At 61.6% G+C, this 54361-nt stretch carries 60 protein-coding genes and 1 pseudogene (1 of these 61 cut by a window edge); 23 read left to right on the top strand and 38 right to left on the bottom strand.

The features are described from left to right. Window positions 1-314: 314 nt before the first annotated feature. The 3 genes from Q7T36_RS15720 to Q7T36_RS15730 form a co-directional block, all read right to left on the bottom strand. The gene (locus Q7T36_RS15720) at window positions 315-746 is read right to left on the bottom strand and encodes a hypothetical protein (RefSeq protein ID WP_304850793.1); all 432 of its coding nucleotides are present in this window, start codon (window positions 744-746) and stop codon (window positions 315-317) included. A gap of 262 nt (window positions 747-1008) precedes the next feature. Further along, entirely contained in the window at window positions 1009-1647 is a 639-nt protein-coding gene (locus tag Q7T36_RS15725; RefSeq protein WP_304850795.1) for a hypothetical protein, read from the bottom strand. Between the two features lie 558 nt (window positions 1648-2205). Further along, entirely contained in the window at window positions 2206-2823 is a 618-nt protein-coding gene (locus Q7T36_RS15730) for a hypothetical protein (RefSeq protein WP_304850798.1), read from the bottom strand. 253 nt (window positions 2824-3076) lie between these two features. Between Q7T36_RS15730 and Q7T36_RS15735 the strand changes: the two genes are divergently transcribed. Beyond that, on the top strand, window positions 3077-3451 hold the full coding sequence (locus Q7T36_RS15735; RefSeq protein ID WP_304850801.1) for a hypothetical protein: 375 nt from the start codon (window positions 3077-3079) through the stop codon (window positions 3449-3451). A gap of 260 nt (window positions 3452-3711) precedes the next feature. On the opposite strand, the gene Q7T36_RS18025 is transcribed toward Q7T36_RS15735, so the two are convergent. From Q7T36_RS18025 to Q7T36_RS15755, 5 genes are all read right to left on the bottom strand, one after another. After that, complete coding sequence (locus Q7T36_RS18025) at window positions 3712-4155, bottom strand: pentapeptide repeat-containing protein (RefSeq protein WP_370690141.1); 444 nt, start codon at window positions 4153-4155, stop codon at window positions 3712-3714. A 235-nt stretch (window positions 4156-4390) separates the two neighbouring features. After that, a complete protein-coding gene (locus tag Q7T36_RS15740) occupies window positions 4391-5557 on the bottom strand; it encodes a thiolase family protein (RefSeq protein ID WP_304850804.1) in 1167 nt (388 codons plus the stop codon). A gap of 35 nt (window positions 5558-5592) precedes the next feature. Beyond that, window positions 5593-7380 (bottom strand): acyl-CoA dehydrogenase C-terminal domain-containing protein, encoded by a 1788-nt coding sequence (locus tag Q7T36_RS15745; RefSeq protein ID WP_304850807.1) that lies wholly within the window; start codon window positions 7378-7380, stop codon window positions 5593-5595. Window positions 7381-7488: 108 nt separating this feature from the next. Then, the gene (locus tag Q7T36_RS15750; RefSeq protein WP_304850810.1) at window positions 7489-7806 is read right to left on the bottom strand and encodes an addiction module antidote protein; all 318 of its coding nucleotides are present in this window, start codon (window positions 7804-7806) and stop codon (window positions 7489-7491) included. 3 nt (window positions 7807-7809) lie between these two features. After that, on the bottom strand, window positions 7810-8115 hold the full coding sequence (locus Q7T36_RS15755; RefSeq protein ID WP_304850813.1) for a type II toxin-antitoxin system RelE/ParE family toxin: 306 nt from the start codon (window positions 8113-8115) through the stop codon (window positions 7810-7812). Window positions 8116-8309: 194 nt separating this feature from the next. On the opposite strand from Q7T36_RS15755, the gene Q7T36_RS15760 reads away from it, so the two are divergent. Further along, window positions 8310-8555: a hypothetical protein gene (locus Q7T36_RS15760; RefSeq protein ID WP_304850816.1), complete on the top strand. Its 246-nt coding sequence runs from the start codon at window positions 8310-8312 to the stop codon at window positions 8553-8555. Between the two features lie 57 nt (window positions 8556-8612). Here the strand turns inward: Q7T36_RS15760 and Q7T36_RS15765 are convergent, their stop codons facing one another. Together Q7T36_RS15765 and Q7T36_RS15770 are read right to left on the bottom strand one after the other, a co-directional pair. Next, window positions 8613-9107, bottom strand: coding sequence for a DUF4405 domain-containing protein (locus tag Q7T36_RS15765; RefSeq protein WP_304850819.1), 495 nt, complete (start codon window positions 9105-9107; stop codon window positions 8613-8615). A 2-nt stretch (window positions 9108-9109) separates the two neighbouring features. After that, on the bottom strand, window positions 9110-9766 hold the full coding sequence (locus Q7T36_RS15770; protein ID WP_304850823.1) for a TetR/AcrR family transcriptional regulator: 657 nt from the start codon (window positions 9764-9766) through the stop codon (window positions 9110-9112). 210 nt (window positions 9767-9976) lie between these two features. Here Q7T36_RS15770 and Q7T36_RS15775 point away from each other — a divergent pair, with 210 nt between their 5' ends. Then, window positions 9977-11311, top strand: coding sequence for an FAD-dependent oxidoreductase (locus Q7T36_RS15775; protein ID WP_304850826.1), 1335 nt, complete (start codon window positions 9977-9979; stop codon window positions 11309-11311). A 117-nt stretch (window positions 11312-11428) separates the two neighbouring features. Here Q7T36_RS15775 and Q7T36_RS15780 read toward each other — a convergent pair whose 3' ends face one another. The 4 genes from Q7T36_RS15780 to Q7T36_RS15795 all read right to left on the bottom strand — a co-directional run bounded on the left by Q7T36_RS15780 (window position 11429) and on the right by Q7T36_RS15795 (window position 14110). Continuing rightward, window positions 11429-11842: a VOC family protein gene (locus tag Q7T36_RS15780; RefSeq protein ID WP_304850829.1), complete on the bottom strand. Its 414-nt coding sequence runs from the start codon at window positions 11840-11842 to the stop codon at window positions 11429-11431. Between the two features lie 149 nt (window positions 11843-11991). Then, window positions 11992-12510, bottom strand: coding sequence for an O-acetyl-ADP-ribose deacetylase (locus tag Q7T36_RS15785; RefSeq protein WP_304850833.1), 519 nt, complete (start codon window positions 12508-12510; stop codon window positions 11992-11994). Window positions 12511-12716: 206 nt separating this feature from the next. Continuing rightward, window positions 12717-13031, bottom strand: a complete 315-nt coding sequence (locus Q7T36_RS15790) for a hypothetical protein (RefSeq protein WP_304850836.1) — start codon at window positions 13029-13031, stop codon at window positions 12717-12719. 134 nt (window positions 13032-13165) lie between these two features. Continuing rightward, complete coding sequence (locus Q7T36_RS15795; protein WP_304850839.1) at window positions 13166-14110, bottom strand: SDR family oxidoreductase; 945 nt, start codon at window positions 14108-14110, stop codon at window positions 13166-13168. A gap of 47 nt (window positions 14111-14157) precedes the next feature. Between Q7T36_RS15795 and Q7T36_RS15800 the strand changes: the two genes are divergently transcribed. The 6 genes from Q7T36_RS15800 (at window position 14158) to Q7T36_RS15825 (ending at window position 19222) form a co-directional block, all read left to right on the top strand. Beyond that, window positions 14158-15258, top strand: a complete 1101-nt coding sequence (locus Q7T36_RS15800; protein ID WP_304850842.1) for an AraC family transcriptional regulator — start codon at window positions 14158-14160, stop codon at window positions 15256-15258. Then, window positions 15255-15866, top strand: a complete 612-nt coding sequence (locus Q7T36_RS15805; protein WP_304850845.1) for a carboxymuconolactone decarboxylase family protein — start codon at window positions 15255-15257, stop codon at window positions 15864-15866. The genes Q7T36_RS15800 and Q7T36_RS15805 overlap by 4 nt, the downstream gene beginning before the upstream one ends. Before the next feature lie 91 nt (window positions 15867-15957). After that, the gene (locus tag Q7T36_RS15810) at window positions 15958-17301 is read left to right on the top strand and encodes a Fic family protein (RefSeq protein ID WP_304850848.1); all 1344 of its coding nucleotides are present in this window, start codon (window positions 15958-15960) and stop codon (window positions 17299-17301) included. A gap of 16 nt (window positions 17302-17317) precedes the next feature. After that, on the top strand, window positions 17318-17821 hold the full coding sequence (locus Q7T36_RS15815) for a DUF3916 domain-containing protein (RefSeq protein ID WP_304850851.1): 504 nt from the start codon (window positions 17318-17320) through the stop codon (window positions 17819-17821). Between the two features lie 101 nt (window positions 17822-17922). Then, window positions 17923-18273, top strand: coding sequence for a hypothetical protein (locus Q7T36_RS15820; RefSeq protein WP_304850854.1), 351 nt, complete (start codon window positions 17923-17925; stop codon window positions 18271-18273). Window positions 18274-18835: 562 nt separating this feature from the next. Next, window positions 18836-19222, top strand: a complete 387-nt coding sequence (locus Q7T36_RS15825) for a hypothetical protein (RefSeq protein ID WP_304850857.1) — start codon at window positions 18836-18838, stop codon at window positions 19220-19222. Window positions 19223-19386: 164 nt separating this feature from the next. Here the strand turns inward: Q7T36_RS15825 and Q7T36_RS15830 are convergent, their stop codons facing one another. The 6 genes from Q7T36_RS15830 to Q7T36_RS15855 form a co-directional block, all read right to left on the bottom strand. Further along, window positions 19387-19653, bottom strand: a complete 267-nt coding sequence (locus Q7T36_RS15830) for a putative quinol monooxygenase (protein ID WP_304851628.1) — start codon at window positions 19651-19653, stop codon at window positions 19387-19389. Between the two features lie 88 nt (window positions 19654-19741). Next, window positions 19742-20020 carry a hypothetical protein gene (locus tag Q7T36_RS15835; RefSeq protein ID WP_304850860.1) on the bottom strand — a complete coding sequence of 93 codons (279 nt, stop codon included), beginning with the start codon at window positions 20018-20020 and terminating at the stop codon, window positions 19742-19744. Window positions 20021-20195: 175 nt separating this feature from the next. After that, on the bottom strand, window positions 20196-20480 hold the full coding sequence (locus Q7T36_RS15840) for a hypothetical protein (RefSeq protein ID WP_304850864.1): 285 nt from the start codon (window positions 20478-20480) through the stop codon (window positions 20196-20198). A 262-nt stretch (window positions 20481-20742) separates the two neighbouring features. After that, the gene (locus Q7T36_RS15845) at window positions 20743-21375 is read right to left on the bottom strand and encodes a hypothetical protein (protein ID WP_304850867.1); all 633 of its coding nucleotides are present in this window, start codon (window positions 21373-21375) and stop codon (window positions 20743-20745) included. Window positions 21376-21597: 222 nt separating this feature from the next. After that, the gene (locus Q7T36_RS15850) at window positions 21598-22437 is read right to left on the bottom strand and encodes an SDR family oxidoreductase (RefSeq protein ID WP_304850870.1); all 840 of its coding nucleotides are present in this window, start codon (window positions 22435-22437) and stop codon (window positions 21598-21600) included. 49 nt (window positions 22438-22486) lie between these two features. Then, a complete protein-coding gene (locus Q7T36_RS15855; protein WP_304850873.1) occupies window positions 22487-24019 on the bottom strand; it encodes an NAD(P)/FAD-dependent oxidoreductase in 1533 nt (510 codons plus the stop codon). A 130-nt stretch (window positions 24020-24149) separates the two neighbouring features. On the opposite strand from Q7T36_RS15855, the gene Q7T36_RS15860 reads away from it, so the two are divergent. From Q7T36_RS15860 to Q7T36_RS15870, 3 genes are all read left to right on the top strand, one after another. Then, a complete protein-coding gene (locus Q7T36_RS15860) occupies window positions 24150-24782 on the top strand; it encodes a TetR/AcrR family transcriptional regulator (RefSeq protein WP_304850876.1) in 633 nt (210 codons plus the stop codon). Between the two features lie 109 nt (window positions 24783-24891). Beyond that, window positions 24892-25032 (top strand): hypothetical protein, encoded by a 141-nt coding sequence (locus tag Q7T36_RS15865; protein WP_304850878.1) that lies wholly within the window; start codon window positions 24892-24894, stop codon window positions 25030-25032. Between the two features lie 157 nt (window positions 25033-25189). Beyond that, window positions 25190-25972: an SDR family oxidoreductase gene (locus tag Q7T36_RS15870; RefSeq protein WP_304850881.1), complete on the top strand. Its 783-nt coding sequence runs from the start codon at window positions 25190-25192 to the stop codon at window positions 25970-25972. Window positions 25973-26245: 273 nt separating this feature from the next. Here Q7T36_RS15870 and Q7T36_RS15875 read toward each other — a convergent pair whose 3' ends face one another. The 5 genes from Q7T36_RS15875 to Q7T36_RS15895 all read right to left on the bottom strand — a co-directional run bounded on the left by Q7T36_RS15875 (window position 26246) and on the right by Q7T36_RS15895 (window position 30437). Beyond that, the gene (locus Q7T36_RS15875; RefSeq protein WP_304850884.1) at window positions 26246-26647 is read right to left on the bottom strand and encodes a hypothetical protein; all 402 of its coding nucleotides are present in this window, start codon (window positions 26645-26647) and stop codon (window positions 26246-26248) included. Between the two features lie 157 nt (window positions 26648-26804). Next, complete coding sequence (locus Q7T36_RS15880; RefSeq protein ID WP_304850887.1) at window positions 26805-27029, bottom strand: ATP-binding protein; 225 nt, start codon at window positions 27027-27029, stop codon at window positions 26805-26807. Between the two features lie 101 nt (window positions 27030-27130). Continuing rightward, entirely contained in the window at window positions 27131-28645 is a 1515-nt protein-coding gene (locus Q7T36_RS15885) for an NAD(P)/FAD-dependent oxidoreductase (protein ID WP_304850890.1), read from the bottom strand. Between the two features lie 11 nt (window positions 28646-28656). Further along, window positions 28657-29583, bottom strand: a complete 927-nt coding sequence (locus tag Q7T36_RS15890; RefSeq protein WP_304850893.1) for a ferritin-like domain-containing protein — start codon at window positions 29581-29583, stop codon at window positions 28657-28659. A 32-nt stretch (window positions 29584-29615) separates the two neighbouring features. Further along, window positions 29616-30437, bottom strand: coding sequence for an SDR family oxidoreductase (locus tag Q7T36_RS15895; protein ID WP_304850896.1), 822 nt, complete (start codon window positions 30435-30437; stop codon window positions 29616-29618). A 104-nt stretch (window positions 30438-30541) separates the two neighbouring features. On the opposite strand from Q7T36_RS15895, the gene Q7T36_RS15900 reads away from it, so the two are divergent. Next, on the top strand, window positions 30542-31198 hold the full coding sequence (locus Q7T36_RS15900) for a TetR/AcrR family transcriptional regulator (protein ID WP_304850899.1): 657 nt from the start codon (window positions 30542-30544) through the stop codon (window positions 31196-31198). Between the two features lie 150 nt (window positions 31199-31348). Here Q7T36_RS15900 and Q7T36_RS15905 read toward each other — a convergent pair whose 3' ends face one another. Further along, window positions 31349-32131, bottom strand: a complete 783-nt coding sequence (locus tag Q7T36_RS15905) for an SDR family NAD(P)-dependent oxidoreductase (RefSeq protein ID WP_304850902.1) — start codon at window positions 32129-32131, stop codon at window positions 31349-31351. Between the two features lie 262 nt (window positions 32132-32393). Here Q7T36_RS15905 and Q7T36_RS15910 point away from each other — a divergent pair, with 262 nt between their 5' ends. Next, window positions 32394-33413, top strand: a complete 1020-nt coding sequence (locus Q7T36_RS15910; protein WP_304850904.1) for an AraC family transcriptional regulator — start codon at window positions 32394-32396, stop codon at window positions 33411-33413. A 161-nt stretch (window positions 33414-33574) separates the two neighbouring features. On the opposite strand, the pseudogene Q7T36_RS15915 reads toward Q7T36_RS15910, so the two are convergent. Continuing rightward, a pseudogene (locus Q7T36_RS15915) lies at window positions 33575-34616 on the bottom strand (PilT/PilU family type 4a pilus ATPase); the annotation flags it as partial. A gap of 279 nt (window positions 34617-34895) precedes the next feature. On the opposite strand from Q7T36_RS15915, the gene Q7T36_RS15920 reads away from it, so the two are divergent. Then, window positions 34896-35804, top strand: coding sequence for a fatty acid desaturase (locus Q7T36_RS15920; RefSeq protein WP_304850907.1), 909 nt, complete (start codon window positions 34896-34898; stop codon window positions 35802-35804). Between the two features lie 17 nt (window positions 35805-35821). Next, window positions 35822-36496 carry an START domain-containing protein gene (locus tag Q7T36_RS15925; RefSeq protein ID WP_304850910.1) on the top strand — a complete coding sequence of 225 codons (675 nt, stop codon included), beginning with the start codon at window positions 35822-35824 and terminating at the stop codon, window positions 36494-36496. Between the two features lie 9 nt (window positions 36497-36505). Here Q7T36_RS15925 and Q7T36_RS15930 read toward each other — a convergent pair whose 3' ends face one another. Further along, window positions 36506-36976 (bottom strand): GyrI-like domain-containing protein, encoded by a 471-nt coding sequence (locus tag Q7T36_RS15930; protein WP_304850913.1) that lies wholly within the window; start codon window positions 36974-36976, stop codon window positions 36506-36508. 125 nt (window positions 36977-37101) lie between these two features. On the opposite strand from Q7T36_RS15930, the gene Q7T36_RS15935 reads away from it, so the two are divergent. Both Q7T36_RS15935 and Q7T36_RS15940 read left to right on the top strand, forming a co-directional pair. Further along, complete coding sequence (locus Q7T36_RS15935) at window positions 37102-38217, top strand: metallophosphoesterase (RefSeq protein ID WP_304850916.1); 1116 nt, start codon at window positions 37102-37104, stop codon at window positions 38215-38217. Between the two features lie 137 nt (window positions 38218-38354). Continuing rightward, window positions 38355-38933 carry a TMEM175 family protein gene (locus Q7T36_RS15940; RefSeq protein WP_304850919.1) on the top strand — a complete coding sequence of 193 codons (579 nt, stop codon included), beginning with the start codon at window positions 38355-38357 and terminating at the stop codon, window positions 38931-38933. A 114-nt stretch (window positions 38934-39047) separates the two neighbouring features. Here the strand turns inward: Q7T36_RS15940 and plsB are convergent, their stop codons facing one another. Then, a complete protein-coding gene (gene plsB, locus Q7T36_RS15945) occupies window positions 39048-41510 on the bottom strand; it encodes a glycerol-3-phosphate 1-O-acyltransferase PlsB (protein ID WP_304851631.1) in 2463 nt (820 codons plus the stop codon). Between the two features lie 90 nt (window positions 41511-41600). Further along, the gene (locus Q7T36_RS15950; protein ID WP_304850922.1) at window positions 41601-42404 is read right to left on the bottom strand and encodes an enoyl-CoA hydratase/isomerase family protein; all 804 of its coding nucleotides are present in this window, start codon (window positions 42402-42404) and stop codon (window positions 41601-41603) included. A 195-nt stretch (window positions 42405-42599) separates the two neighbouring features. Between Q7T36_RS15950 and Q7T36_RS15955 the strand changes: the two genes are divergently transcribed. After that, window positions 42600-43007 carry a DUF1330 domain-containing protein gene (locus Q7T36_RS15955; RefSeq protein WP_304850925.1) on the top strand — a complete coding sequence of 136 codons (408 nt, stop codon included), beginning with the start codon at window positions 42600-42602 and terminating at the stop codon, window positions 43005-43007. A 22-nt stretch (window positions 43008-43029) separates the two neighbouring features. Here the strand turns inward: Q7T36_RS15955 and Q7T36_RS15960 are convergent, their stop codons facing one another. The 3 genes from Q7T36_RS15960 to hrpB form a co-directional block, all read right to left on the bottom strand. Beyond that, window positions 43030-43443, bottom strand: a complete 414-nt coding sequence (locus Q7T36_RS15960) for a type II toxin-antitoxin system VapC family toxin (protein WP_304850928.1) — start codon at window positions 43441-43443, stop codon at window positions 43030-43032. Then, window positions 43440-43691 (bottom strand): type II toxin-antitoxin system Phd/YefM family antitoxin, encoded by a 252-nt coding sequence (locus Q7T36_RS15965; RefSeq protein WP_304850931.1) that lies wholly within the window; start codon window positions 43689-43691, stop codon window positions 43440-43442. The genes Q7T36_RS15960 and Q7T36_RS15965 overlap by 4 nt, the downstream gene beginning before the upstream one ends. Window positions 43692-43771: 80 nt before the next feature. Then, on the bottom strand, window positions 43772-46249 hold the full coding sequence (gene hrpB, locus Q7T36_RS15970) for an ATP-dependent helicase HrpB (protein ID WP_304850934.1): 2478 nt from the start codon (window positions 46247-46249) through the stop codon (window positions 43772-43774). Window positions 46250-46398: 149 nt separating this feature from the next. Between hrpB and Q7T36_RS15975 the strand changes: the two genes are divergently transcribed. From Q7T36_RS15975 to Q7T36_RS15990, 4 genes are all read left to right on the top strand, one after another. Further along, on the top strand, window positions 46399-46749 hold the full coding sequence (locus Q7T36_RS15975; protein ID WP_304850937.1) for a hypothetical protein: 351 nt from the start codon (window positions 46399-46401) through the stop codon (window positions 46747-46749). A 155-nt stretch (window positions 46750-46904) separates the two neighbouring features. Continuing rightward, window positions 46905-47504 carry a TetR/AcrR family transcriptional regulator gene (locus tag Q7T36_RS15980; protein ID WP_304850940.1) on the top strand — a complete coding sequence of 200 codons (600 nt, stop codon included), beginning with the start codon at window positions 46905-46907 and terminating at the stop codon, window positions 47502-47504. A gap of 1 nt (window position 47505) precedes the next feature. Then, window positions 47506-49743, top strand: coding sequence for a fatty acid desaturase (locus Q7T36_RS15985; RefSeq protein ID WP_304850943.1), 2238 nt, complete (start codon window positions 47506-47508; stop codon window positions 49741-49743). 411 nt (window positions 49744-50154) lie between these two features. Then, entirely contained in the window at window positions 50155-50358 is a 204-nt protein-coding gene (locus Q7T36_RS15990; RefSeq protein WP_304850946.1) for a hypothetical protein, read from the top strand. A 72-nt stretch (window positions 50359-50430) separates the two neighbouring features. Here the strand turns inward: Q7T36_RS15990 and Q7T36_RS15995 are convergent, their stop codons facing one another. The 5 genes from Q7T36_RS15995 to Q7T36_RS16015 form a co-directional block, all read right to left on the bottom strand. Further along, entirely contained in the window at window positions 50431-51636 is a 1206-nt protein-coding gene (locus Q7T36_RS15995) for an MFS transporter (protein WP_304850949.1), read from the bottom strand. A gap of 2 nt (window positions 51637-51638) precedes the next feature. Next, window positions 51639-52361, bottom strand: coding sequence for a hypothetical protein (locus Q7T36_RS16000; RefSeq protein WP_304850952.1), 723 nt, complete (start codon window positions 52359-52361; stop codon window positions 51639-51641). Continuing rightward, window positions 52358-52933: a hypothetical protein gene (locus Q7T36_RS16005; RefSeq protein ID WP_304850955.1), complete on the bottom strand. Its 576-nt coding sequence runs from the start codon at window positions 52931-52933 to the stop codon at window positions 52358-52360. The genes Q7T36_RS16000 and Q7T36_RS16005 overlap by 4 nt, the downstream gene beginning before the upstream one ends. 2 nt (window positions 52934-52935) lie before the next feature. Beyond that, the gene (locus Q7T36_RS16010; RefSeq protein ID WP_304850957.1) at window positions 52936-54174 is read right to left on the bottom strand and encodes a 2Fe-2S iron-sulfur cluster-binding protein; all 1239 of its coding nucleotides are present in this window, start codon (window positions 54172-54174) and stop codon (window positions 52936-52938) included. Window positions 54175-54279: 105 nt separating this feature from the next. Next, a protein-coding gene (locus Q7T36_RS16015; RefSeq protein ID WP_304850960.1) for a hypothetical protein crosses the window boundary here: on the bottom strand, window positions 54280-54361 show its end. The gene runs 245 nt beyond the window's last position; the window shows 82 of its 327 coding nt (coding positions 246-327); its start codon lies beyond the right edge, outside the window; its stop codon occupies window positions 54280-54282.

The raw sequence follows: 54361 nt of genomic DNA on the forward strand, positions 1-54361 counted from the left end.
GGCCAACAGACGGTCGGCAAATTGGAGGAGTTCAGGATCGGGCTTGGCCCGTTTGGTACTTTTTGCAGCGGTCATAATGACTCCAGGGGAGCGGCAGTGTGATGCCAAATGACCGTTTACACAAAGCTAATTACACCCTCCGCAGTGCCGTTAATCAGGATAAACGTAGGGGCGCTCTGCGTGCGCCCTCTCTGACGAACAGGTTTTTTTGCCGAAAATCATGGCTTTTTTGGCGACGAAGGGCGCATGCGATGCGCCCCTACAATAGAGATTTCGCTCCGAACCTCAATTTCCCAGTAGCGTATTTCTACACGTTAGCCTTGGCAACTGCTTGGAAATTTTTCACGCCAAACCACATATTCCTTGCCAAGATTTTTCTCGGCCTCTTCAATCAACCGATTGATATGAAGAAAGCCGGTAATTGATCCCGCCTCCGTCAACTCCTGAAAAGATAGCTCATCCTCGTATAGATCAATAAAGAGGACTGCCAGAGCCGCTTGGACTGAAGATAGGCTGTAAAAAGGGTCATCTATGGCCTCTAAAGAGCATTGCTCAAACATGCCGCTGCTTGCGTTGAAGTAGGTCAGGACAATCCCGCATTCCCAAAGAGGGACAATGTTTCGCTCAATTATGGGGGATGAGAGACAATGCTCCGGAGGCCGACAACGGAAGCCAAGAAGACTATCTGGGTCGAAACTTTCTAAGTGTTTTACCAAGCTTTCTGCGAATCCAAGCCCTTTCAGCATTTCCTGATCTCTGGATGGCTAACGAGGCGTGGAAAAGCCCCTTGTTCCTTGTTGATCTCCGGCATTTCAGCCCACGAGCTATACGCCACCATCCCCTGATTTTGACTTGCCTCATGGCCCTCTACAAGCCCGTTGATTCAAGCCCGCGCTTGCTGCCCGTCATCCTGTGTTTTTCCGAAAATGAAGGCTTGTTCTGAGACGAAGGGCGCATGCAATGCGTCCCCACACAAGAAATATCGCTACGTCACCACCTGTTCCTCAGCTAGTTGCAGCGCGCCAATGCGCTGTCGGTATCACAGGGAACAACCTCTTCAAGCTTGTGCAGGTCTGACTTAACTTCCCCGCCGCAGAACAGCTGTGTTTCACGGCCTTTCCCACTTACATTGCCCACGATGACACCGTGGGAATTTGGGGGCTTCTCATGTTCTTCGTAGTAGTCAAAAACAGAGTATCTGAACTTGCCGATGGAAAATGACACTTCTGTGCGGTCGGTTTGAAACCGAGAGTAGTGAGCGAAATGGAATTGCTGAGGTGAGTTGGTCGGTGAGGATGGAAACTCAAGCTCTACTTTTCCGGGAGGCCCGAAGCGATAAGTCACACTCCCTTTTCCTTTTGACAATTGCTTCGATGCGCACAGAGACACAACCTTTGATGACTTGGCAATGCTGCATGAAAAGACCGCTTGCTCTTGAGCCGTGCAGTGATTTTCGCTGGCAAGTGCACCTGTTGAGATGATGGCTAAGAGGATTGCATAGTGGCGCATGGAGGGTTGCTCTACATTAAATTCAACACCAAATTTGGTGGCCGATTTTTTCAAATGGGGGAAATCGTGCTCCGTCCTGAATTTCCCACTGCTGCGTGCGCCCTCTCTGACGAACAGGGTGTTTTTGCCGAAAATCATGGCTTTTTCGGCGATGAAGGGCGCATGTAAATGCGGCCCCTACGCAGGAAATGTCGCTAGGTCCCCTATTTCTAACCCCGGCCATGACTTCATGAGATGTGGCTAGGACAAATGTATGACGTCATTCCAATGCCCTCTAACGAAGACGCTAATCCAACCGTCGTTTTCGGAATCATCGTCAACCGCCACACCGAATTTGAGACTAACCACAAACCCATGGATCAATTTTGCATAAGGATCTCTAGTTTGGAGATAGCTGGCCAGCGCGTGCCTCGAAATCTTTGCACCTTCAAGTACAACCGTCTCCGGTCGTGCAGTAATTTCCACGACTCCCTGGGTTCCGAACCTAACCACCATGGCTTCGTATTGAAACTCTAATTCTCCCGACCTGTTCTGTTGGCGACGAATCGGTTCACCAAAACTGAGTACAACGTCATCTTGGCTTTCTCCAAGCCGCACCTCGCAGAATGACTCATAAGGTAAGAGATTCATGATGGAGCCTAGCGAGATTATGATGTTTGGATTTAGGTTGTCTAACAAGGTTAGGCAGGTGCTCGGTTAGGAAGTTGAAGAACTTGCATCTTCTTCTTGGGACAGTAGAGCATCACCAATGCGTAACACGCGACTGTGCATTCGATGAAAGTATGCCTGATAAACAGTTAAGACTGACAGCAGCAGGCCTTCGCCAGCCTCGGAGTTATTCGGTAGCTGACGCCCAAGTTCCGTGATGTGCTTTGTTGAACCAGATATTGCACCAGCATCGATGAGCGCGAGAGTGTGCTCGAGCCAGAGCCCATGCAATTTGGTGGTGGCCTTTAGGACAGGCGGAGACAAAAAATCTATGCGGACACGATGAGCAAAAAGGTTACGAATTTCTTTAATGACACGAAGCGCAGCTGCATCGTGCGGTGTGAGTAGGCCGACAAGTACACCTAGTTGAATTCGGGCGCCGAATGATCCCGCTGGCGCGCGGCCATCGCCGTTCAGACCTAGGAATTCCTGAGCTTCCTTTTCTTTGTCTGCCAGACGTAGCGTGATGAGTTCAGCAAGCGCCACATCCAATACTGCTGCAGTAACGATGGCAAGCTCACGCGAAGGGAGCTCTCTGTACTCGGCATAAATCTGACTCTCTCCAGGAAATACCTCTGATAGCCAGCGTTCAATTTTCCATGCCATAGGTTGCTCCCAAAGCTAACTTTATTATCAACACCAAATCCGGTGTCCGAATTTTTCAACGGCCGTGTAACCGCCTGATTTCTATAAATCCAAAGCTATCAGGAAAAGAAAAGTCCGACAATGTAACCCCTCGAATTAACCAAGCCGACCCTATCAGGGCAAGCTGGCGGGGGCGCTGATCCTGGAACTGTCCAACGACATCATCCTGCTGGCGTTCCAGACCGCCGGGGAAGCGCGGGAAAGCCGGCTCCCCGTGCCCGAACTGGCGCACGCGGCGATCAAGGCGCTCATTGAACACCTGACCGATGATCCCTGGCGCGCCCGCATCCTCTTCACCGACCTGACGGAAAGTCCCGCCGCCCGCGCCGCCCGGCGCGCCGCCATCCAGGGGCTGGAAACGGCGTTGTCGCAGTACGGACACCTGCATTACGAGGCGAATCAGGAAACGGACCCCATCGCGGCGGTGACGTCGTCATTGCTGGTCGGGGGCACCATCGAGGTGATCCTGAACTGGTTGGACGGGACGATTCCGATGGGGTGGGAACAGTTGATTGCGGATGTGGCGGCGATGTGGCTGGCGAACGGGGATGCGACGGCGGCGCGGGCGAAGGCGCGGCGGGGGGGTTAACACGCCCCCTCATTCCATCTTTTCGGGATGTCTGTAGGGGCGCACTGCGTGCGCCCTGTCTGACGAACAGGGATTTTTCACCGAAAATAATGGCCTGTTTGGCGACGAAGGGCGCATGCGATGCGCCCCTACACAAGGAAATTTCGCTTCACTGGAAATGTCGCTCCGTCCCTGATTTCCGAAAATCCCAGCCTGTTTGGCGACGAAGGGCGCATGCAATGCGCCCCTACGCAGGGAATATCGCTACGTCCCGTATTTCGTTAGCCAGCAACATCTAGTGGTTTATCATCGACTTTTGTCCCACGCACATCACATTTAACGAAGCGGACGCCTTCTAGATTACATCCACTAAAGCGACATGCCCGAAGAAGAACATGGTTAAAGGTTGACTGAGAGAAATTGCACTCTCTAAACTTTGCACGCAGTCCACCAAACTGCCATGTAAGGCCTCGAAAAGTAGACTCACGAAAGTCGCAATTCACAAACTCAGCGTCATTGAAGTGAGAAATCAGCGTACTACCAATAAATTCGCACTCTATCCATGTTGTTTTCGCCATTAGCACGCGATCGAACTTACAACCAAGAAATTTGCAGTTCCTCATGGTTGACCCTGTGAGATTTCTTTCTAGGGTCACCCCCTCCATAACTAGGCCGCAGATCTCCTGATCAATTCTATCTTCAGCCAGTTCTGGCGGATGGCTCATTGCTACACCCTCTATTCTTGCTACTTTGGCTTTATATTCGACACCAAATTCAATGCCTGCATTATCCGTAGTCGATGTAACCGCCTGATTTCAATCAACCCCAAAGCTATCAGCAAAAGAAAAGTCAGACAATTCACCCCCTCTCAAACCAAAAAAAAGGCGGCCCCAAAAGCCGCCCTCTCTTCGCCCAAACAACAACGTCGGACTCAAGTCCGACCCACAACATACCGCAGAATCAAGGCAACCGCTCAATCACCGTCGCCGTCGCCATCCCCTGCGCAATACACATCGTCTGCAACCCGTACCGCACACCCCGCCGCTCCATCTCCGCCAGCAGCTTCCCCATCAAAATCGCCCCCGTCGCCCCCAGCGGATGCCCGTGCGCAATCGCCCCGCCGTTCACATTCACCTTCTCATCCGGAATGCCCAGCTCCTTCATCCAGATCAACGGCACCGGCGCAAACGCCTCATTGATCTCGAACAGATCAATATCCGCCAGCTTCAGCCCGGCGCGCTGCACCGCCTGCAAGGTCGCAGGAATCACCTCCATCAGCGCCAGCGTCGGATCGCCCGCCGCACAGGCACGAGCCAGAATGCGGGCGCGCGGCCGGAAGCCGTCACGTTCCGCCGTCGCCCGATCGGCAATCAGCAACACCCCCGCCCCGTCCGCAATCTGCGACGCATTGGCGGCAGAAATCTTGCCGACACCGGGACGGAACGGACGCGGCAGCGTCGCCATCTTCGCCGGGTCCACCGACTCGCGGATGCCTTCATCAACGTCAATTGTCACCGGCTGCCCGGCCGCATCCAGCCCCGTCAAGGGCGCAATCTGCGAACGGAAATACCCCGCCTGCTGCGCCGCCCAGGCGCGACGGTGCGACTGCACCGCAAAACGGTCCAGATCGTCCTGCGTGATGCCGTGAATGTCACACAACCGTTCCGCCGATTCGCCCTGATGGATGATCTCGACCTTCAGCTTCAAATCCGGATTGACGTTGTCCGGTGTACCGATATCGGAAAACATCGGCACCCGGCCCATCGACTCCACACCACCGGCCATGACGTAATCGGCATCCCCGGCCAGCACCTTCAGCGCCGCCAGATGCACCGCTTCCTGCGAGGAACCGCAGGCGCGGATGACGGTGAAGGCGTCGGTGGTGTCCGGCAGGTTGGAGAGCAGGCCCGCCAGCCGCGACACGTTGTTGCCCTGCTCGCCCCGTGCGGTGACGCAGCCGGTAATCAGCGATTCGACCTTGGCCGGATCAATGCCGGTCTTCGCCAGCAGCGCGTTGATGACATGAGCGTACAAGTTGACTGGGTGCCAGCCGCGCAGGTTGCCTTTTTCGGCATGGCCGCGACCAATGGGCGCGCGCAGCGCCTCGACAATGACAGCGTCTCTCATAGGATTCTTCCTAACTGGGGTCGGGGTGGAGGACATCAGAACAATTCCACGGCCATCAGCGCCGCCATCCCGGCATCGATGCCGTCGAGATGGGTCTTGGTGCGCGGCAATATCTTGCGGAAATAGAAGCGCGCCGTGTGCAGCTTGGCCTGATAGAATTTTTCTTCAGGGGTGCCGATCACCAGCGCCTTTTGCGCCACGCCGGCCATCATCGCCCAGACATAGGCCAGCATCACATAGCCGGAGAAATACAGGTAATCCACCGCCGCCGCCCCCACTTCGTCCGGGTTACCCAGCGCGCTGAGGCCGATACGCCGGGTCACCGCTTCCCACTCCTGGCACAGCGCGGCCAGCGGCGTCACGAATTCCTGCATGGCGGGGTTGTCCGACTGCTCGCGGCAGAAGGTATGGATGGCGTCCGTGACCAGCTTCAATTGCTGACCCTGGTTGGCCAGCACCTTGCGGCCCAGCAGGTCCAGCGCCTGGATTTCGGTGGTGCCTTCATAGAGCGTGGCGACACGGGCATCGCGCACCATCTGCTCCATGCCCCATTCGCGGATGAAGCCGTGGCCGCCGTAAATCTGGATGCCGTGCTTGGCGGCTTCCAGTCCCAGTTCGGTCAGCACCGCCTTGGCGATGGGCGTCATCAGGCCCAGCAGCGCGTCCGATTCACGGCGCGATTCTTCATCGGTGGAGCCGATGATGCGGTCTTCATGACTGGCCAGCCAGTACACCAGCGCCCGCCCGCCTTCGGTAAAGGCTTTCTGCGTCAGCAGCATGTTGCGCACGGCGGGATGCACGATGATGGCGTCGGCGGCCTGCTCCGGCATTTTCGGCCCGGACAACGCGCGCATGGCCAGACGGTCACGCGCATAGGCCAGCGAGCCCTGATAGGCCGCCTCCATGCCCGCCACCCCTTGCAGCGCCACGCCCAGCCGCGCCGAGTTCATGAAGATGAACATGTAGTTCAACCCCTTGTTTGGCTGGCCGATCAGGAAACCCTTTGCACCGTCGAAATTCATCACGCAGGTGGCGGAGCCCTTCAGGCCCATCTTGTGTTCCAGCGAACCGCAGCTGACAGTGTTGCGTGCGCCGAGGGAACCGTCGGCGTTGACCAGGAATTTGGGGACGATGAACAGCGAGATGCCCTTGGTGCCTTTGGGCGCATCCGGCAGGCGGGCCAGCACGATGTGGACGATGTTGTCGGTGAAATCGTGTTCGCCGCCGCTGATGAAAATCTTGGTGCCGCTGATGGCATAGGAACCGTCGGCCCGGGCTTCGGCACGGGTGCGCACCAGCCCCAGGTCGGAACCGGCATGGGATTCAGTGAGGCACATGGTGGCCGTCCATTCCCCCGTCACCAGCTTGGGCAGGTAGGTACTGACCTGTTCCGGGCTGCCATGGGCGGCGATGGACTTGATGGCCCCGTGATTAAGGCAGGGGTACATGCCCCAGGCGCGGTTGGCGCCGCCGATCATTTCGTTGCAGGCCATGGCCAGCGAAGGTGGCAGGCCCAGACCGCCGCGACTGACCGGTTCGGCCAGTGAACCCAGGCCCAGCTCCACGTATTTGGCGTAGGCTTCCTTGAAGCCGGTGGGGGTGCGCACCGCGCCGTTGTCGTAGTGACAGCCTTCTTCATCGCCGGAGCGGTTGATGGGCGAGAGTTCGTTTTCGTTGAACTTCGCGGCCAGCGCCAGAATGCTGTCCATGGTTTCGCGGTCGGTTTCCGCGAAAGCGGGAATGGTGCGGTACTGTTTCTGGACTTGCAGCAGTTCGTGCAGCACGAAGTTCATGTCGCGGAGGGGTGCGGTGTACTGGGGCATGATGGCGGTCCGGGGAGGGTTTGCGGCGGGGGGAGTTGCGGGGGAAAATAACTTGAATGTTTATTCGTGTTCAAGTCGCGTTGGGGGGTCAAAGCAACATCCCCGCCCTCATGACCCCGACCCAGCCCGCACGGGCACCGCCACCAGCTTTACCCCCAGCGCCTGACAAACGCGGTTGATCGTATCAAACCGCGGCTGAGCATTGGGCCGCAACGCCTTGTACAGCGCCTCACGCCCAATGCCGGCATCCTTGGCAACCTCTGTCATCCCGCGTGCCCGCGCCACATCCCCAAGCGCCGCCGCCAGCAGGGCCGGATCACCCTCCTCAATCACCAGCGTCAGGTACTCCGCAATCGCCTGCTCGCTGTCCAGATGGGTAGTCACATCGAAAACGGGCAGATCGGCAATTCTGATCTTGTCGGTCATGGCTCAATCCTCCACATTTCTGGACAGCTCAATGGCTTTCTCGATGTCCCGCTGTTGCGTGGACTTGTCGCCGCCGCCCAGCATCACGATCAGCAGGTCACCGCGCTGGATGTAATACATGCGCCAACCGGGGCCGAAAAACTCGCGCATCTCCCACACGCCCTCCCCAACCGGCTTGATGTCACCCAAATTACCCAGTTCGGCTTTACGCAGCCGCAGCGCCAACCGCCGCCGGGTCAGGCCGTCTTTCAGGCCGTCTTTCAGGCCGTCAAGCCATTCTTCAAATTCGGGAAGCAGTGCAACAATCATCTGACTAACTCCATGTCATGGATGAATTGTATTCGATCGAGTACAAGAAGGAAAGCCACTATCCACGCCATGGCTTATTTCACACGTTTAATGGATGACATACGTCCTTATAAGGCCGACCCTCCCCCCTCCGGGGCGGGGTTGCCGCCGGCAGCTCCGGCTTCTATAGTGCCTGAAACAACCGGATAGCAATCATGGGCAAATTTCGTATGGCCGTGGGCATTCTCCTCATCCTGATGAGCCCGCTGCTGTTTTATATCGCGTTGGACGCTGAAAGCCAGGGCCTTAACATGGGCGAACCCAATGGCGCTCGCGGCGCGGCGTTGTTTGACTGGCTGGGGAAATGGGGCCTGCTTGCCGTGATGATCGGCTTTGGCATTGCCGAAATCCTCAACGGCTATAAGCTGCTGAAAAATCCGGAGCAGGACAGGACTCCCTGACGTTTCAAGCCGTAGCAGCAATCCTGCCTGCCCCTGCCCCTACCCCGGTTCATGCGGTCAAAGCGCCGCGCCCAGCGCCGCATTCAGCGCGCGCATCTGGTCGCCCGGGTCCTTTCCGGCCAGGTCGCTGACCGATTGTGTCGCCGCCGTGGGCTTCAGACCGGCTTTCTGCAAACGCTGAATCACCTCATCCGGCGTGGTGTTGGCCACTTGGGCCAGTGTGGTGATGGGTGTACCGGCCAGCGCCCGCACCGGCGCCATGAACGGCTTCTCGCCTTCCTCTTCCTCCAGCGGAATGAAACTCAGGGCCAGCACCACCGCAAACACGCCCACAAGCGCCTGCCCGCGACGCCCCGCCAGATGGCGTTTGAACGCGGTGACATTACTCGCCACATGCAGCCCCACCCCGGCCAGCAGCGCCCAGCTCAGCCATTCATGGGCTTCCTTGTTCAGGCCGCTGTCGAGCTCGAAAAACATCAGCAGGCCGGTAGTGGCCACCAGCAGGAACGCGCCGGCAGTGAGCGGGGTGGCCCATTCACGGGTGATTTTCATGGTCATTCTCCGGTTTCAGGATTTAATGGATCCGTTTCAGCCGATAGCCGGGTATCGGCAACCGGGGTGTAAATAGCGAGGAAGGCGGTGACAGCGCGCTGCACCAGGCCATGGATGTCTTCAGTGGTGACCGTCTGGACGACCTGGAACAAGTATTCCTCAATCAGTTCCGCTTCCAGCAGTGCCCGCAACTGGCGGGCGGCCAGACGCGGGGTCAACAAGCGCAAATCCCCGCGCATGGCGGCGGCCTGCAGGAAATCTTCAATCTTTTTCTGGCTGCGCGAGACTTCGCGTTCATACATCAGCCTGCCAATGCCGGAACGAGCGGCGGAGCCAATGGCCAGCCGCCGGTTGCTTTGGATCTGAGGGGTATAAAGGAAGCCGATGAAGCGTTCACCGAAATCCTGCAAGGCTGCGCGGACATCGGGGGCGGCGGGGTCGAGCGGATCGTGGGCGTGATCAAAGCCGCTGCGGTCGCAGGTGAGAACGTCGAAAAACAGCTCGTCCTTGGAGGCGAAGTAGTTGTAGATCGTGGCCTTGGAACCGCCGACGCGGGCGCAGATTTCCGCCATGGACGCTCCTTCATAGCCGAGTTCGGCGAAAGCCTTGGCGGCGACGTCGAGGATGGCCTGGCGCTTGGCTTCGGTCTTGAGGCGCACGGGTGGGCTCCAAAAATAAACTGTACTGTTCGGTTTACTTTAGCAGGGCATGGCCGAACGTCAATAGCGAACCCGATGGTTTGCTGATCATTGCGCAAGCCGCTGACCTTCCGCTTGCCAACCAAGCAAACCCCTGCCCAGAATCGGCCGGCAAAGCGACGATCATTCACGCCCGGCCCCCGACCCGGCACCCACACGGAAGCAAACACCATGAAATGCCTGATCATCGGCGGCGGTCTCGCCGGCATGGCCTCTGCCGTCTGGCTGGCTGAAAAAGGCCATCAGGTCACCCTGCTGGAAAAACGCGGCAGCCTCGGCGGCCGCACCATCGCCATCCCGCAAACCGCCGTCGATGACATCCCCGACAACGGCCAGCACGTCTTTGCCAGCGGCTACGAATACCTGCTGCGCTTCCTCGACAGCATCGGCACCCGCCAGCATGTCTGCTTCCCCGGTCACATGGGCGTGCGCATGCCCGGCGGCGAATTCCGGCAAACCGCCTTCTGGGGCCTTGGCGGCCTGCGCATTGCCCTGGGCGACCTGCCCTGCGTACACGGCCTCGACAAGTTGCGCACCGCCCGCGCCCAGGCCCGCATGTTTGCGCAAGCCATCCGCCAGCCTGCCGATCTGGACCAGATCACCGCCGAGGAATGGTTCAACCGCGTCGGCCTGCCCGAAGCCGCGCGCAAGGCGATGTGGGACGGCATCGTCGTCGGCCTGACCGGCGACAAGCCCGCCATCTCCTCCGCCAAGGTGCCCGCCGATCTCTTCGCCACCGGCATGCGGCAGGCGGTGCGGATGCGCACGCCGGTGTCCATTGGCTACCCGACGGTGGATCTGGACACGCTGTTCGTGCGCAGCAGCGAACGCACTTTTGTCCGGCTGGGCGTGCAGGTGCGGACCCGCGCGCCGGTACGCCACGTGGATGTGGACAACGGCAAGGTTCGTGGCGTGACGCTGCTGGATGGCGAACAGATCGAGGCCGACTGCGTGATCTGCGCCGTGCAGGTTTGGCGCGTGCGCGGGTTGCTGGATCAGGTGCCGGAACATGCGACGATCTATCGCGCGGTGGAGCAACTGACGGCGGTGCCGATTGTCAGCGTCAACCTGTATCTGGACCGCGACATCGGCATGCAGGACTGGGGCGAGGTGCTGTACGGCGGCGAAGGTGTGCTGGAACAGGTTTGGGACCGGCAGCGCATGCATGGCCGGAAGGCGGACAAGACCTGGTTCTTCTCCACCACCGTTTCGGCGGCGTATGAGCTGATCAAGGGGACGAATCAGGAAATCACCGACCGGCAGATGGCGGTGCTGCGCCGGTATTATCCAGCGGCGCGCGAGGCCAAGGTCATCCACAGCCATATTGTGCGGATGCCGCATTCGACCTTTGCGCAGCGGCCGGGAACCGCCGGGGTGCGGCCTTTGCAGCGGACCTCGGTGAAGGGGCTGGCGCTGGCCGGGGACTGGACGCGGACGGATTGGACGACGACGATGGAAGGGGCCTGCCAGAGTGCGGCGCGGGCGGTGGCGGTGGTGCTGGCGTAGACCTGACGACTATGGATACCCTTCTGCAACGCAGGGGGATATGACGGAAGAGTGCTGCTTCGACCCTGATGTCTTTCAGGGCCTCGCGCCTGCAAGTTAGCCTCAAACCCGTTCTATTTACCAAATTCTCGACGTAAGAACGGACTTATCAAACCATTTCGCTCCCCAAACGTGGCCGTCTGGATCCGTGAAATCTCGGCCATACATGAACGGAAAATCATCAACTGGATTTACGTCAGAGATTCCGCCGTATTTGGCTGCAGCACTATTCATGGCGTCAACCTCTTCCCGGGAACTACACGAGATATTAAGACCGACTTCGCTGGACGCTTTCGGCGCAATTGGTCTCACCGTCAGGGCCTGCCACTTCGCATGGGTAAGCAGCATCACGCTGATGGTTTCGCTGCAGATCATGTGCGCCGAGCCTTCATACTGGAAGTCGGGATTTTCGGTAAATCCAATCCCGGTGTAGAACGCCTTGGACAGCTTCAGGTCCGCAACCGGAAGACTGATCATTATCGTTTTGTTCATCTTCAATCTCCGCGCGAATAGCGAGTTAGCGGCAAATTTGTATCCGACCCGAATCCGGTGTCTGTATTTCCCCAGCATCGCGTCAAAAACCCGCGTTCTCACCCTCAAAGCACCACACCCCAACGCCTCCAGTCCTCTTGATTGAAAGGTTAAGTCGCTGTTTCACTCAGGGCGCTTTCGTAGTGCAGCAGATCTTCGGGTGAAAAGCAGCAGAAGACAACCTCTTGAATGGATGAACTTTGTGTGAGGCTGGCGCGGACAGTGCTGACAGCCACTTTGACAGCGAGTGCAATGGGATACCCATAAATGCCCGTGCTAATGCTGGGGAAAGCCAGGGAGGTGATGCCTCTTTCCGTAGCCAACTCAACCGACCGGCGGTAACAGCTTGCCAGCAAATCTGGCTCACCGTGCGTGCCACCGCGCCAAACCGGGCCAACCGTGTGAATGATGAATTTCGCCGGCAGCTGATAGCCCTTTGTGACTTTGGCCTCACCTGTTTTGCAGCCGCCCAAGAGCCGGCACTCGTGAACCAGCTCAGGACCCGCTGCTCTATGAATGGCCCCGTCAACACCGCCGCCGCCAAGCAAGGACGTATTTGCAGCGTTGACGATTGCCTCGACTTGGAGCTTGGTTATGTCAGATCGAAGTGCACGGAGCGTAGTGGACATGCGTAGTGGCCTAACGAGGCTAAAGAAAAAAGCCCTTGTTCCCTGTTGATCTTCAGCGGCCCAGCCCACAAGCCAAACGCCACCATTCCCGATGATGCCTCGCCTCATGGCCAGCTTCAAGCCCGTGGATACAACCCCGCGCCTGCTGCCCGTCATCCTGACATCAGGAATGTCGCTCCGTCCCGGATTTTTTTGACTTGTTAGGGCTAACTACAATAGCCGGGAAGCCAAGGATTGGCCTGCAGTTGCCCAATATTGCCTTGAGAAAGCAGAAGCCATAACTCAATGGCTTGAGCATGTGATATTTCTTTGAGATGCCAAGGGCCTTCTCCTGTTTCTACATTCTCAAAGGACATCCTACGAGATGACCCATAAGAAAGAGACCATCCTTCAGCATCGTTTAATGAAACATCAGGATGCTCTGGGTCAGAACCAGAGACAGACTCCAATAGCTCCCTCATTATTTTTTCACTCGGAGCATGAATTGATGCCCCCATTCGATCATATGCGAAGTACGACATGATAAACCCTAACTTTCTATCCGACCCCGAATCCGGTTCCAGTAATTTCCCAGAAGGGCGTTAAAACCCGTGCCCCCCTCAAATCACCACCCCCCAACTCCCCCAGCCTACACCACCCCCTCCCCAACCGCCAACTACCGCCCCCCCGCCTTCGCCCGCACATGCTCCAGATACCGGTTCATCCCCCGCATCACCAGATCATAAGGCAGCGCAAACTTGCGCTGAAACCAATAACCCGCCGCGATATCCGGCGAAGTAAACACCATATACTTGCCCTTCTCCACCCCCCGCAAAATCGCACCCGCCGCCGCCTCCGGCGACACCGCATGCTTCTGAAAACGCCCGGTCAGTTGCTTCATCAACGGATCATCCCGATCCACTCCGACAATACGCACCGTCCGCACCAACCCGGTATCCACCGCCCCCGGACACACCAGCGACACCCGGATGCCATGCCGCGCCAGATCATAGCGCAACACCTCCGACACCCCGCGCAGCCCGAATTTCGACGCACTGTACGCCGCATGCCACGGCAGCCCGAACAAGCCCGCCGCCGAGGACACATTCACCACCGCCCCGCCGCGCCCGGCGCGGATCATCGGCGGCACGAAACACTCCATGACCTGGATCGGACCCATCAGGTTGACCTCGACACTGTCGCGCCAGTGGCGGTGTTCCAGATCCTCAATGCGGCCCCAAATGGAAATCCCGGCGATGTTCATCACCACATCAATGCTGCCGAAACGGGCGTGAATCTCGTCCGCCATCGCCTGCACCTCGGCGTAGTCCGCGATGTTGGCGGCGCGCAGGAAATCCACCCGCCCGCCTTCGGTGCGGATGGCTGACGCTGTCTGTTCCAGTTCGTCGGTGCGGAGATCGGTCAGCAACAGCCGCGCGCCCTGCCGTGCAACGGCCACCGCCACCGCCTGACCGATGCCCCCGGCCGCGCCGGTGATGAAACACAGTTTGCCGTTCCAGAAAGTGGTTGAGCCCATGATGGCGTCCTCGGTGGTGGGGGTTGATGCAGCCATGATGCCGTCATCTTCCGTCCGCACACTTACCCGAACGGGACATTTCATGTTCCTCATCGGGACAGCCTCTATCCCCCTCTCGGATTTGTGCGAGGATGGCCCCATCCCGACTTTCCCCCGAAGCGACCATGACCGACACCACCCCGACCGAACCCGGCGACTGGATTTCCGCCCGACACCTGCGCCATGTGCTGGCGCGCGGCGAGGCGCTGGGCGTTGATATGGAACCGGTGCTGGCAGCGGGCGGACTCAGCCGCGCCGATCTGGCCGACGCCGACGCTGCCGTGCCGATGACCGCCGTGGAAGCGATGCTGATCGCCTGGATCAACGCCGACGGCGACCCGCTGCCCGGCCTGCGGCTGGCCGTCAGCGTGCAGCCGCCCACCTTCGGCGCGCTGGGGCTGGTGTTCCAGTCCTGCGCCACGCTGGCCGATGCGCTGCAAACCGTGGTGCGCTTCAACGGCCTGCTCAGCAGCGTGGGGGAAACCCGGCTGGAGTTTGCGCCCGGTGCGGTGCGGGTGCGCTGGCGCAGCGCGGCGGGCGGGGAACAGTTCCGCCGTCAGGCTGCCGAGTATGTGCTGGGGGTGTTTGTCACCGTCGCCCGGCTGCTGCTGGAAGACAGCGACCGCGAGCTGCTGCGCGCCGTCGAATTCCGTCACGCCGCGCCTGCAAATCCAACCTTATTGCGCGAGTACTTTGCGGTCTTTGGCGCACCGGTGCATTTCGACCGCCCGGAGACGGCGCTGGTGCTGCCTGCCGATGCGCTGAAGCGCCAACTGCGCCACGGTGACGCCGTGCTGAAATCATTGCTGGAACAACAGGCCGACACCCTGCTGCGGCGCAGGCCGCAAAGCGGGTCGATCACCACCGCCGTGCGCACGCTGGTGGCAGCGCTGCTACCGGAGGGCCTCCCCGCCAAGGACACCGTGGCGGCTCAACTCGGCCTCAGCGGCAAGACCCTGCAACGGCGGCTGGACGAGGCCGGCACCAGCTTTCAAACCCTGCTGGACGCGGTGCGGCTGGGCGAAGCCCACCGCCTGCTGGCCGACCCAGCCTTCCCCCTCACCGAACTGCCCGACCGGCTGGGTTTCGCCACCTATCCGGCTTTTGTCCGCTGGTTCAAACGGTTGACCGGGCAAACACCCGGTGCCTGCCGCGACACCCTTCCCCCTGCCTCAGGAGACTCACCGCCATGACCGATTACCTGCAACCTGACGCGGGCTGGTTTGAAAGCACCGACCGCCTGCCCGCCCCGACTCCGACCGGGCGCAAACCCTTGTTCCGCGCCTTGTCCGGCGTGGCGCGGCTGATGGGCCGCAGCGAAGTGCCGGATGTAATCGCGCTGCTGGGCCGGCACCCGCGCCTGTTCTGGCCATGGCTGGCCTTCGCCTCACGGATGATGCCCTACGGCACGCTGCCACCAGTCACGCGGGAGAAGCTGATTCTGCGCACGGCGTGGAACTGCCGCAGCCGTTATGAGTGGGGCCAGCATGTGGAGATCGGCCTGCGGGCAGGGGTGACGGATGCGGAGATTGTGGCGGTGGCGCGCGGGCCGGCAGGCTGGGCGGCCGACCGCGATGCGGCGGCGCTGGATGCCTGCGAGGAGTTGTGCCGGGAGAAACGGGTGAGCGCGGCAACGTGGGAACGGTTGCAAGCGCGGTTTTCGGAGGGGCAGTTGGTGGAACTGACGCTGCTGGTGGGGCATTACGAGATGCTGGCGGGCTTCCTGAATTCGGCGGGGCTGGGGCTGGAGCCGGTGATCGAGGCGGAGTTGCAGGGGTTTTACCGGCGGGTGGCGGCTTAGGAAGTAAAACCGCGCCATCCGGAGTGGCGCAGTTCCCGGAACCGCGCCATAATGGCGCCACTTCCCGACCAGAACCGCGCCAGAACGACCCATGCCCGCCACGGATACCTTGCTGGAAAGCATTGCCGAAACCCCGGACGGCATCAGCCTTGCCGGGTTGCTGACCCGTCACCCTGCCGTTGCCCGACGCACCGCGCAGCGGCAGATTGCGCACCTGCTGGAGCACGGCCGGATTTTCGCGCAGGGCGAAGGCCGGGCCCGACGTTATTTCATTACCCGCCCGCCCGCCGGGTTACCGGTCGCTGACGATAGCTTTCCTGCCCATATCCCGCTGTCGGAGGACAGTCGGGATATTTTGCGCTATCTGGACCAGCCCCTGTCCGCGCGCAAGCCGGTTGGATACCAAACGGATTTTCTGGACAGCTATCAACCGGGCATCACATGGTATCTGCCGGAGCCACTGCGCCGCCAACTGCACCGCATGGGAAAAACCGGACCGGCGGAAGCGCCGGCGGGCACCTACAGCCGCGCCATGCTCAACCGCCTGTTGATCGACCTGTCGTGGGCGTCGAGCCATCTGGAGGGTAACACCTATTCACGGCTGGATACCCGCAAGCTGATTGAACTGGGGCAGGCGGCCAGCGGCAAGGCGGCGCTGGAAACGCAGATGATCCTAAACCACAAGACAGCCATCGAACTGCTGGTGGACAACAGCGGCGAGGCCAGGCTCAGCCGTTACCTGTTGATGAACCTGCACAGCGCACTGGCGGAAAACCTGTTGCCCAACCCGGCGGATGAAGGACGCATCCGGCGGCATGCCGTGGACATCGGCGGCAGCGTCTATCGCCCGCTGTCCTTGCCGCAAGCGATCGAAGTCACACTGGAGCGTTTGCTGGACAAGGCAGCCGCCATTCCCGACCCCTTCGAGCTTTCCTTCTTCCTCATGGTGCATCTGCCGTATTTGCAACCGTTTGCCGACATCAACAAACGCACATCACGGCTGGCCGCCAACCTGCCCTTGTTCCGGGCAAACCTTTGTCCGCTGACGTTTCTGGATGTGCCGGAACAGGCCTACAGCCGGGCGATCCTGGGCGTGTATGAACTGACGCGGGTGGAACTGCTGCGGGATTTGTATGTGTGGGCCTACGAGCGGTCGACGCAGGAATATGTGGCGATCCGGCAGGATCTGGCCGAGCCGGATCCCTTGCGTCTGGCCTGGCGGGAGTTGATACGGCAGACGATCCGGGAAGTGGTGCTGCATCCGGATCGGGAGGCGCTGGCGGTTATCCGTGAGGCGGTGTGGGCTGACGTCCCGGCAGCAGAGAGGGAGGCGGTGCAGGCGCTGGCGGTGGAGGAATTGCGGCGCTTGCACGAGGGGGTTCTGGCGCGATACGGGTTGCGGCCGTCGGAGTATCGGGCTTGGTGCGAAAAATGAATGACCGGAGATCGCCATGAGGCAGATTGCACTGAGCCACGGAAAACTGCGCGGCATTCCGCGCCGGATGCGCGCCCTGGAGAAATGGGCGCAGGGCTTCCAGGGCCATGTTCGGCCCCGCTCCGATCAACAGGAGCTGTTCTGCAACTGGAAGATTCCGGTCCACACCGCGCTGGTTCAGGGGCCTCAGACCAATCCGGACATTCAGACCCGCTGTGTCGCCCAGCTGCTGAAGGCCGCGGCCGGTTTGTCGGAGGCCTCGCGCGGCAATACCCACGGGTACTACCGGGTTGCCTGCCTGATTACCTGGCCGTGGCTGCATCAAAGCGAAGTGACCATTTTCTATGACAAGGACTATTACGAGGGCTTGCTGGGCCAATCCAATACCCTGGCGCCACGGCGTCTTTCGGAGCAGCTAGCGCTGACAGTGCCCCCGCATTTCCGGGAGCATGGACACGACGTCACCCAGCCGGACGACAGTGTCCCGGTGGAGTGGTGGTGTATCGGGGAGGAGGCCTAGGCCGGGGAAACGGGGGCGGAGCCTCATGATCCCTTTTGTACGCTGTCATCCTTCGGCGAAACCCCTAGAATCAGGGCCACCCCCCCTGCCGGATGCCCGTGATGATGACCGCTTCGATCCATTTGCAATTGTATGTGCGTTTCGACATTGACGGCATGACACCCGGCCTGTGGCCGTTGCTGGCGGAGTCGCTGGGGCCGTGCGGGCCTTACCTGCTGTCGCCCCCGGAACGGTACTGGAAGATGCCGGATTGTCTGGGCTTCCATATTGGTTTTACGACGGACCCGGAGCTGGTGTGGATACTGGTGCGCGCGCTGGCCCCGGAGGGGTGGCAGGTGTTCGGGGATGAGTTTGATTTGTCGGCGGTGTGGAATCCGGGGGCCGGGGCGGCGTTGGTGCATGCGGATGTGCGGTGGGCGGAGTTGCAGTTGACGCGGCGGGAGGGGGCGTAGTATGAACTTGGGGTGGCCGGGATTTGCGGTGGATGGTTGGGATTTTAACTGTGTACTCGGGAAATACAGGCTCCGGATTCGGGGTCGATATCAGAGTATATGCGCCTATGACTGACCGTGCCACGACACTTATTGCAAATCTTCGGAACGCAGCTGCCATTGTGCGGGCTGGTGGAGATGTGAGTTCTGACTACTTCACAAGGGCTTCCGACTTCGCGTCGGAAATTGATCGGGTGGCAGATCTCATTGAGAGAAGTTCAGATAATCCTTTGGCTTATGTCCGTGCTTACATCGCACGGAAGCGAGCAAAACATACTTGGTGCGCTCCAACTTTTGACCTAGATGACTATTTGGCCGGGACCAGTAGCGCGGTGGAACTCGGTAATGCCATATATGAGTCACTGTGAGGGCGCATCTAACAATTCTATAAGACAGGAACCAGGGGACGGATCATGATTAGCACCATAGTGAACCTGCAGTGGATGGTTGGATTTTCAACCGCTTACATGGGAAATTACAGGCGCCGGATTCGGGGTCGATATCAACGTCGGGCTTCAAAAGCATGCGAAAGGGTCTGTTGCTTTTATTCTTCATGCTGCTAGGTATCGCAGCCGGATTTTTTCTCAAGTCCATAACGGCGGCGCTTCAGCCAAACTACCGTTGGGTCTTAATATTCAATGAAACGGACTGCAAAATTTCGTCCGCCTCAGTTTTGCTCCCCGATCGCAGCGTTGTGGTTCGCTCGGACCAGATCAAAAATAGCATCTATCGCTACAGCAGCGAATCGGACATTAAAATCCCTGTGCTTGTGTCGGAATCCCAAAAATTTCAAATTCGTCTGGATTTCACGAATTGCCCTAATGTTCTGGGCCAGCCGCAAAAGATTACGTCAGGCTCACACATTCAGGCATGGTTCCGTAACAGCGGTTTCACTTATGCAACCAGGTGAAACCTGACAAGTCCATAAGGAACCTCGTTATCGCTGCAAGAACCGGGAAACCCGGAGACAGAGCCTGATCAACCCCACCCGCTCCTCCGCTTACTCCCCCGCTGCCTTGCCGTCCGTCTTCCCGGCAGAACCATCCACCTACAGGGCCGAGTAGCTCTTCCCATTCAGCCGACCTCATACTCAATGACTTCTGCAGAAACGATTAACCCGGTCAATCTATTTGAAGGCCCGTTTTCTCGAAAGTTCAGGAGATCAGTTGAACTATCCCACTTTTCAAAAACATTCACTCTTTCCGCTTCCAGAATATCTGGTGATACGGAGAAGTCCAGACATCCGTGAGCCGCGCGTGCTTTGGCAACGGCTTCCGCTGAAAGGCTCAGGAATTCCTCTCTATCTCCTGAGCGAACTGTGATGAATCCGGCAACTATCACCAAAACAAGTTCTCTGAAATTTCGCGGCCAGACAAGACGCCCAACGTTGGAAATCAGCCTCCCCGGACGGGGTCCGCTGGATTGATTGTTAGGCCTTCCCTGTAGATACAAAGCGGGAAAACCTCGTGCCGTCCTCTGTGCCTAGGATGTTGTCTATAGCCTCAATCTTCTTCAAGGCCGAACCTACGTCGAAGTGGCGGCCTTCGATGATTTCCAATGCCTCGTTGTGCAACGCATACGCCATATGCGCGGCGACTCGAACCTCGATAGGGCTTTTGCACATGCTGCCAAGATGGCCCGACAAGAGAATTCTCATTTGATATAGCGCGTGAGCGAGCAATTTCACTTCGGGATTTTGGTCTGGCATATACGCTCCGAGGAAGGCCTAACGTGGAAATAACCGGCAGCGTGACATTTGCGGATTTTATGCAAAATGTCATGACGTCCGCGTTGATTGATATGTGAGTAGAAGGACTAGCTATATTCGCTGGTGCATATTGGTTGTGTTGCACTTCGAGGTGGAACCTAGGGTGCGGTGGGATCTACTCACTGCGATAGCTCCAATGAGGCGCCACAATGTGCAGAACATCGCCGGACTGCAGTTCTATTTCAAATACGCCTGGAGCTTTCTCTTGAACCGTATTGACGCTTTGGGATGCCCCCCATGGCTCGGCCCTCGGAAAATCTAGCTTCGTGAAGCCTTCAAAAACCAACCACTGACAGCCGCCTCCGACCAAATTGAAACGGATGTCGCAGCGCTCAGATTCCCAGCTTATGTGAATAGCTCCGATAAGGGCATCATGGAGGCGAAGATCGTTGAATCTCATGGAGCACTCTTGCGTGTAGTTTTTCTTTGTTTTTCAGACGTCTAGCTTTGATATCGACACCCAATTCAGTGTCTGCATTTTCCCGACATGGTGTTAAAAACAGTGCATTCAACCTGAAAGCACCATGCCCCAAAGCCCCCAGCTTACGCCGCCCCCACAATTCCGACAACTTCCCCCTTTAATTCGCTTCAAAGGCTCTGTTGCAACGGAAAACTGCGGAACCCCGGAGACAGAGACTGATCAACCCCACCCGCTCCTCCGCTTACTTCCCCACTGCCTTGCTGTCCGTCTTCCCAGTGTGCGGAATGGCCACCAGCGGCGCACCAAACAGCATCAGCACACCATCGGCTGCCCGGGAAACCGGCGAAGCCACCGCCGCCGCGATGACCTCCCCGGCAGAACCATCCACCTCCACCGGAACGTCATAGATCCGGTTCAGGCTATAGGAGGCCTCCTTCTCCACCAACAGGGCCGAGTAGCGCTTGCCATTCAGCCGGACGCGGGCAATGGCCCCGGCCCGACCGCGTTCGTCCTGCTGCGGTTGGTAGCCGGCGGCCAATGCAGCCTCCACCAGACCGGGTGCGGCCTCGGGGCTGACGGTCAGGTAAAGATCCCCTTCGGTGGTTCCGTCATGACGCACCCGGAACACGGCAGGCATGGCCGAGACAAAGGGATGGAAAACGCCGCGGATGGACTGCACCAGCACCGGCGGCGCCTCGAACACGTAATGGAAATCCGGCGACAGGGCCACCAGATAACGCCCGTCCCCGGAAATCAGGACCGAGGCGATCTGCTCGTTGTAGCGTTGCCCCGTGCGACCGGCGGGCGACATGCACCCGGTCAGCACCGCGACAAGCAACGCACCCGCACCTGTCATGATCTGTCGCCTGTTCACCTTGCACTCCTCCGTAAACATACAGGGTCGCCGGCGCTGCTTCATGAACGCCGGTCGGTAAATCTGCCCTCCGCATCAACCACCGGAAACCCGGCAGAATACGGAGTAACGGAGCATATATACGCCGAAACGACCGCCATGCCCAGTTCCCCTTATATCGACACTTTATGCTGTGCCGGCCGGAGGGGCTGAAGTTGCTTGACCAGGACCGGCTTCAGGTGATCACCGCGTCAGCCCCTTGATGCGCCGGTCATAGCCCGCGTGCGCGGCATGATCCAGCTTGCTCAGCAGGCGGCGGTCGTCCAGGAAGCGGCGGCCCGCGTCCACCAGACCCTGCGGCATCAGGCCGTACAATGCATGCGCCTTGTTCAGGTAATCGGGTACCGCCACCATCAGGCGCGGCGCGCGGATGGCGCTGACAATGGCGTTGGCCACGTCCTCCGGCGACACCACCGGCAGCATGCCTTTCGAGGCCTCCGAGGTGCCGGAGGTCAGTTCGGTACTGACCGCGCTAGGCATGATCACGGTGAAGTTCACCCCGGAATCACGGTACTCGCCCGCCACCGCCTCGGTCATGCCGACCACCGCAAACTTGGTGCCGCAGTAGATCGACGCACCGGGAATGGCGAAGCGTCCGGCCAGCGAGGCGATGTTGAGGATATGGCCGCGACCGCGCGTCAGCATGCCGGGCAGCGCGGCGCGCATGCCGTGGATCACGCCCCGGAAATTGATGTCGATCTGCGCGTCGCTCAGCCCCGGCGACTCTTCCAGAAAACCGCCCATCGGCATGATCCCGGCGTTGTTCACCAGCACGTCCAGCGGGCCGAGTGCGGCCTCGGTGGAGGCCAGGAATTCGGCAAAGCTGGCGGGATCGCGCACATCGAGGCGGGCGGCATGCAGGCCGTTTTTCTTCGCCTCCTGTTGCGCCAGTTCCAGATCGACATCACCGATGCTGACGCGCGCGCCGGCAACCGTCAGCGCCTTGGCGGTGGCGAGGCCGATGCCGCGCGCGCCGCCGGTGATGGCGACCACCGCGCCGTTCAGGTTCACGGATTTCGTCATGTGCGTGCTCCGGCCCCGGGGGCCTGTGTTGTTGTTGTGCGGAAAAGGGTCAACCCCACGCGTAATCGCCACTCTCAAACTGTGTCAGCCGCTTCTTGATATTCACCCCGTATTCCGGCCACACGAACTGGTTGCGGCCGCCCTTGTCGAGGTAGTAAGTCTCGCAGACATCGGCGCGGATCGGCATTTTTGCCAGCTTGCCCTCGATGCCCGCGTTGAAGGCGTCCTGCACCGGCCGCCGCACTTCCAGCTGGCGGTGACCGCCCTGCTGCAGCGTCTTCACCGCCTGCGCGATGTAGATGGCCTGATGCTCCGATGTCCACATCACCGAACCCACCAGACTGTGCGAGTTGGGGCCCAGCATCATGAACATGTTGGGGAAACCGTGGATGGCCATGCCTTGGTAGGCGCGCGGGCAGCCCTGCCAGTGTTCGCTGAGGCTGCGGCCGTCGGCGCCCTTGATGATACGGTAGATGGCCGGTTCGGCCACCGCGTAGCCGGTGCCGAAGATGATGGCGTCCACCGGGATTTCCTTTCCGTCATCGCCCACCACGCCGTTCTCGGTGATGTGGTGCAGGCCCTGGAACAGCACGGTGACATTGGGCTGGGCCAGCGCCGGATACCAGTCGTTGGACAGCAGCGGCCGCTTGCAGCCGAAGGTGTGGTCCGGGGTCAGCGCCTTGCGCATCGCCGGGTCCTTGATGCCGAGACGGATGTTCATTTCCCCCAGCCGGTTGCCAAAGCGCTTCACCAGGTTTTCCCGCAGGAACAGCGGCAGCAACGGCTCGAAACCGAGCAGCGCCGATTCGCGCACCAGTTTTTCCAGCATCGGCACGCGCTTGAACAGCTTGCGCACCGGCTCCGGCACCGCGTAGTCCGGCTTCGGCAGCACCCAGGTGGGCGTGCGCTGGAAGCTGTAAATATGGCCGACCTTGGGCTGGATGGCGGGCAGGAACTGGATGGCCGATGCGCCGCAGCCGATCACCGCCACCCGCTTGCCGCGCAGGTCGTAGTCGTGGTTCCACAGCCCGGAATGGAAGACCGCGCCCTTGAAGCTGTCCTGCCCCGGGAAGTGCGGCATCTTTGCCTCGCCGATGTAACCGGCGGCCGGGATGAAGAAACGGGCGCTGTAGTGCTCGCCGCCTGCCGTGGTGATGTGCCAGCGCGCGGAAGCTGCGTCCCAGCGGGCGTCTTCCACCCGCGTGTTCAGGCGGACGTGATCGACGATGCCGAAGTCATGCGCCACCTTTTCCAGATAACGCTGGATTTCCGCCTGCGGCGCATAGGTGCGCGTCCACTCGGGGTTGGGCGCGAAGCCGAGGGAATACATCTCGCTGGGCACATCGCATTGCAGGCCGGGGTAGTCGTTGACCGCCCAGGTGCCGCCGATACGGTTGGCCTGGTCGAGGATGACGGTGTCGGTGACGCCCTGCTCCTTCAGCTTGATGCAGGCGCTGAGCCCCGACGGTCCGGCGCCGATGATCAGGGCCTCCACTTCGCGGACCGGCGTCGGCGCGGGGGTTTCAGCAGCTTTGACGGCGGTCTTGCGGCGGGGCTTGGCGGCTTTCGGGGCGTCGGTCATCGGGGACTCCGGAGAGGCTGGTGGCGGTATTTTTCTGGTACTTCCGTACCATTGATCGGATCATATTGTCATCGGCGGAATGTGATGTCAACATTGGAACCGAATGTCCGTTCACAAATTCAGGACCACCATGACTGACGCTTCCCTGTCCCGCGCCGAGCGCAACAAGCAGCAATTGCGGGCCGAGATCATCCAGGCCGCTTTCGCCGAATTCTCCGCCCGGGGTTATCACCAGACCGGCATCGCCGACATTGCCAAACGGCTGGGCATCGGTCATGGCACCTTCTACCGCCACTTCGAAAACAAGCGCGACATCCTGGAGCATGTGATCAACGAGGTGTCGCGGCAGATCATGGACACGCTGGCGGCGGAGAACGCGCCAGGTGCGGCGGGGTCGCTGGCGGAGTATCGCGAGCAGTGCCGCCGCATCGGCAACCGCTTTGTGGCGGTGATGGCGGAAAACCCGGACATGATCCGCATGGTGCTGTTTGAGGCGACCTCGGTGGATGCAGAGATGACCGGGCGCATCATGATGCTGCAGGAATTCGGGGCGCGGATTACGGCGGAATATCTGGCGCACGGGGTGAAGCTGGGTTTTCTGCGGGCGGATCTGGATGCGGAGGCGACCAGTCATGCGGTGATCGGGATGTTGCTGGGGGGGGCGCTGCGGTTTTTGTACAGGCCGGATGATTTGGACGGAAGGCAGCGGTTGGTGGATGCGACGTTGGGGTTGTTGATTGATGGGGTGGCGAAGCAGGGGTGAGGGGGGCTTTTAATGTCGCTCTGTCACGGATTTTCCTCAGGAACAGCGGATTCGCAGGGCGCTGGGCTATGGCCAGGACACGCCGTTCTCCCCGGGGCCGCTGCTCTTCATGCCGCCCAAGGCTCTGCCTTGGCTGGAATTCATCATCGGTATCCGAATGGACGATAACGGATTCTTTGCCGGAACACGGCTGGGTATACGCAAGATGGGCGCCCACGCCAATCCACCGACCGGCATCAACTGGCAGTGAAGATGATGAAGCAGTTCCGCGACGAGACACAGGCGCGCAATCCGGGCTGACCGTTTGTCGGAAGCTGACGCATGATCATATTTATGGTTTGACAAGTATCGAAGCAAGGTCTGGTTTGATACTCATCGAATTGTACGATGATCAACCGGAGCACATCATGAAAAACCTGCAAGGCAAGACCGCGCTGGTCACCGGCGCTTCCAGCGGTATCGGTGAGGACATGGCGCGTGTTCTTGCCGCGAACGGAACCCACCTGATCCTGGTTGCCCGGCGCGCCGAGCGCCTGCAGGCGCTGGCGCAGGAACTGGCGGCCGCGCACGGCGTGCGCACCGACGTCATCGCCATGGACCTGGGTGCGCCGGGGGCGGCCGAGGTCCTGCATGCCCGGACGGAAGGCGCGGGGGTCGCGGTCGATATCCTCATCAACAACGCCGGATTCGGCATCAAAGGGCCTTTCCTGGATAAGCCGGTGGAGGCGCACCGGGACATGAACCGGCTGAACATGGAGACGCTGACCGAATTGTGCTGGCACTTCGGCCGCGACATGCGCGCGCGTCGCTCGGGCTGGATTCTCAATACGGCCTCGGTGGGCGGTTATATCCCGGTCCCGGAATTCTCGACCTATGCAGCGGGGAAAGCCTATGTGCTGTCCTTCGGGGAGGCGCTGTCGAACGAGCTGGCTTCTGATGGCATTACCGTGACGACCCTGTGTCCCGGCGGCACCTGGACGGAATTCATGTCGGTCACCGGACAGCAGGTTTCGGGCATCCAGAAGCTGGGCATGATGCCCGCGCGCAAGGTGGCCGAGGCGGGCCTGCGCGGCCTGTCGGCGGGCAGTCGCGTGGTGGTGCCGGGCTGGTTGAACCGTGTCTACGCTCCGACGTTGCGCGCCCTGCCGTCATCCCTGAAGACGGGCATCGCCCGGCTGGCCATGCAGTAATTCCCTGAGGCAGCGAACATGATCCAATCCATCCTGGTGGTCGGTGCCGGCGGCGACGCCACGGTGGTGGTGGTGCAGCCGGGGCCGGACGATCTGTGTCTGCCCCCTTTTCTTTACCTTTACCCGCTCGGGCAGTAGAAATTCGGGACAGAGCACGATTAACCACCGAATTTACGATCGTTGGGGTTGTTGATTTATGGGGTAGCGAGGTTGGGATGAGCGGGTTTCGCGGCAGAAAATACGGCGCATTTTTAATGCGCCCTACGATGGCTGTCATGCGATCACCCATTTACCGTTGGGAAAAGTCCCATGGTAACCGCAAGGGAAATGTCCACGCTCATACCAAGCGATACGCTGCCTTTGAAACTGATTTAGGTCTTCGGCCGCTTCTGAGGCTATGGCAACTAGAGTACGCAAGTCATCTGAAACCAGTGAGCATAGCTCCTCATTCCCCGTGACGTTCCAAGCAATTTTGTAGGCCTTTTCCGCAATTTCCTCTGCGAATTTCAACGACTGTGAATTGCACCGTTCTGCCTTGGCGTGGTCCTCAAGACACATTCGTTCATAGGCCTGCTCATACATCTCAATGAGAACCTCGTCAATCGACGCTACGAAGTGCGCATCTTCATATGCCACAGGCACACCAAAGTTCTTCAGAATATTGCTCTCGTTCACGACACATCTTCCAATGACAGCTAACTTTATTTGACACCAAATTCAGTGCCTGTATTTCCCCGGCATGTCGTCGAGTACGGTGCCATCGCCCTCAAAACACTACGCCCCAAAGGCTTTGTTGCAAAACTTGTATCGGATGACCCCTGCGGAAGTCAGATTACCCCTCACCCCGCACCATACTGATCACCTCAAATGGACACACCGCATAACACTTCGCACACCCCGTACAACCCACCGCATCATGCAGCACCGCCGTCTTCTTCCCCCACCCGTTTGGCCGCTCCGCCTCCAGCCACAGCACATGCGGCGGGCAGGCGGCAACACAGCGGCCGCAACCGGTACAGCGGTCAGTATCGATAACCGGCAGAGCAGGCGGCTTCATGGGCGGAAGAGACATCGAATCAAGCCGGAAAAGACCAATACCGGACAGTCTAAACGAGAAAACCGGGGATAGCCCCGGTTTTCCTGAACCACTTTACCGCCTTACGACACCACCGTCACCCCCCTCCCCACCCGCACATAATCCCCCACCCTGAACCCCCGCATCTGCTTCGCATACTGCGTCGCAAACCCCGGAAACATCGTCGCATTGAAGCCGTCTTCCGTCAGATACCAACTCTTGCAGCCCGAATTCCAGTTCGTCCCCGCCAGCCGCTTCTGCATATCCCGGTTGAACGCCGCCTGCACCCCCGGCCGCACATCCAGCTGCGCCAGATTACCGTCCAGGATCGCCTTCACCCCCTGCACCGTGTAATCAAACTGCGCTTCCATGTAGAACAGGTAGGAATTGTGCCCCGGCCCCGAGTTCGGCCCCGGCATCATGAACAGGTTGGGAAAGCCCGCCACGCTAATGCTCTTGTACGCCGACGCGCCGCGCTGCCATTGCGCGCCCAACTCCACCCCGCCCGCACCGTACACCGGGAACGGCGTACCCGCCTTGCCCACCTCGAAACCGGTGGCGAACACCACGCAGTCCACCGCATGCACCGCGCCCTCGGCCGTCTGGATACCCTCCTCCCGCAACTGCACAATCGGCCAGGTCACCAGCTTGGCGTTCGGCTGTTGCAGCGCGGGATACCAGTCGTTGGAGATCAGCACCCGCTTGCAGCCGATGCGGTAATCCGGCGTCAGCTGCCGCCGCAGCCAGCGGTCCGGTACCTGCCGGTGCAGGTGAGCCCGCGCCACGCTTTCCACCACCGACGACAGCGGCGAGCGCCAGATCAGCGCCGTCGCCATCACCTCATGCCCGTAGAACAAGGCCTCGCGCATCAGTTGCTGCGCCACCGGCAACCGGTGGAACAGGTGCTTGTGTGACTCCGGCGTGGCGAAGTCGGCGCGCGGCAGCACCCACGCCGGGGTGCGCTGGAATACCTTGACCTGTGCCGCCTGCTTCACCAGTTCCGGCACCAGCTGGATGGCACTGGCCCCGGTGCCGATCACCGCCACCCGCTTGCCCCGGAAGTCGTAGTCCGCGTCCCAGCGCGCGCTGTGGATCTTCTTGCCACCAAATGTCTCGATGCCGGGAATGGCCGGATAGCTGGCATTGGCCAGCGGCCCCGACGCCATCACCAGCGCCCGCGCCCGGAAGCTGCCGTGGTCGGTGGTGTCCACCCGCCAGTGGTCGTCCTGGAAATGCACGGCGGTGACGTTGTGGCCGAAACGCACGTAGCGCAGCAGGTCCAGCCGTTCGGCGGTGTGGCGGATGTAGTCATGGATTTCCGGCGCGGAGGGATAACTGCGCGACCAGTCCGGATTGGGCGCGAAGGACCAGGAATAGAGGTTGGACGGAATGTCGCAGGCCGCGCCGGGATAGCGGTTGTCGCGCCAGGTGCCGCCGACATCCTGCGCCCGTTCGAGGATGACAATGTCGCGCACCCCCGCTTCGCGCAGGCGGTGGGTAACGCCCAGCCCGGAAAACCCGGCGCCGATCACCAGCACCTCATGCACGGCGGTATCCGTCAGGCGGGTCGTGTCGGGACTTTTTTCATGGATGGTCATGGTCTGTTTCCTCACACGATCGGACTCGGATTGAGTTCCTTCACCCAGCTGGGCACCGTTGGCATCCAGGTTTCGGGAATGTGATTGGTCGCCTCCACCAGGGCATCGACCGGCGCGTGATACCAGCGGTTGCGGCGGTTCACCATCACCTTGCCGTGGGCGCTGATGAAGTGGAACCAAGGATTGCGGCGGCCGTCTTCGGTCCGTCCGCCGATCTTCTCGAAGCGGTTGATGGCGGCGTAGAGCTTGTCTTCCGGCAGCCCCAGCTTCACCAGGTTGTCGCGCATGCGGTTGAGCAGCGGGAAGTAAGCGAGGACGCCCAGCAGCATTCTCGGGTCGACCATGGTGCCGGTGAAACGCAGCAGCTGGCTGAATAGCGGCGAGCGGCCCTGCAGTTCCAGCACGGTGAATCCGACGCCCAGATGCCGCGCCTCGTCATCATTGATGCGGGCGAAGACGTCATGACAGAGCGGGTCATCAACGGTGTCGAGCAGAAACTTGCACAGTGCGCCGTCCAGCGCCACTTCCAGCATCGGGATCACCGAGCCCAGCGCGTTCAGCGGCATGTCGTCGGCGTAGCGGTCCAGCCATTCGATGGCGAGGCGGATGTTGACGTTCGGCATCGGCAGCTGGTCGCCGTCCAGCATGCCCCAGCGTTTCATCAGCGCCATTTCGGCATTGGCGTGACGCTGCTCCTCGGCATGAAAGTAGGTGTAGATCTCGCGCAGGGTGTCGTTGGGCGCGATCTTGGCCAGCGCCGCAAAGCCGCGCGCGCCGATGTGTTCAATCCACACCAGGTCGGCCATGAAGGCTTTCAGTTTCGGCCATTGTTCGGCGGTGATGCGTTCAGCGCCGGGGCGGTTCCAGTCGAATTCATCCAGCGCCCATTGCGTGGCGCGGATCTTGGTCAGCATCTGGTTCAGGTCAATCGTCGCCATGACGGTTCTCCGGTGACGAGGTGGAAAGGGGGTCAGGCCTTGAGGGCATAGCGGGCGATCAGGCCCGCGCCGAAACGGTAGCTGTCCGGCATCAGCCGCTTGAAACGCCAGATCATGCGGGCATCGAGTTGCGGCATCACATACAGGCGGCCGCAATCGAGTGCATCCAGGGCTTCACGCACCACCCGTTCCGGCGACATGCCGCGGTTGATCAGCTTGCCCGCCAGCCCGGAGGCGTTGGCGGCAATGCGCCCGCCCTGCACGATGTTGGTCTTCACCCAGGTGGGACACAGCGCGGTGACGGCGACGCCGGTGCCCGCCAGTTCGGCCGCCAGCGTTTCCGACAGCGCCAACGCGGCGGCCTTGGAGACGTTGTAGGGCGACATGCCCGGCGCGGCGGCGAAGCTGGCGGTGGAACAGACATTGATGATGCCGCCCTGCCCCAGCGCCCGCAGTTTCGGCGCGAAGACATGGCAGCCGTGCACCACGCCCCACAGGTTGATGCCCAGCGCCCACTGCCAGTCGGCCAGCGGAATCTCGCCCACCGGCTTGCCGCCGACGCCGACCCCGGCGTTGTTCACCACCAGCGTCACCGGACCGCCCAGCCAGGCTTCGGCTTCGGCGGCCAGGCTTTCCACCTCGGCGATCTGCGCCACATCGGTTTTTACCGCCAGCGCCTCGCCGCCCTTGGCCCGGATCAGCTGCACGGTTTCCTGTGCGGTATGGAGGTTGATGTCGGAGCAGATGACGCGGCCGCCGCGCGCGGCGAGTTCCAGCGCAAAGGCGCGGCCGATGCCGCTGCCCGCGCCGGTAACGACGGCGCTGCTGTGGCGGGAGGGGTGTTTGGCTGTCATGGTGGACACTCTCGGAAAGCTTGTGCGCCGGGGCGCTTGACGGGATGACCGGATAAGCGCACTGTAATCCGAGGATTTACTCGGATACAACTCGGATAGCCGTCATGAACAAGCGCCCCCCGCGTCAACCCCGCCAGGAACGGGCCAAGGCCACCGTCGAGGCCATTGTCGAAGCCGCTTTCAGCGTGGTGGCGGAACGCGGCCTGCAAAACACCACGGCGCAGCACATTGCCGACAAGGCCGGGGTGGGCATCGGTTCGTTCTATGAGTATTTTCCGAACAAGGAGGCGGTGTTCGAGGAGCTTTTCCGGCGCTTGCGCGACGACACGGTGCAGATCATCCGCGAGCTGACCCCGGCAATGGTGAAGCTGCCGGTGCGGGAGGCGATCCGGGTGATGCTGATGCGGGTGGGCGACATGCTGCGGCGGGAGGACGGCAAATACCTGCGCTGCGCCCGGCACGCCATGCGCTCGGATATCGCCATCGACCGCGAGCCGATTGAACGGGAATTACGGGATCTGGCGCTGCAATACCTGTTGCAGCATCCGGAATACCTGAAGACGAAAAGCAATCCGTCGATCAGTATCTACATCTTCATCCACGGCGGCATGCATGCCTTCATCCATCACATGAACGAGCGCAATCCGGTGATCAGCTTTGAGGAGCTGATTGACGGGCTGGCGAACATGATTGGGCATTATCTGGAGCGGGAGATGCAGATGGTGGAAACGGCCGATATCAGCCGAGGGAACGACGCGTAGTGGCGCAAGCGCCCGCTCCCCCCGGACACTACCCGCTTTACCTGACATGAATGCAGCCGTAGCAGCGCCAAGTCTGCTGCCCGGAGATATGGTGTGTTCGTCCGAGAGGGCGCAAGCGTTGCGCCCTTACGATGGGATGGCAAAGAACGCTTAAATGCTATTACAAACATGCCCCCCATCCACCGTTATCACCGCCCCGGTCATGAACCGCCCCGCGTCCGACAACAACAGCAGCAACGGCCCCGCCAACTCCTCCGGCTGCCCCAGCCGCCGCTGCGGAATGCGTTTCAGCATCTGCTTGCCCGGCTCCGTCTCCCAGAAATCACGGTTCATGTCGGTGGCGATGTAGCCCGGCGCCAGCGCATTCACCCGGACCTGATGCCGCGCCAGCTCCAACGCCAGCGACTTGGTCAGGTGGATCACCCCCGCCTTCGCCGCACAATACGGCGACACCGATGCCGTCACCCGCTGGCCCAGGATGGACGCGATATTCACCACGCTGCCCGGCAGCCCCGCCGCGATCAGGCGTGTCACCAGCTCCCGCGTCACCAGATACGTCCCCTTCAGGCTGGTGTCCACCACCCCGTCCCATTCCTCTTCTTCCAGGTTCACAAACATACTGCGGCCGGACCACCCGGCATTGTTCACCAGTAACTGCACCGACCGACCGCCCAGCGCCGTTTCCGCGTCGGCAAAGGCCTGCACCACCGACGCCTTGTCCGTCACATCCATCGCCACCGCATGCGCTTTCAGGCCCTGCGCACGCAGAGCAGCGACTTCAGCCTGCAAAGTTTCCAGCCGACGCGCCGCCAGCACCACCTCGGCCCCGGCCTGCGCCAGCAACTGCGCGAAATAGAGGCCCAGACCGCCGGACGCACCGGTCACCAAGGCCACCTGGCCGTCCAGCCGCAGGGAGGGAAGTTGCATGATCATGGAGTTACCTCGGGTGGGGCGGAAAGGTGCAGGGACATTAATGTGAAAGTACATTCACATTCAATTCGTATTGCTGTGTAACCCCCTCTCCCCCTGTGGGAGAGGGTCGGGGAGAGGGGTGCGGAAAGCGGCCTGAACACACCGGCAGTTCCGTGGCCACCGCCGTACCCCTCTCCCTAGCCCTCTCCCACAGGGGGAGAGGGAATGGACATCAGGCGCATATGTGGCATTATCCAGCCACCCCTGATCCCGGACACCTGCCATGCTGGTCGCCACCGCCTACCTGCGCCTGCTGCTGAAAACCTTGTCGCTGGACGAGGCAGATCAGGCCGCGCTGTTGTCCGGCAGCGGTATCGCCCCCGACGACCTGTTCAGCCTGAACAGCCACCTGTCGCTGGACGGCCACCTCGACCTGCTGCGCAAGATCATGGAACTGCGCCCCGAACCCGGCTTCGCGCTGCGCGTCGGCCAGCAACTGCACATCGCCACCCACGGCCCCATCGGTGTAGCCGCCTATACCAGCTCCACGCTGGGCGAGGCGTTGTCGACCATTGCGCGCTTCTACAGCATCCGCGGCCAGTTCATTGACATCGGCCTGCACAGCGACGGCGAATGCCTCAGTTTCAGCCTGCGCCTGCGCAGCGCCTTCGACGACACCGGCCTGTTCCTGGTCGAGGCCTTCCTCGCCAGCGCCCAGACCGGCATCGAGTTCATTACCGGCGGGCCGCTGCGGGAGGGGCGACTGGACATCGGCTACCCGGCCCCGGCACATGCCTCGCTCTACCACGAACACTTCCACATGCCGGTGCGCTTCGATTGCGCGGAAACAGCGCTGGTGCTGCCGATCCGGCTGTTGCAGACGCCCTCGCTGCATGCCGACCCGGTGGCGAAGCTGCAGGCCGAGCAGCAGTGCGAGCAGCAGTTCCAGGACTTGCAGCAGGCCCCGCGCGCGGTCAGCACCCGCATTGTCACCCTGCTGCGCGCCAATCCCGGCCGCCTGTGGACGCTGCCGGAAGTGGCGGAGGCGTTGAACCTGTCGGCGCGGACGCTGATGCGGCGGCTGAAGGAAGAAGGCCAGACGTATCAGGCGCTGCATGACGCCGAACTGCATCGTCAGGCGTGCATCCATTTGCAGGACAAACGCCATACCGGCGAATCACTAGCACTGGCGCTGGGCTACAGCGACCCCTCCGGTTTCCGCCGCGCCTTCCAGCGCTGGTTCGGCATGTCGGTGCGGGAATATCTGGAGTCAGGACAATCCCGGGCCGGGACTGCCGGGTAGCGGCGGTTCAGACGGGTTCTTTTCCTGTTCGGCTTTATGCTTTTCATGCAGCCACTTGTTAATCTGCTGTTGTTCCAGCTCCGCCTGGCGCTTGGCCTCGACCTGTTCGGGCGTGCTGTGGTCATAGGTGATGGTGTCATGGACCTTGACCGAGTCCGGCTCGCCGCGCACGCTTTTCAGCTTGATGTTCAGCCGCAACTCGTTGGGTGAATCGGCGTTACGCAGCGCTTCCTCGTAGGCAATCAGTTCCTCGTTGTAAAGCTCGAACAGCGCCCAGTCGAAGGTGCGCATGCCCAGCTCGCGTGAGCGTTCCATGATGGGCCGGATTTCATGGAACCGGCCGTGGAAGACATGCTCGGAAATGATCTGGGTATTGAGCATGATTTCGAAAGCGCCGCGCCTGCCATGGCCGTCCTGGGTACGGACCAGCCGTTGCGCCACAATGGCGTTGAGGTTGGCGGACAAGTCCATCAGCAACTGGTTGCGTCGTTCTTCCGGGAAGAAGTTGACGATGCGGTCGAAGGTCTGGTTGGTGTTGTTGGCATGCAGGGTGCCCAGGCACAGGTGCCCGGTCTCGGCGAAGGTGATGGCGTGCTCCATGGTTTCCTTGTCGCGGATTTCGCCGATCAGGATCACGTCCGGGGCCTGGCGCAGTGTGTTCTTCAAGGCATGGAACCAGCTGCGGGTGTCCACCCCGACTTCGCGATGGGTAATGATGGACATCTTCGGCATGTGCACATATTCCACCGGGTCTTCCACGGTGATGATATGCCCGGCGCTGTTGCTGTTGCGGTGATCAATCATGGCCGCCAGCGAGGTGGACTTGCCCGAGCCGGTACCGCCAACTACCAGCACCAGCCCCCGCTTGGCCATGATGATGTCCTTCAGCACTTTCGGCAGCGACAACTGCTCGAAGGTGGGAATGGTGGCGGAAATGGTGCGGCAGACCATGCTCACCGTCTGCTGCTGGATCATGACATTGATGCGGAAGCGCGACACATTGGGCACGCTGATGGCAAAGTTGCACTCCATTTCCCGGTCGAACTCCAGCCGCTGCTGTTCGTTCATGATGGAATAGGCCAGCTGGCGGGTCATTTCCGGTTGCAGCTTCTGGCTGCCGATGGCTTTGACCTCACCATGCACCTTCATGCTGGGCGGCGAGTTGCAGGAAATGAACAGGTCCGAGCCCCCCGCCTGATTCATGTGGGTCAGCAGGTGGATCAACAGGTCGTGTGCCTGGTCATCGCTCAACGGCGTCATGTTTGGTGTCCTTATTTCCGGCGGCATTTGCCGCCCGGTCCTTCGTGATCTGACTATCCGACAATATAGGCCAAAAGCGAAAGCCATTCTGCCCACGAAGTCCGCAACGTGACAATAATGCCGGATTGGCAGCATAGTCCCGGGGGTTGGCAGGAATGTCCCTAGTGACCAAGCAGCATCCCCGTGATCATGAAACGCTCAATTGACCCGGAGCAGCCTGCCATGACCCTGGAACTCCCCCTGCAACACGACAACGATAACCCGGAGTTGCTGAAGCAACTGCACGTCAAGCCGCCCATCTCCTGGCCGGTGGTGGGCATTCTGGCCGTCGCCCTGCCGCTGGCGCTGTTCCTGATTGTGGCGGTGACGCTGGAGTGGATAAATCCCTGGCTGGCCGCCATTCCCGGTTCGCTGATCGGCTTCTACCTGTTTACGCCCATCCATGAGGCGGTGCACCGCTCGGCGTCGAACAAGGAATCCGTCAACAACCTGATTGCCATGCTGACCATCAACCTGCTGCTGCCTTATGTCTCGCACAAGCTGCTGCGCTGGGGCCACATGCAGCACCACCGCTTCACCAACGAAATAGGCAAGGACCCCGACCGCATGCTCACCAACCACTGGTACGGTGCGCTGGTCTTGTGGCCCTTCTTCGAGCTGTTCTATCTGCCGCAATATTTCAAGGTCGCCGCCCAGCGCCCTAAAAGTGAAGTGCAGCAGGTCATCTGGCAGATTCCCTTCGGCCTGGCGTTGCTGGGGTTGCTGTTCTGGTTCTGCGGCTGGAAGCTGTTCCTGTTCTGGTTCGTGTCGTCCCGCGTGGGGCTGTGGCTGATTGTGTTTGTCTTCGTCTATCTGCCGCACCACCCGCACGACACCCTGCAGAAGGACGACATCTATGGCGCGTCCTCGATGCGGGAAGGCAACGACTGGCTGCTGACGATCCTGATGGCCGGGCAAAACCGCCATCTGGTGCATCACCTGTACCCGACCGTGCCGTTTTACCGGATGAAACAGGCCTGGGAAGCGCGTCAGGCGTTTCATGAATCACACAACCCGGCGCGGGTGCGGGCCTTTGCGCTGGAACCCGTGCGGCAAGGCCGACAGGAAACGGCCCCGCCCCATTCTGCCTAAGGAAAGACCGCTTCATCATGACAAGAACAACAACACGGCAGCTGCAGGCCGCCATGCTGGCGATGACCCTCTGTTTCGGTATCACCGGCCATGCTCAGGACGGGAACGAGGATTGGCGCGAGTTGCAGGACTCTGCACGCAGCCATGACTGGGTGCAGATCCGCGAGGACAAACTGCGCAACATCCGCATCTTCAGCAAGCTGGAAGAAAACAGCCGCATCCGCTCCATGAAAGCGGATGCGGAACTCAACGTTTCCCCCGAAAAAATCCTCCGGACGCTGATGGATTTTCCCGGCTATACCGAGTGGCTGTGGAACCTGAAGGATATCCGCGTGCTGCGGCAGGTTTCCGCCAACGAGTTCTTCATCCATTGCACCTTCCAGACACCGGGCGGCTTTCCGGACCGTGATGTGGTGCTGAATGTCGACATCCAGACCACGGCTGACAAACACCAGACGGTCATCCAGGGCGTGAATTCCCCGGAGTTCCTGGCCCCGGTGAAAGGGGTGGTGCGCATTCCGGACATGAAGCTGACGATCCGCATTGAGGAGGCGGGTGACCGCAAGAGCCGCTTCAGCAGTGAACTGCGGGTGGACCCCGGCGGACAGGTGCCGCTGTGGGCAGCCAATTTTGTGCAGCGCCGGGCGCCCTATGCCACCATGCTGGGCTTGATCCGCCAGCTGGAACGGTAACGTCCGGCCTCAGCCCGGCTCCACCGGCACGCAGATCTCGCAGCTCATTTCGCCGGTTTGCGGATTGAACAGGGAGTCTTCCGGCACATACTCATACGGCGGTGATCCGGCATGGCGGAAGCCGCTGGCCGGCAACCATACCTCCAGCAGTTGATGCCACACTGCACCGATCTGTGATGGATGACCCTGAAAACGGGTGACGGCGTACAGGCCGCCCGGCAGCACGGTCAGGTGCGCATCGCCGGTCGGGGTGTAGCCCAGCGGCGCTTCCACCCCGGCGTCATAACGGCATTGATCCGGCGGCATTACCCCCGGATTGTCCAGGCTGACGCCGTAACGCGCCCGGCCCAGCATGCCTTCCTCGCGCAGCCAGGCATAAACCGTGTTGCGCCAGAAGGGCTCAATGCCTGCGCCATAGGGTCCGGTGTAGCGCAGGCAGGCAATGGTGACCGACGCGCGCTCCAATACTTCGACAATCATCAAATTCTCCCGACGAACGGCGGGCGTCACCCTTGCAACGCCACCCATGCAGCCTCATTACCCTTTTCAATACCACAGCCATTCCCGCCGAGGAAGAGCCTGCCGACCGCAGGCCGCCCTGCCCCATGAAAATCCGTCCCGTCCTGATCCTGTTTTTGTCGTTGCTGGTGCTGCTGCACAGCTACATCGGCCTGCGCCTGCTGCCGTGGCTGCCCTTCCCCGCCCAACTGCTGGGCGGGCTGATGCTGGCCACCTCCTGCCTGCTGATGCCGATGGTGCCGCGTTTCTGGCGCACCGACCACCCGTTGCTGATCTGGCTGTCGACGTTGTCGATGGGCTTCTTTTCATGGGTGCTGGTGCTGACCGTGTTGCGGGATGCGGCGCTGGGCCTGTCCGGGCTGTTCACGGCGATTCCGGAAGCCGTGGTGCGCGACAGCGCCATCGCCGTGGCGGGGCTGTCGGTGGTGATCACCTTGATGGGGCTGGTGTTTGCCCGGCGCACGGCGAAGGTGGTGGACGTGGACATCCCGGTGGCGGACCTGCCGCCGGAACTGGACGGCTTCACCATTGTCCAGATCAGCGACATTCATGTGGGGCCGACCATCAAGGGCAACTACCTGGAAGCCATTGTGGCGCGGGTGAACAGCCTGGAGGCGGACATGGTGGCCATAACCGGCGACCTGGTGGACGGCAGCGTCGAGGACCTGTCGGCGCACACGGCCTCGCTGGCGGATATCAACGCACGGCACGGCACCTTCTTCGTTACCGGCAACCACGAGTATTACTCGGGCGCGCATGCCTGGGTGGTGGAACTGCGGCGGCTGGGGGTGACGGTGCTGATCAACGAACATGTGGCGCTGGACCACGACGGGCATCCTGTCACAGTGGCCGGGGTGACGGACTATTCTGCGCACCTGTTCCACGAATCGCACCGCAGTGATCCGCACGGGGCCATGGCGGGTGCGCCGGAAAAAGGCCCGAAGCTGTTGCTGGCGCACCAGCCGCGCTCGGCGCATGCAGCAGAAGCGGCTGGCTTTGACGTGCAGTTGTCGGGGCATACCCATGGCGGGCAGTTCTGGCCGTGGAATTTGTTTGTGCCGTTGCAGCAGCCGTTTGTGGCGGGGTTGAAGCAGTTGGGCGGCTTGTGGGTCTACACCAGTCGGGGCACCGGCTATTGGGGGCCGCCAATGCGGTTTGGCGCGCCGTCGGAGATTACGCGGGTGAGGTTGCGGCGGGCCTAATGGCCGGTTCCATGGGAAAGCGGCTTGCCCTGCATGCCGGTCTGCGGCGATGATGCCGGGGCGCGGCCGCGACTTCGCCTTCGGCCTGCTGAAGCGGGCGCACTGATCCGGTAATTCCCCCGACAAGGAGACCCCTCATGCACAAGAACCGCCTGGAAGCCTTCACCGACGGCGTGCTGGCCATCGTCATCACCATCATGGTGCTGGAAATCAAGGTGCCGCACGGCGAGACGCTGGATGTTCTGTTGCCGTTATGGCCGAAGTTCATCAGCTATGCGCTGAGCTTCCTCTACGTGGGCATCTACTGGAACAACCATCACCACACCATGCAGGCGGTGAAGTCGGTGAACGGCGGCATCCTGTGGAGCAACCTGCACCTGTTGTTCTGGCTGTCCTTGCTGCCCTTCTCCACCGGCTGGATGGGCGAGAACCATTTCGCGACGATGCCGACGGTGCTGTACGGGGTGAACCTGCTGCTTTGTGCGTTGGCCTATTACCTGTGGACGCGCAGCCTGGTCTGGCATCACGGCCCGGACTCAGCGCTGGCGGAAGCCTTTGGCCGCGACCTGAAGGGTAAAATGTCGCTGGGGCTGTATGCGCTGGGCATCGGGCTGAGCCTGTGGAACAGCAGCGCCGGGTTTGCGGTGTTTACGGGGGTGGCGCTGATGTGGCTGGTGCCGGACCGGCGGATGCATAAGGCGCTGGCGCAGGGGTGAATGCCCGCATGGCTCGGTTCCTGTAGGTCGGGCTTAAGCCCGACAACACCCTCCGCTCAGAGAGCCATTTCAAGATATTGACGACATCGTCGGGCTGAAGCCCGACCTACAGTGCTATCCCTCCACCCCCGCCAACTGCCTGATCGCCGCCAGCGTATCCGCCTGCAACACCCAATCCGCCGTCCGCACCGACGCCGTCACCGCCGCACCAAACACCAGCTTCCCCTCCGCATCCGCCTGCACCAGCTCCAGCGCCTGCAAGGTCGCAATGAATTGCCGGAAACTCACCGGATCAAAAAAGTCCGGCGCATTGCCCTCAAATAACAGGGTCAGCCGCTGCGCCAGCAAGGTACAGGATTCCGCCAGCTGCGCCGCCTGCAAGCGCCCGCTGCCCGCCCGCGCCAGCACACACAGGGTGATGTAATAACGCTCCAGCACCGGCCGCGCACAAGCTGACAGCAAGCTCAGCTGACGATACGCCGGGGTATGGTTTTCCGCAGCCAGCACCCGGCGCCCCTCCGCCTCCAGCAACCCGGCCTCCGCCAGCACCGGCAGCAAGGCCTGGATGCGCGCCGGAATCTCCTCCACCGGCCAGGACAGGAACAGCTCCGCCTGCAAATAGGGGTACAGGCCGACCGCCAGTTCCACCAGCTCCGACTGCGGCAGCGAACGGTTGGCCTGCACCACGCAGGCGATCAGCGCGGGCAGGATGAACACCGGCAGCACATTGTTGCGGAAATAGCTGAGGAACACCGCCTCACCCTCCGGCACACCCAGCAAATCCCCCATTGGATGCGCCACCCGCTGGAACACGCCCAGTCCCTCGCCGTAGGCCACGATGCCTTCCGGGTCCAGTTCGGTCAGGGTGGCGTCCGGTCCCAGCTGCACCGCCGCCAGTTGCCGGTAGAGCGCCATCTGCGCCGTCAGCAGCGGCGCTTCCAGCGTGTGCCGGGGAGCGGCCAGCAGCGCGGTGCTCAGCAGGTTGACCGGATTCACCGCCATCGCGCCGTTGACGCGGCGGTTGATCAGCTGCCCCAGCCGCCCGACGCTGCGGTACAGCCAGTCCGGCGATTGCACGCCGTCCCACGGCCGCTCGCGCCAGTCCGGGCAATCGTCGTCAAACAGCGTGTCCAGCCGGATGGGTTCGCCGAAGTTGAGGTAGACCTTGCCATAACCCTTGCGGGCCCGGCGCAGCGTCGCCAGCAGCGCGGTGACGGATTCCTTTTTCTTGGCCGCGCCCTGCATCTCGCTGACATAGCTGCCGCGCTCCATCAGGCGCTCATAGCCGATATAGGCGGGCACAAAGGCAAGCGGCCGCCGGTGGTCGCGCAGGTAGCTGCGGGCGGACATCATCAGCATGCCCATGCGCGGCGGCAGCAGGTAGCCGGTGCGCGAGCGCCCGGCCTCAATGTAATAGGTGACGGGGAACCCCGCCTGCGTCATGGCATGCACGTACTCGGTCAGCACCGCGCCGTACAGCGGGTTGTCCTTGAAGGAACGGCGCAGGAAGAAAGCGCCGCTGCGCCGCATCACTTGGCCGATCACCGGCACATCCAGATTGATCCCGGCGGCGCTGTGCGGCGGCATCAGGCCGCGCTTGATGACACTGTAGCCCACCAGCAGGCCGTCCAGCTGGCTGCGGTGGCAGGGGACATAGACCAGGCGGCAGTCCTGGCTGACCTCGCTGACGCGCTCGAAATTCCGCACCTCGATGCCGTCGTACTGTTTGGCCAGAAACCAGTCCAGCCCCAGCTCCAGGGCGCGGATGACCGGGGCGGCGTAGTCGGCGGCGATCTCGCGCACATAGCTGCGGGCCTGACGGCGGACCTCGACCGGCGATTGCCACTTGTCGGTCTCCTGCTGCTGCATGGCATGGCGGACGGCTGGCGAACGCAGGATTTGCGGCATCAGGTTGCGCTGGTGCGAGAGGTCCGGCCCTAGCACCAGCTCGCGCTGGCGGCGGAAGTGCACGCGCAGGATACGCGCCGCCTTTTGCGTCAGCGCCGCTTCGGTCAGGCCGGGACGGCAGAGTTGCCGCAGTGACATCGGCTGGCCGAAGCGCACCAGCGACTGCTTGCCATTGAGGGCGACGGTGCCCAGTTGCATCAGCGGCCCGGCCAGCCCCCAGGTGTCACGGGTCAGCAGGCGCAGGATGGAGGATTCGTCATCCGGTGAGCGGCCCCAGAATACCGAGACCGGCACCAGTTGCACATCGAGATTTTCATTGGCCAGCACGGCGGCGGCCAGGCGCTGCAGCCGGGGGGGATAGGGATTGGCGTCGGATTCCTCATCCAGCGCCGGGTCAGTGAGCACCAGACAGGAATCGGCTTCGCGCAGGACGGGGCAATCGATGGGCAGCGCCAGCGGCGGCAGGCCGAGGCGCTCGATTTCCTGCTCCGCCAGCCAACGGTTGGACCACGAGGGCTGGTGCAGCACATAGCACACCGGCCGGTGCGGATCGAGTTGCAGACCTGCCAGCGGCAGCGGGTCCAGCGTCGGCGTCGACCAAGCGGCCAGCGCCGGACGACCGGCATCCTGAATCTGGCGGGACAACCATTGTTGCACGCGTTTCCTCATCAAGGCCCCTCACCTCGTACGATCCGGAGAACAGGGGCCATGATGGACCGGGTTGGTGCTCGGTTTCAATGTGGTTGGGCGGACAATCGCTCAGCAACCGTTAAACCGGGGCGGGCGCTTCTCGCCAAAAGCCGTCAGTCCTTCGGCAAAATCCGCCGTCCGGGTGTTTGCCACGAAAGCGGCCTGTTCCGCCGCCAGTTGCTGCGGCAGCGACCGGTCGCCGGAATCCGCCAGCAGGGCCTTCACCCGGGCATAGGCCTGCGTGGGTCCCGCCGCCAGCCGTTGCGCCAGCTCCAGCCCGTCGGTATCCAGCCGCTCCGGCGGCAGGGTGCGGTTCACCAGGTCCAGCCGCACCGCCTCCGCCGCCGCAAAGGACTCCGACAGCAAGATCAGTTCCCGCGCCCGGCGCAGTCCCATCAACCGGGGCAGCCACCAGGTGGCGCCGCCGTCCGGCGGGGCGCCCAGATCCAGATAAGCCATGTGGAAACGTGCATTGTCCGCCGCCAGCACAAAATCACAGGCCGCCATCAGGCCGATGCCAAAACCCGAAGCACCGCCCTGCACCACCGCCACCACCGGCACACGCAGCGCGTTCAGACGCTCAACAACCCCATGAACGGCATCAATCAACGCCCCATAGGCCGCCTCGCGGTCGTCCTGACTGTCCGCCTGCCAGGCCCGGAAGCGCTTGACGTCACCGCCGGCGCAGAAAAACGGTCCCTCAGCGCGCAGCAGCACCGACCGGACGGTCTCGTCCGACCCGGCTCTCACCAGGGCGGCGGCCAGCGCCGCCGCCAGATCCTGGTCAAACGCGTTCAGCGACTTTGGCCGGTTGAGCGTAATGACCGCCACCCCACCGTGTTGCTCATAACCCACATCCATCGTTTCGTTCATTAACGGCCTCCAGGGCGGCTCAGGGAAATTGGCTTGACTGGGACGCATCATATTGCAAGCATTTACTTGCATTCAATTTGAATTCGGGAATTCCTCCGACTGTTCGCCTGCGCATGAGGGTGATACCTTTGGGGAAAACAGCGCCGTCGCCGGTCAAGACGGTCGCCACTTGCCCACCCCCAGGACCCCATAACCATGAAAACCATCAATCCCGACCCGCAACGCCTGCCCGCTATCTTCGCCGGTATTCCCCTCGACACGCCGGTGGTGATGGTCAACCTGCTGCGTTTTCGCGAAGTGGCGCATTACAAGGACGGGCCGGCCGCCTGGTCCGGCCGCGAGGCTTACCGCCGTTATTCCGAAGTGGCGCTGGTGAAGCTGGCGGAGATCGGGGCCGAGGTCATTTTCATGGGTGACGCCAAGGGCTCGGTGATTGCGCCGCCGGAGGAAAGCTGGGATGAAGTGCTGCTGGTGCGTTATCCGTCGATTCAGGTGTTCATGGGGATGATGGCGTCGCCGGATTTCCGGGAGGCGAGCAAGCACCGGACGGCGGCGCTGGAGGATGCGCGGCTGATTGCGACAGTGCAGGGGCACTCGCTGTAAACGACCCATGACCCTGGGAAATTCATGCCTCCCAAGGATTCACCACCGTCAAACCCGGTATCTCGAAATCCCGGATGTTGCGGGTCACCAACCGGAGATCATGCCGCAGCGCGGTGGCAGCCAGCAGGCTGTCAATCGCCGGAACCGGGCGGCCGATCGTCGCGCACATCCGGCCCCACCGGTCCGCCACGCCAGCATCAACGGGCAAAACCCGGTCCCCGAACCAATCTGGCAAGTCAGCCTCCAGCCATTGCCGCAGCCGTTCCCGTCGCGCGGGATCGGTCGTCATTTCGATGCCTTTGCGTAGTTCGCCCAGCGTCAGCACGCTGACATACAGCAGTTCATCAGGGGTGCGCGCCAGCCAGTCTCGAACACGGGGATCAGGCTGCTTGCGAACGGCTTCGGACAGGACGTTGGTATCCAGCAGGTAGCTCACAGGTCGACCTCGCGGGTCAGTGAGGGGTCGCGTTGCAGTGACGCTAGATCATCATCCTGAAAAGGCGATTGCTGCATGAAGTCCAGGAAGCGGGGCTTGGGGCGGGTGAGATGCAGGTAGTCGGCGCGGGAGAGCAGCACGGCGACGGCTTCTCCGCGCACGGTGATGTCCTGCGGGCCGTCACTGACAGCCTGCTTGACGAGCTCGCTGAAGCGGCTTTTGGCTTCCTGAAGTTGCCAGGTGGACATAAGGGTCACCATCATGGTCTGACTAGTCTGACCATTATCCATGACCAACACGCGTTATTCAATCCATCCTTTGCAGCCCCTCACCCCCGCCTCGGATGCTTCACCCCCCGCTGCGCCACCGCCGTGAACGGGTCCTCCGGCCACGGATGCTTGGGATAACGACCGCGCAAATCCTTGCGAACCTCACCATAAGCATTGGCCCAGAAGCTGGCCAAGTCCTGCGTCACCGCCACCGGCCGCTGCGCCGGCGAAAGCAGGTGGATGGTCAGCGGCACCCGCCCGCCCGCCAGTCGCGGCGTCTCCATCAGCCCGAACATCTCCTGCAACTTGACCGCCAGCACCGGGCTGGGGTCGGCCGTGTAGTCGATGGCGATGCGTGAGCCGGTGGGCACGGTCAGGTGCGTCGGTAGCTCGCGGTCCAGCGCCTGCTGCTGCTGCCAGTCCAGCAAGGCCGTCAGCGCCTCGTGCAGCGGAAATTTCGCCAGATGACTGAAGCGCGTCACCCCGTCCAGCCACGGCCCGGCCCACTCACCGAAAGTGTCCGCCAGCGCCGTGTCGCTGACATCCGGCCAGGCTTCCGGCTCCAGTGCATGCAGCCGCCCCACCCGCGCCTGCCACTGCCGCAGCCCATCCGTCCACGGCAGCATGCCCACCCCCGCTTCCCGCACCGCCTGCACCAGCACGCCCCTCACCCGCTCCGGCGAGGCCGAGGCCAGTGGCCGGTCTTCCAGCACCAGCGCGCCCAGCACCCGCTGCTCACGCGCCTGCACCGACTGCGTGACGGCGTCCCAGCTGACGAATTCCTCGCGATGGATCGCCCCGCCCAACACGTCTTCCAGATCACTCACGCGCACGGTCGCCGCCAGATAGATTTTCGCCTCCCGCGCCTGCCCGTCCAGATCGGCCACCACCAGCCACGGCTCGCGCGCCAGCCGGTCCTCGTCGGGGAGGAAGGCACCGCGTCCGTTGGCCAGCACGTAGCGCGCCGGTCCGCCCGGCCGCCGCTGCGCCACGCGGTCGGGAAAGGCCAGGGCCAGCAGCAGTCCGGCAGCCTCGCTATCCCCACGTTCACGCGAACCGCCGCCGCGTTCATACAAGCGGCGCGCGCTTTCGCGCACCAGTTTCAGGCGACCGCGATCGACCCCTCCCGGCGCCTGTTCGCCCTGCACCAGCAGCAGCCGGTCGTGCAGGTCAGCGCCGTGACCTTTGGGCAGCAAATCCCGTTCAGACAACAGCGCTGCGAGGTCGGCGGCCAGTTCCCCCAATCCCTTTTCCCGCCCGCGCAGCACCATGTGCGCCAAGCGCGGAGTCAGTCCCAGCTTGAGCATGGCGCGACCATGGGCGGTGATGCCGCACTTGGCATCCAGCGCGTCCAGCAGTTGCAGCAACTGCACCGCCTGCGCCCAGGCGGAGGCAGGCGGCACGTCCAGCCAGGCCATCGTGGCAGGATCGGACACGCCCCATTGCGCCAGCTCCAGCACGGTGTCGCACAGGTCGGCCTGCGCAATTTCCGGGGTGGCGAAGGGCGCAAGGCGGCTGTTCTCTTCCTCGCTCCACAGCCGGATGCAGACACCGGGGCCCAATCGCCCGGCGCGGCCCTTGCGCTGCTCGGCGTTGGCGGCGGCCAGGCGGCGTGTCACCAGCCGGGTCATGGCGCTGCCGGGATCGTATTCCGGCGCACGCAGGAAACCGGCGTCGATCACCACGCGCACGCCTTCAATGGTCAGGCTGGTTTCGGCAATGGCGGTGGCCAGCACCAGCTTGCGCACCCCGGCGGGCGGCGGGGCAATGGCAAAATCCTGCGCCTCGCCCGCCAGCTGACCGTACAGCGGGGCCAGCTGCATGTCGTCAGGCAGGCCGCCGTCGAGACGCTCGGCCAATCGCTTGATTTCCCCCTCGCCAGGCAGGAACACCAGCAGCGATCCGCTTTCCGCCGCCGCCGCCTGCCGCACCACCTGTGCCAGATGATCCAGCCACGGCGTGCGGCCGGGCGGGCTGTAGCGGACCTCCACCGGGTGCATCTGCCCCGGACAGCGCAGCACCGGCGCATCGCCCAGCAGGCGGGCGATGGGGGCGGCGTCCAGCGTCGCGGACATCACCAGTACACGCAGGTCCTCGCGCAGCACCTGCTGGCATTCACGCACCAGCGCCAGCCCGAGGTCGGCCTGCAGCGAGCGTTCGTGGAATTCATCAAAGATGACCACGCCGTAGTCCTGCAGTTCTTCGTCCGCCTGCAAAAGGCGGCTGAGAATCCCCTCGGTGACCACTTCGATGCGGGTCGCGGCAGAGACGCGGGTGTCGAGGCGGGTGCGGTAACCGACGGTGTGACCGGCCTCCTCGCCCAGCAAGGCGGCCATGTAGCGGGCGGCGGAACGGGCGGCCAGGCGACGGGGCTCCAGCATCACGATTTTGCGGTTGCCAAGGAAGGCCGCATTCAACAAAGCCAGCGGCACGCGGGTGGTCTTGCCGGTACCGGGCGGAGCTTGCAAGACAGCGGCGTTCGCGGCTTCCAGCGTGGCAAGCAGGGATGGCAGAACGGCGTCGATCGGCAGGGTCATGGGCAAGGCTCGGGGGTTCGCAATAGCCATTCCGGAGCGGCCGGAAGGAAAATCTGGCCGGCATTATAGTCTTACCTGCGCCAAAACCGCTTGAGCCGGGCACAAGCCGCCCCTAAGCTCGGCAAACCTGATAATGCCAAGGAAGCGCCATGAGCTGGGACCTCACCCTTTTCCACTTCGCCCGCCCCGTCACCACCGCCGACACGATCGCCGACGACGAACCGCTGCTGCCGCTGGGCAGCCTTGCCGACGTGCATACCTTGGTCAGCCGCCACTTTCCGGACACCGACTGGAGCGACCCCGGCTGGGGCCGCTGGGAAACCGAATGGGATTCCATTGAATTCAACCTGGGCGATGAAGACCCGGCCGACAGCCTGATGCTGCATGTCCGCGCCGGACCGGACGTGATTCCCAAAATCCAGGCGCTATGCCGGGAAAACGGCTGGCGCTGCATCGACTGCGCCTCGGGTGAATTCCTGTCATCCGGTGATGACGGCTGAGTCGGCACAGGAGCATCGGCCGGGGCTGTCACCCGGCCTCCTGCAGGTCCGTCCCGAAGCCATGTTCCGACGAACGCCACCCGCGCAGACATTGCCAATCCGCTCTGCATGAATTAATCTAATTTCCATTAGATTAATTCATGCAGAGCCGCCCCATGGCCAGACCGAAGAAAATTGCCGGCGCCCCCGACACCCGCGAACTGATCCTGAACGCCGCCTGCGAAGAATTCGCCGTCACCGGCGCTTCAGCGCGTCTGGAAGACATCGCGGCGCGTTGCGGCATCCGCAGTGCGTCCCTGATGTACTACTTCCCGTCCAAGCAGGCCCTGATGGACATCCTCTTCGAACGGGTCGCCACGCTCCTCGCCATCCGCTCGCAGGAAGCCTTCCGCCTGGCCGACGGCAATTATGCCGCCGCCATCCGCGGCGTGACGCTGGCGATCCGGCAGGTCGAGGAAGAACAGATCGGCACCGCCAATGTGATGCTGCACGCACTGCTGAGCGAAGACAGCCACGATGCGCTCAAACAGCAACTGCAGCAGTTGCTGGACCTGATTACCGGGCTGGCCATGAGCGCCGGTGCGCACAGTTACCATTCCCGCGAAACCGTTCACGCCGTCATCACTCACATCTGCATGGGCGAACTGACCCGGCTCGCCTTGGGCAGCAAGGCCGAGCGCTATTGGGGCGCCGAAGATGCCGTGATGCCCCTCATCGAAGAATTCTTCAAACTTAAACCGGAAAGAGGACACTGACATGGGCTCAATCACCGCCGCCGCCGCCATCGAACAGGCAGGCGCCGCCACCCTGGCGGAAGACCTGCAGGCGCTCTATGACGAGGCCCGCGCCCGAATGGGGGACGAGGATCTGGCCCATATCCGCAAGGTCGCCGCCTATTCGCGCGCCATCAAGGCCCGCAGCCGCGAGCTGATCCAGAAAGGCGGCAAGCCGGATGCGCTCAAGCGCGGCATCGCGCTCTACATGATGCATGTCCTGCTGGAGTTCTCGGAGCTCGGCCACAACATCATGCATGGCAGCTTCGACAACCTGCCCGGTGTCGGCGAGTTCCATTCGGATAAATGGCAGTGGGATTTCGTCACCGATGTCCGGGAATGGAAGGTGATGCACCACCAGAATCACCACCCGTTCACCAACATTGTCGGCAAGGACCACGACCTGGGCTATTCCTTCGTGCGCCTCTATCCCACGCAGAACTGGTATGGTCACCATGCCGTACAGCCCGCTGTGCTGGCCGTGCTGCTGTTCCATGTCTACCATTTCAGCCTCTACACCGCGACCTCCGCCGCGCGTGTGGAAGGCCGCAAGGTGCTGAGCCTGGACACCTTCCGCGCCACCTTTGACCGGGTCAAAAAGCACGCCCTGCAGAATTACCTGAAGGAGCCGCTGGAAGCCGGTCCCCGCTTCCTGCAAACCCTGGTCGGCAACTATCTGGGCACCGCCCTCGGCTATGACCTGACCTTCCTGATCCTGGCGCTGGAACACCACTCGCCCAACGTGGAGGTCTTTCCGGATCCGGGTCCCACTGAAACCCGTGACGGGTATTTCCGGCGGCAACTGCTGGGCACCACCAATTTCGTGCCCATGCCGGAACTGGACAGTTTCTTCGAGCGCATTCTGGCCGAGGAAGTGGACTTTCCCGACCGACCCTCGTTCGAGGTGTTCTATGGCGGTCTCACCACCCATATCGAGCACCACCTGTTCCCCGACCTGCCGTGCAACCGCCAGCGTGAGATTGCGCCTAAGGTGCGCGAACTCTGTGCGAAACACGGCCTGCCGTACAACGTCACCACCTTTGAGGTGATTGTCCCGGAGATCCTGCGCAATTTCTTCCGGTGGGCGATGCCGGTCACCGCCGCCGAGCAGGATCGTCCTTCCCTGCTGCTGAAGAAGCCGCGCGAGCTGGTCTCGCGGGTGCTGAACGGCCTGCGCTATCGCAGCCCGACGCCGACCACTTATTTCAAGGCGCCTGGTTACTTCAACGTGCCGGCGAAGGTGCTGGCGGCCACGCCCGCCGCCGGTGGCCAGGCCCTGACCCTGACGCTGGAAAAACCCTTCGGCTGGGATGAGGTCCACTGGGACGCGGGGGCCTTCATCTCGGTGCGGGTGCCGGTGGACGGCGAGGACCTGGTGCGCCAGTACAGCCTCACCACCGACAGCCGCGGCGGCAACACCCTGGACATCACGGTGAAGCGGGTGCAAGGGGGGCGGGTCTCGAATGCGATCAATGACCGCGTGCGCAAGGGATCGTATCTGACACTGGTGGGGGGGCCGCAAAGTGACGGCAGCTTCATCATGAAAGCCCTGCCGCAGCGCCCCGTCTTCATTGCCGGCGGCGTCGGCATTACGCCCATCATCAGCATGATCCGCAAGCTGCACCGCGAAGCACCCAATACCGAAGCCACGCTGCTGTATTTCAACCGCGATCCGGCCTCCATCATCTTCGAGCAGGAGTTGCGCGTCCTGGAAATGCAGACCGGGCTCAAGCTGCACCTGATCTGCGACCAGGCGCCTGCGTCGCGGCGTGAACTGGTGCAGGCCAGGCTGTCACAGGCCTTGCTGGAGGAGTGCATCGGCTCGCTGGCGGAGGCGGATATCTATGTCTGCGCCCCGCCGGGCATGATCGGGGCGGTGCAAGGGCATCTGCTGGCGATGGGGCTGCCCGAGGCGCGCTTCCACACCGAAAGCTTCACCCTGCCGACGCTGGTGCGCCCGAAAAGCGATGGCCGGCAGCACAGCATCCACTTCGTGCGTTCCGGGCTGAAGGTCACGGTCGACGGCGCCACCACGCTGCTGGAGGCCTCACGCCAGGCGGGCATCCATGTTCCCACCGGTTGTGAACGCGGCCTGTGCAAGGCCTGTGTCTGCACCAAGATCAACGGCGTCACCCAAGAGGACGCGCAGGCAGACATTCCGCTGGTGCGCATCACGATGTGCAACAGCCTGCCGCGCTCAGACGTCGAACTCGACATCTGAGCTCAGCAAACGCTTGATGGAAAAAGTGTACTCCGGCACCCGCACCAATCCGGGTGCCAGAGGCACGATATTCTGAGCTGATGAAGAACCATCGCCAATACCGCGACACCCTATAACCTGCCTCCCAACATACTTTACCCTGCTGATTCTTGTTTTGAGAATGCCCCCGGCATAACAGCCGTGCGGCAATATCGACAGGCTGCCGACAATTACCATAAATTTCATAAGGTTAATGTAACCCCGGAAATACCTCGCCACTCCCTCCGTTAAACCCGACTGTTTTCCTCAAATATTTCCTTAAAAAACAATAAGAACGATTCTTGTTCAGGATGAAAAATAAGCACTTCACAAAGCATACGGGTGGGTGTATAACTATCTCAAAGACCTTATTTGTTCTGTGGAGATATCATCATGAACTGGCGTTTGGCTGCGGCTTTGTTTGCTCTCGTTTTCGTCGTATTGGCAGGTTCCCTGATCACGGCCGCCTTGGCCATGGGTTATGAAAACTCACAGGGAATGATCATTTCGGTAGCGCTGGGTTTTGTGCTCTCGGTCCCGGTCACGATCATCGTCACCCGGCAAATGCAGGAATTCATCAAGCACGTTCCGCACTGAAGAAAACCTGACGTTGCCGCATCACAGGCCGGACGCTGACATCCGGCCCTTTTCTTTTATTGATCCCCCTGTTCAATGTCCGGACACGATCCGGAGATCCCGGTCCGGCCGCAGACGCAGGAACACCGCCAGCGCAACCAGCGCCAGCGCCGCCGCCAGCAGGAACGCCGCCGCCGGATGCAACAGCCACAAGGCCCCCGCCACCAGCGACGCCGGCAGGTACAGCATACCGGTCACGAAGTTGTACATGCCCATGGCGGAAGCGCGACGGTCCTGTTCCAGATCAGCAATGAAAGCCTTGCTCTGGGCTTCATCAATGGCATAGAACACGCCGAACATCACGAACAGGGCAATGATCTCCGCCTGGGTGGTGGCGACGGCGAAACCCAGACACATCAGCATGTAAGTCAGGTAACCCAGCATGATCATGCGCGCCCGGCCCACCCGGTCGCTGATCTTGCCGATCAGCGGCGCGGTCACCACGCAGGCGATGTTGAACAGTGCATACAGCAGCACAATATCCTTCACCGCAAAACCGACGCTGTAGGCGCGCAGCAACAGGAAGCTGAAACTGAAATAGGCCAGCGAGAAAATGCCGGAGCTGACCAGATAACGCTTGAAGGCCGGGCTGAGCGTGCCCCAGGTGGCAAACAGGTTCTCGCGCTCATGCGGCTTGCCCGGCTTGTCTTCCACCATCGCCAGCACGCCGATGCTGAGTACGGCGGGAACCATCGCCACCCAGAACAACACCTGATACGTGGCCATGCCCTCGCCCAGCCACGACAGCAGCGCATAAGCCAGCAACGGCCCCAGCACCGCCCCGGATTTGTCCAGCGCCTTGTGCACGCCAAAGGCGTAACCCCGGTTGCCCTGTGCGGCGACAGCGGACAGCCAGGCGTCACGCGGCGGACCGCGAAAGCTTTTGCCCAGCCGCTCAATGACCCGGAAGACGGCCAGACCGGTCACCGAGCTGGAAACCAGCAGGATGATCTTGGCCAGCGTCGAAAAACCGTAACCGGCAATCGTAAAGATCTTGCGCTTGCCGCTGCGGTCGCTGAGCCAGCCGGACAGGTAATTCAGTGAGGAGGCGGACAGGTCGGCCAGCCCCTCGATCAGCCCCAGCAAGGCCGCCGACGCCCCCGCCACGGTGGTGAAAAAAATGGCGAAGACGGAAAAGATGATTTCGGAACTGAGGTCGGTCAGGAAACTGACCAGCCCCAGCTTCAGGATATCGGGGTGCACACCGGGTTGGGGGGAAGAAGGATCATCGGACCCCATGATCAATCATCCCCTTCCCCACCGCCTTCACCACCCCGCCTATCGCCTTCATCCGCACCCCGGTGGCACTCCGCACAATCCTCGAAGTTGCGGATGCCCTCTTCCTCGTGCTCGTTGCGGATATTGGCCGGGGTATGCTCGTGACAGCCATAACAGGTATAGGTGCGATAATTATTGCGCACATGGCAGGTGGCGCACGGCACATTGTGGTCACGATCCAGCACGAAGTAGCGGTTATGGTCGAAGGTGGCCGGTGTCCAGCGCTCCTGGGTGTGACACTGGTTGCAACTGCCGCTGATTTGCCGGTGCAGGTTGTCCCGGGGGGCGGTGTGGCAGGTCTGGCACTGCTGTAATGTCTGCGGCTGCAGCAGGGCATGGTTGAAACGGCCCTGCTGCCGGAAACGGCGGACACCGGTATGGTCGCTGTGACAGGCCATGCAGTCCTGGCTGATCAGCTTCTGGTGGAAGGGAATGGGGCTGAGGGGCTTCGCCAGCGGTGCGCCGGTGCTGGTGAGGCGGCCAATGTCGGCGGGTTTGTGGCAACTCATGCAGCGGTCGGCCTGCGCCCCCAGGAACGGGGTATGGCAGGCAAAACAGTCCGTTTCCAGCGCATGATGCGCGGGCACCAGCTTGCCGGGGCTGACCATCAGTTGCGGGTAGACAAACACCAGCAGCGCCAGAATACCGATATTGACGGCCAGAACCCATATCACCAAGCGCTTCATGACCAACCCCAGAACAGGAAGATGCTGACGATATGGCCCAGCCCCAGAATCACGAAAATGAAGAAGATGGGAATGTGGATCTTGCGCCACTTCGCCATGGCATCCAGGGTCACGGCATCCCAGAACACGGCATCATCCACGGCCACGCGTGACAGGCCCCGCAACTGGAAACGTTCGCGCTGCGCCTGTACATGGCGGCGCGAACGCTCCAGCAGCAACTTGCCGACCATGCCGCTGACCACGTTGACACCCATGGCCGCCGTGGCCAGCCAGGGCAGGATGGCATTGAAGTGGATACCGGCATGCAGCAACACCATCCACGAACCCAGCCAGGCGGCAATTTCGTGGAATTTCAGCATCGACTTCAGGTTGCCGGAAGCGATGTACTTCCGCTTGCGCAGGGAATAGGCCAGGGAAGCCATGATCAGCAGCGTGCCGGGAATGCCCAGATAACGCCCCACCCAGACCAGGTTCAGCCGGTGCAACAGATAGTCTCCGGCCAGGGTGGCCGCCGCCAGCAGGCCCAGCAGCAGCGCGAAGGGCAGCACATGATGACGCCATAACGAAGTCATGGTCAGGCCTCCAGGATCAGGTCGGTCTTGGGGGTGCAGACACAGAGCAGGCAGGAGCCGGGTTCGGGGTCATAATCCGGTTTTTGCTCATAGCTGACCTCACCGTCGGCGATAACAGTCTGGCAGGCGCCACAGCCGCCGGCCCGACAGCCGGAGTCAACACCAATTCCGTTGGCCTCCGCAAATTCCAGCAGACTGCCGGCGCCCGGTTGCCAAAGCAGCTGCTTGCCGGAACGGGCGAAATTCACCCGGACAACAACCGCTTCCCCTGCAACCGCCTGCACCGCCGGGCGACGCACCGAGGCCGGTCCGAAGGCTTCAAAATGGACACGTTCATCCGCCACGCCCCAATCAGCCAGCCCGGCCACCAGGCACTCCATCATCGCTCCGGGACCGCAGAGGTAGAATTGATGCGGCTTCAGCGACAAGTGCAGTCGCAGCAGCGGGATATCCACCCGTCCCCGGTGTTCATAATCACGACCGGCCACGTCTTCCGGCCGGGGATCACTGAAGCACCGCCACAACCGCAAGCCGGGGTGGGCGGCGGCCAATTCCGCCAGCCGCGACGCCATCACCATCTCGCGCCCGTTCCTCACGCCATAGAACAACCAGACTTCGCGTCCCGGTTGTTCAGTCAGGCACCACTCCAGCATGCTCAGCATCGGGGTAATGCCAATGCCGCCGCCAATCAGCACTACCGGCTCGTCACGCCGGTCGAGGAAAAAATGCCCGGAGGGCGCACGCACCTGCAACAGGCTGCCCGGTTGCACGTGGTCATGAAAAAAACAGGATGACCGCCCTGGAGGATGACCGTCCGCGCCGGGCACCCGCTTGATGGAAACACGATAATGATCAGGCCGGGGAGAATCGGACAGGGAATAGCAACGAATCAGCGGAGCCGCCGCCTCTGCACCGGCATCCAGGTGGAAAGTCAGGTATTGCCCGGGCAGGAACGGTGGCAGGGCTTGGCCGTCTTCGGCAACCAGGTAAAACGAACACACCGAGTTTGCCTCATCCTCCATGACCTTGCGTTGCACCCGGAACGGCCGGAGGCCGGGCCATGCGGGCGGGGGGGCCGTCTGATCAGGCGCAGGGACGGCTTCGGGCAGTTGCAGACCCAGGGCCTGGCGGTGCAGGGCTTGATGCGCCAGCCAGTGCTGCCAGAAGCTATATCCCAGCCAGACCGCCAGCTGCAGCGCCACGGCCAGCACAATCCATAACGTCAGAGACAACGAAGTCACAAGGCTCCCCCTCCTCAGGGATGGATCATGATTAATTCCATACTATTTTTACGCCTATTTGCCGAAAGTTGCCATCATCATTGCGGTAATGACCGGGAAGAGGCCTCAGCCCGCCACGTCGAACTGGCTTTCGAAGGTCGTCCACTTGATGCGCAGCACCTGATAAGAGCCGATGCGCTGCAGCGCG

The sequence above is a fragment of the Fluviicoccus sp. genome, assembly GCF_030646115.1.
GTDB lineage: Bacteria > Pseudomonadota > Gammaproteobacteria > Pseudomonadales > Moraxellaceae > Fluviicoccus.

Excerpts from the sequence above, each read along its gene's own strand:
- Q7T36_RS15720 (WP_304850793.1), bottom strand. The coding sequence starts at position 746 with ATGCTGAAAGGGCTTGGATTCGCAGAAAGCTTGGTAAAACACTTAGAA.
- Q7T36_RS15725 (WP_304850795.1), bottom strand. The coding sequence starts at position 1,647 with ATGATTTTCGGCAAAAACACCCTGTTCGTCAGAGAGGGCGCACGCAGC.
- Q7T36_RS15730 (WP_304850798.1), bottom strand. The coding sequence starts at position 2,823 with ATGGCATGGAAAATTGAACGCTGGCTATCAGAGGTATTTCCTGGAGAG.
- Q7T36_RS18025 (WP_370690141.1), bottom strand. The coding sequence starts at position 4,155 with ATGAGCCATCCGCCAGAACTGGCTGAAGATAGAATTGATCAGGAGATC.
- Q7T36_RS15740 (WP_304850804.1), bottom strand. The coding sequence starts at position 5,557 with ATGAGAGACGCTGTCATTGTCGAGGCGCTGCGCGCGCCCATTGGTCGC.
- Q7T36_RS15745 (WP_304850807.1), bottom strand. The coding sequence starts at position 7,380 with ATGCCCCAGTACACCGCACCCCTCCGCGACATGAACTTCGTGCTGCAC.
- Q7T36_RS15750 (WP_304850810.1), bottom strand. The coding sequence starts at position 7,806 with ATGACCGACAAGATCAGAATTGCCGATCTGCCCGTTTTCGATGTGACT.
- Q7T36_RS15755 (WP_304850813.1), bottom strand. The coding sequence starts at position 8,115 with ATGATTGTTGCACTGCTTCCCGAATTTGAAGAATGGCTTGACGGCCTG.
- Q7T36_RS15760 (WP_304850816.1), top strand. The coding sequence starts at position 8,310 with ATGGGCAAATTTCGTATGGCCGTGGGCATTCTCCTCATCCTGATGAGC.
- Q7T36_RS15765 (WP_304850819.1), bottom strand. The coding sequence starts at position 9,107 with ATGAAAATCACCCGTGAATGGGCCACCCCGCTCACTGCCGGCGCGTTC.
- Q7T36_RS15775 (WP_304850826.1), top strand. The coding sequence starts at position 9,977 with ATGAAATGCCTGATCATCGGCGGCGGTCTCGCCGGCATGGCCTCTGCC.
- Q7T36_RS15780 (WP_304850829.1), bottom strand. The coding sequence starts at position 11,842 with ATGAACAAAACGATAATGATCAGTCTTCCGGTTGCGGACCTGAAGCTG.
- Q7T36_RS15785 (WP_304850833.1), bottom strand. The coding sequence starts at position 12,510 with ATGTCCACTACGCTCCGTGCACTTCGATCTGACATAACCAAGCTCCAA.
- Q7T36_RS15790 (WP_304850836.1), bottom strand. The coding sequence starts at position 13,031 with ATGTCGTACTTCGCATATGATCGAATGGGGGCATCAATTCATGCTCCG.
- Q7T36_RS15795 (WP_304850839.1), bottom strand. The coding sequence starts at position 14,110 with ATGAAATGTCCCGTTCGGGTAAGTGTGCGGACGGAAGATGACGGCATC.
- Q7T36_RS15800 (WP_304850842.1), top strand. The coding sequence starts at position 14,158 with ATGGCCCCATCCCGACTTTCCCCCGAAGCGACCATGACCGACACCACC.
- Q7T36_RS15805 (WP_304850845.1), top strand. The coding sequence starts at position 15,255 with ATGACCGATTACCTGCAACCTGACGCGGGCTGGTTTGAAAGCACCGAC.
- Q7T36_RS15810 (WP_304850848.1), top strand. The coding sequence starts at position 15,958 with ATGCCCGCCACGGATACCTTGCTGGAAAGCATTGCCGAAACCCCGGAC.
- Q7T36_RS15815 (WP_304850851.1), top strand. The coding sequence starts at position 17,318 with ATGAGGCAGATTGCACTGAGCCACGGAAAACTGCGCGGCATTCCGCGC.
- Q7T36_RS15820 (WP_304850854.1), top strand. The coding sequence starts at position 17,923 with ATGATGACCGCTTCGATCCATTTGCAATTGTATGTGCGTTTCGACATT.
- Q7T36_RS15825 (WP_304850857.1), top strand. The coding sequence starts at position 18,836 with ATGCGAAAGGGTCTGTTGCTTTTATTCTTCATGCTGCTAGGTATCGCA.
- Q7T36_RS15835 (WP_304850860.1), bottom strand. The coding sequence starts at position 20,020 with ATGCCAGACCAAAATCCCGAAGTGAAATTGCTCGCTCACGCGCTATAT.
- Q7T36_RS15840 (WP_304850864.1), bottom strand. The coding sequence starts at position 20,480 with ATGAGATTCAACGATCTTCGCCTCCATGATGCCCTTATCGGAGCTATT.
- Q7T36_RS15850 (WP_304850870.1), bottom strand. The coding sequence starts at position 22,437 with ATGACGAAATCCGTGAACCTGAACGGCGCGGTGGTCGCCATCACCGGC.
- Q7T36_RS15855 (WP_304850873.1), bottom strand. The coding sequence starts at position 24,019 with ATGACCGACGCCCCGAAAGCCGCCAAGCCCCGCCGCAAGACCGCCGTC.
- Q7T36_RS15860 (WP_304850876.1), top strand. The coding sequence starts at position 24,150 with ATGACTGACGCTTCCCTGTCCCGCGCCGAGCGCAACAAGCAGCAATTG.
- Q7T36_RS15865 (WP_304850878.1), top strand. The coding sequence starts at position 24,892 with ATGCCGCCCAAGGCTCTGCCTTGGCTGGAATTCATCATCGGTATCCGA.
- Q7T36_RS15870 (WP_304850881.1), top strand. The coding sequence starts at position 25,190 with ATGAAAAACCTGCAAGGCAAGACCGCGCTGGTCACCGGCGCTTCCAGC.
- Q7T36_RS15880 (WP_304850887.1), bottom strand. The coding sequence starts at position 27,029 with ATGAAGCCGCCTGCTCTGCCGGTTATCGATACTGACCGCTGTACCGGT.
- Q7T36_RS15885 (WP_304850890.1), bottom strand. The coding sequence starts at position 28,645 with ATGACCATCCATGAAAAAAGTCCCGACACGACCCGCCTGACGGATACC.
- Q7T36_RS15890 (WP_304850893.1), bottom strand. The coding sequence starts at position 29,583 with ATGGCGACGATTGACCTGAACCAGATGCTGACCAAGATCCGCGCCACG.
- Q7T36_RS15895 (WP_304850896.1), bottom strand. The coding sequence starts at position 30,437 with ATGACAGCCAAACACCCCTCCCGCCACAGCAGCGCCGTCGTTACCGGC.
- Q7T36_RS15900 (WP_304850899.1), top strand. The coding sequence starts at position 30,542 with ATGAACAAGCGCCCCCCGCGTCAACCCCGCCAGGAACGGGCCAAGGCC.
- Q7T36_RS15905 (WP_304850902.1), bottom strand. The coding sequence starts at position 32,131 with ATGATCATGCAACTTCCCTCCCTGCGGCTGGACGGCCAGGTGGCCTTG.
- Q7T36_RS15910 (WP_304850904.1), top strand. The coding sequence starts at position 32,394 with ATGCTGGTCGCCACCGCCTACCTGCGCCTGCTGCTGAAAACCTTGTCG.
- Q7T36_RS15920 (WP_304850907.1), top strand. The coding sequence starts at position 34,896 with ATGACCCTGGAACTCCCCCTGCAACACGACAACGATAACCCGGAGTTG.
- Q7T36_RS15925 (WP_304850910.1), top strand. The coding sequence starts at position 35,822 with ATGACAAGAACAACAACACGGCAGCTGCAGGCCGCCATGCTGGCGATG.
- Q7T36_RS15930 (WP_304850913.1), bottom strand. The coding sequence starts at position 36,976 with ATGATTGTCGAAGTATTGGAGCGCGCGTCGGTCACCATTGCCTGCCTG.
- Q7T36_RS15935 (WP_304850916.1), top strand. The coding sequence starts at position 37,102 with ATGAAAATCCGTCCCGTCCTGATCCTGTTTTTGTCGTTGCTGGTGCTG.
- Q7T36_RS15940 (WP_304850919.1), top strand. The coding sequence starts at position 38,355 with ATGCACAAGAACCGCCTGGAAGCCTTCACCGACGGCGTGCTGGCCATC.
- plsB (WP_304851631.1), bottom strand. The coding sequence starts at position 41,510 with ATGAGGAAACGCGTGCAACAATGGTTGTCCCGCCAGATTCAGGATGCC.
- Q7T36_RS15950 (WP_304850922.1), bottom strand. The coding sequence starts at position 42,404 with ATGAACGAAACGATGGATGTGGGTTATGAGCAACACGGTGGGGTGGCG.
- Q7T36_RS15955 (WP_304850925.1), top strand. The coding sequence starts at position 42,600 with ATGAAAACCATCAATCCCGACCCGCAACGCCTGCCCGCTATCTTCGCC.
- Q7T36_RS15965 (WP_304850931.1), bottom strand. The coding sequence starts at position 43,691 with ATGTCCACCTGGCAACTTCAGGAAGCCAAAAGCCGCTTCAGCGAGCTC.
- hrpB (WP_304850934.1), bottom strand. The coding sequence starts at position 46,249 with ATGACCCTGCCGATCGACGCCGTTCTGCCATCCCTGCTTGCCACGCTG.
- Q7T36_RS15975 (WP_304850937.1), top strand. The coding sequence starts at position 46,399 with ATGAGCTGGGACCTCACCCTTTTCCACTTCGCCCGCCCCGTCACCACC.
- Q7T36_RS15980 (WP_304850940.1), top strand. The coding sequence starts at position 46,905 with ATGGCCAGACCGAAGAAAATTGCCGGCGCCCCCGACACCCGCGAACTG.
- Q7T36_RS15985 (WP_304850943.1), top strand. The coding sequence starts at position 47,506 with ATGGGCTCAATCACCGCCGCCGCCGCCATCGAACAGGCAGGCGCCGCC.
- Q7T36_RS15990 (WP_304850946.1), top strand. The coding sequence starts at position 50,155 with ATGAACTGGCGTTTGGCTGCGGCTTTGTTTGCTCTCGTTTTCGTCGTA.
- Q7T36_RS15995 (WP_304850949.1), bottom strand. The coding sequence starts at position 51,636 with ATGGGGTCCGATGATCCTTCTTCCCCCCAACCCGGTGTGCACCCCGAT.
- Q7T36_RS16000 (WP_304850952.1), bottom strand. The coding sequence starts at position 52,361 with ATGAAGCGCTTGGTGATATGGGTTCTGGCCGTCAATATCGGTATTCTG.
- Q7T36_RS16005 (WP_304850955.1), bottom strand. The coding sequence starts at position 52,933 with ATGACTTCGTTATGGCGTCATCATGTGCTGCCCTTCGCGCTGCTGCTG.